Genomic DNA, 55,957 nt, shown 5'->3' with positions numbered 1-55,957 from the left:
GCGGGTTGAGCGCCTGGTAGGCGCTGATCGCCGGCAGGATCCGCAGCGGGTCGCCTTCGGCGTGGTGCAGCAGCGCCGCACAGGTCACCGACAGGTCGGCGATGCGCCAGGTGTGCAGCAGGTCGCCGAAATCGATCACCCCTTGCAGTTGCCACTGGCGCTGGCCATCACGGGCCCACACGGTATTGTCGTCGGTGATGTCCAGGTGCACGGCCTGGCTGGGCAGTTGATCAACCAGCGGCAGCAGGTGCTCGTTAGCAACGCGGGTGGCCTGTTCGATACGGGCGCGATGGGTGCTGTCCTGCAGGACCGGTAGCAGATGTTCGATCAGTGCCTGGGCATGTTGCGGGTCCCATTGCAGGGTGCGCACCAGGCCGGGGTGATCGAAGCCGACCAGGGCTTTGTCCAGCTTCGCACAAAGCCTGCCCAGCTCAGCCATCAGGCGCGGTTGCAGGTGCTGGAGTCGGGTTAGCGGCTGACCTTCGATGTAGTCGAGCAGGCGCAGGCGCAGGGGTTGGCCGTCGATGTCCAGTGCCAGCAAGCCTTCGCCGTTGCCGGCGTGGCGCACGGCAGGTACCGGCAGGCCCTGTTCGCGCAGGTAGGCCAGGGCGGCGTGTTGTGCTTCCAGCTCCAGCCGGGCATAGCTGCCATGGCAGGCCTTGAGCACATAGCGGCCTTGTGGCGCGTCCACGCGCAAGTTCAGGTCCTGCTGGCTGCCCAGTGCCGTCAGGTCACCGTCCAGACCATAGTGCGCCTGCAATACAGCGTGTGCCTGCGTTTCGCTGAGTGAGGGGCTGGGCAGGCCGGAACGGCTGATCAGCGTGGTCAGGGCAGGGGAAGCGGACGGGTGCTGTGGGCTGGGCATGGGCTCTACCGTTGCTGCTGGGAGTGGACGGAGGAGAATGTATGCCCGATCTGGCTGATGATGAAAGACGATTATTGTCAATAATTCTGATAGTGGCGGCGAGTTATGGAAGTTCTTTGGCACGAGCACGAATGCACGCTGGCCCTGTGGGAGCGGCCTTGTGTCGCGAAAGGGCCGCGGGCCCCCGATTTCAACGTTAAGGCATGAATTGCTGGGGCCGCTTTGCGGCCCTTTCGCGACGCAAGGCCGCACAGCGACCGCGTTAGCCTGTCATGCGTTGACGTGTTTCTTCATCGAGTGTGCGCCTTAGGGAGGCCAGGAATGGAATGGCATCGGTGTAGCGGCGGCCATATTCCAGGTTGAACGCATAGTCGAAGCCCGGTGGGTTTTCGCCTTGGGTGTGCTGCAAGATGGTTTCGATCTTGTCGAGCGCCTTGACCACTTTGGCTTCGGGTGAAGTGGCCGCTTCGTACTCGTCGAACAAGGCAACGATGTTGTTCTGCATCGATGGTTCCAGTGTCGATGTGATGGCCAGCAGGTCCTCTCGTTCACCCATGCCCTTGTTGGGCATGGACTGAGCCTCAGGGGCGGGAACATCGCCACTCAACGCCTCCCCAAGGTCATGGACAAGGCAAAGCTTCAGCACCTTGCAGATATCGACTTCGCCCAGTTCTTCTTCGAACACCAGCGCCAGCAAGGCCAGGCGCCAACTGTGCTCGGCAGTGCTTTCACGCCGCCCGGTCGAGGTGTAGGCACTGCGGGTCACGCTCTTGAGCTTTTCCGCTTGGCGCAGGAATTCGAGTTTTCCATCAAGGGTGTGGTTTGGCACGGTGAGTGACCTCTTGCTTTGGCAGAGGCAGATAGTCGACCCACTGCAGGCCTGCGTCCACGCATTAAATATGCGCGAGGGTTTCCACCAGCCTGGCGGTCGAACCATCCGACAGGGTGAAGCGGGTCCAGCGGCACAGGCTGTGCTGGATGGGCACCAGTGCCGAATGGTTCATGCCCGTGGCAAGTTGCACTGCCGGGGTGGCCAGGTTGTCGCGCCAGCCGATGTCGGCCAGGCAGAGTTCCTGGCGGGCGATTTCCTCTGTCACGAACGGCCACAGCGACACGCCCAGCAGGTCGCTGACCGGTACGTGGAACTCCGCTTCGCGGGACGCCGAGCAGGCCAGCAGGCGGTGGGTGAGGTCGCACACCAGGTGCACCGGCTGCGAACTGCCCGAAACCAGGCGCGCCAGGGCGTGGTCCGCTGCGCTGCTGAGCCGGGCGTTGAGCAAGGCTTCGATGCGCGCCCGTTGCTCGGGGTCGGCATCCTGTATGCCCGACTCCCAACGGGAAATGGTCGATTGGCAAACGCCGAACATCTGCGCTGCGTGCGATTGTTTTACCCGGTTCAGCATGCGCCACTGCTTCAGCATCGGGCCGAGTGGGGTGTTGGCGAATGAAGGGGAGATGTTCATGCTCGTCTTCCGGGTGGGTGCGCTCAAGCAAACTGAGGTTAGTGTCGACGAAAAGCCTGGGCCCGGCCATGATAGTTAGTGCATGTATTCCGGCGCCGGAGCCCCTTATGCCACTCACAGCCTTGCTGCGCTGCAGCGACCTCGACCTTACCCGTGAATACTACCGGGATACGTTGGGTTTTGAAGTGACCGAAACCGCCGAGGGGACGATCGGTGTACGGCTCCAGGACTGTCATCTGGTTTTCACCACGCAGGACTTGTGAGCTGTGCCTACCCAGTGCTCGGCGACGTTCTACCTGCATGTCGCTGATGTGGAGCAGTACTTTGACGGTGTGAAGGACAATGCCCAGGTTGCCTGGCCGCTACAGGATATGCCCTATGGTTCCCGGGAGTTCGGTGTGCGTGACTGCAATGGGTATTACCTGGCGTTTGCGCAGGTAGTTGATCAGACCAGGTCAAGCAACTTGGAAGCCAAGAAAGTGCCATGTAGTGTGATCAGAGGAGAAACCTGAACTCTGAGAGTAGTTTCACCGGCTCGGGGAGCCTCTGCTGAAGCAGGCGGTCGAGATATTGTTGTACGCTGTGCGGTGGGTTCTTCAATGACATCCGCTGCCGATGGGCAGCTTCGAGTACTGCCGCTTTGTCGAGGTCCCACAGATCGGTGATGAAGTCATCCGGATGTATTGCTTCGATATCGAAGGCTCGAAGCGATGTTGAAGGGAAGTCCTTCAGATTGAAAGTGACGATGACGGAAGCGTTGCACTGGATCGCAGCTGCGAGGACGTGGCGGTCATCCTCATCCGGCAGGTCCAGCCCTTCGACCAGCGACTCGTAGTCAGTGACGAGTGCATTAGGTATTGCAGCATCCATTAGCGCTGACGTGCGATCCAGATGTTCGGGCGTGAGGTCGGGCCGGTTGAGTAATAGATTGCGTTTCCACTCGTCATGGATGTTTGCCGACCAACGTGCCCGGTAGATACCTGTCAGCGCGAGGTTCATCAGGAAATCACGCAGTGGGGCAGGGTAAAGTACGTTTGCATCTTATATGGCCGTGAAGGGCGAGTGCTTCATTCATACCCCATCTTTAATTCCTGAGCTTGGGCTGCCAGCGCATCCATTGCAGCACGGCTCCCCTCGTCACGTTTGTCCTTGTAGGCAACCAGGTCGGAGAACTTGACCCGACGATGACGACCCGTCTTGGTGTGAGGGATTACCGCTTCGTCGAGTAGCTTTACCAAGTGAGGCCGAGAGACATTGAGTAGGTCAGCCGCCTCCTGGGTAGTCAGTTCGGCGTGGATTGGAACGACTTTGACCGAGTTACCCAAGGCCAGCTCGCTGAGAATCTCGCCAAACAGGCGCAGTGCGAATGTGGGTACTTCAACGACCCGGCGCTGATTCTCTTCATTAAGCAGCTCAATCCGTTGGGTATCTGATTTTGTCGAAAGGAACGCCGCTAGCGTGCGGCTGGACTCGACAGCCACGGCAATTTCTTTCTCATCGGGAAGCACCTTGCGAGAAAGGTCGGCGGTGGTCATGGGTATCTCCAGTGCGATATCGATTGTGAGGCTGTGGCGACGATGCAGCAGCCTAGGTTTAAGTTATATTCGAAATATTCGAAAATCGCAATAAACGAAACAATCGCGTAGGGATAGGTTGCCCGGAGACTGGCTGGCTTTTGAAAGGTGGCAACCAGTTAATTCCGGGCAACCGCATGATCAGCGCATCATGCCCAGTTCGGCGTCATCCATCAGTGCCTTGGCCATTGCGCTCAAGTAGTGGGCGGCCCAGATCATCATCGGTTTTTCGTCCATCAGGCCGGTGATGGTCAGTTCGCGGACGTAGCCCATCAACTCCGATGATTGCTCGCGGGCGTCGCGGCAGGGAATGCCTGGTTCGATACGGAACAGTGGGTGGGTGCCGTTTTCGCCTTGGCAGAAGGTGGTTTTGCCTACGGTGAAATGGGTGTCTTCTGTGGTCATTTTTGTATCCCCTGAAAATTCTCGACTGCCTGAGCGGGCCTATTCGCGGGTGAACCCGCTCCTACATGGGACAACTATCGTTGTAGGAGCGGGTTTACCCGCGAATAGGCCAGCGCAGGCGACAAATCACTCAAGATTCAGCGCAAAGCCCGAGGCTCGCTGGGCATCGCTGCGCATGGAGGGAATGGGTGTGAGGGGGCGGATCGGGGACAATCTTCAACATCGCATAGTACCTTTGATGGGGCTGCCCCTTCCTGCTGTCAAACAGTTGGGTGGCAGCTGTACATGGGTTGACAGACCGGCGGACTATGCAAGTTCCGGCGCACGCAAGCGTGCCCCAAGTACAGCCGCCATAACAGGCAAGCCGTACGCATAATACCGTTACGGCCTGTCAAAGCCGTGCCGTTGATGAGCAACGACAGACCGAGACTAGAGCGCTGCCAGAGCAGCCGCAACGGAAAATACGCGGCAGGAGTATGTTTGGGAAATGGACTACAGGGAAGGGGTTAAATCCGACATTTCAGGTGTTCTGCGCCCGATTGCGTCAGGGCGGCGAGGGGCCTGCCTTGGTTTTTGCGGTATTGCGTAGATCGAGCGCCGCCCGCGCGGCGCATCGCGAGCAAGCTCGCTCCTACATTTGTTTCGGGCCAGTTAATCCTGAGGCAGACGCGCGCGGCCCCTTGGCGTCCACCTCGAAATCGTGTCGAACAAACAAGGCGGTCGCGCGCATTGGTACAGGCGATACTGGCCCGAGACAAATGTAGGAGCGAGCTTGCTCGCGATGCGCCGCGCGGGCGGCGCTCGATCTCAAGGGCGATGCAAGGCTCCAGACGAACCGGCCTCAACCTCCAAAAACGCCGCCTCCAGCAATTGCCGCGTATACGGATGCTGCGGCGCATGGAAGATCGCCTGCGCATCCCCCTGTTCCACCACATGCCCATGCTTGATCACCATCAACTGGTGGCTCAAGGCCTTGACCACCGCCAGGTCATGGCTGATGAACAGATACGTCAGGTTGTACTTCTGCTGCAAATTGCGCAGCAACTCCACCACCTGCCGCTGCACTGTGCGGTCCAGTGCCGAGGTTGGCTCGTCCAGTAATATCAGCGCCGGCTTCAACACCAACGCCCGGGCAATCGCGATACGCTGGCGCTGCCCGCCGGAAAACTCATGCGGGTAGCGATGCCGCGTGCGTGGGTCCAGCCCCACTTCCTCCAGTGCCGCGATGATCGCTGCTTCCTGTTCCTGCGCGTTGCCAATACCGTGAATGCGCAACCCTTCACCGACAATATCCGCCACGCACATGCGTGGGCTCAGGCTGCCAAACGGGTCCTGGAACACCACCTGCATCTCGCGCCGCAACGGCCGTACTGCTTTCTGGTTCAAGCCTTCGAGGCTCTGCCCGTGGAAGCGAATGCCGCCCTGGCTGGAAATCAACCGCAAGATCGCCAGGCCCAAAGTCGACTTGCCCGACCCGGACTCGCCAACAATCCCCAGCGTCTGCCCCTGCGGCAAGCTGAAGTTGACCCCGTCCACCGCCTTTACATGGTCGACCGTGCGCCGCAGGAAGCCTTTCTTGATCGGGAACCACACCTTGAGGTCGTCCACCTCCAGCAACGGCGCGCCGACCGGGTTGTGCGCCGGTAGCCCGCTGGGCTCCGCATTGATCAGCATCTGCGTGTAGTGGTGCTGCGGGGCGCTGAACAGCGTGGCGCAGTCAGCCTGCTCGACAATCTGCCCGCGCTGCATCACGCACACGCGGTGGGCGATGCGCCGCACCAGGTTCAAGTCATGGCTGATCAGCAGCAGGGCCATACCCAAACGCGCCTGCAGTTCCTTGAGCAGGTCGAGAATCTTCAGCTGCACGGTCACATCCAGCGCCGTGGTGGGTTCGTCGGCAATCAACAGCTCCGGCTCGTTGGCCAGGGCCATGGCAATCATCACCCGCTGGCGCTGGCCGCCAGACAGTTCGTGGGGCAGGGCCTTGAGGCGCTTGCGCGGTTCGGGGATGCCGACCATTTCCAGCAGCTCCAGGGTGCGCGCAGTGGCTTCCTTGCCGGTCAGGCCCTTGTGCAGCAGGAGGATTTCGTTGATCTGCTTCTCGATGCAATGCAGCGGGTTCAGCGAGGTCATCGGCTCCTGGAAGATCATCGCAATGCGGTTGCCGCGAATGCGTTGCAAGGTTTTCTCGTTCTGCTGCAGCAGGTCCTTGCCTTCAAAGCGGATGCTGCCGCTGGGGTGGCGGGCCAGGGGGTAGGGCAGCAGGCGCAGGATCGAGTGCGCGGTCACCGATTTGCCCGAACCGCTCTCACCGACCAGGGCCAGTGTCTCGCCCTTGCGGATGTCGAAGCTGATGCCGTCCACCACCCGGTTGACCTGGTCACCGGTGACAAACTCCACCGCCAGGTCGCGCACTTCGATCAGGTTCTGTTCACTCATGTCACTTCCTCGGGTCGAAGGCATCGCGGGCGGACTCGCCGATGAACACCAGCAAGCTCAGCATCAAGGCCAGCACGGCAAACGCGCTGATGCCCAGCCACGGTGCCTGCAGGTTGGATTTACCCTGGGCCACCAGCTCGCCCAGCGAGGGCGAACCGGCAGGCAGGCCGAAGCCGAGGAAGTCCAGCGCGGTGAGGGTGCCGATGGCACCGGTGAGAATGAACGGCATGAAAGTCATGGTCGAGATCATGGCGTTGGGCAGAATGTGCCGGTACATGATCGCGCCGTTGCGCATGCCCAGGGCCCGCGCAGCGCGCACGTACTCCAGGTTGCGCCCGCGCAGGAACTCGGCGCGCACCACGTCCACCAGGCTCATCCACGAGAACAGCAGCATGATGCCCAGCAGCCACCAGAAGTTCGGCTGCACGAAACTGGCCAGGATGATCAACAGGTACAGCACCGGCAGCCCCGACCAGATTTCCAGAAAGCGCTGCCCGGCCAGGTCGACCCAGCCGCCATAGAAACCCTGCAAGGCGCCGGCGATGACGCCGACGATGGAGCTGGCCACGGTCAGCGTGAGGGCGAACAAGACCGAAATGCGGAAGCCGTAGATCACCCGTGCCAGTACGTCACGGCCCTGGTCGTCGGTGCCCAGCCAGTTGTCCGCCGAAGGCGGTGCCGGTGCGGGCACGCGCAGGTCGTAGTTGATGCTCTGGTAGCTGAACGGGATCGGCGCCCACAGCACGAAGCTGTCTTTTTTTGCCAGCAGCTCGCGGATGTACGGGCTCTTGTAGTTGGCTTCCAGCGGGAACTCGCCGCCGAAGGTGGTTTCCGGGTAGCGCTTGAACGCCGGGAAGTACCACTCGCCGTCGTAGCGCACGGCAATCGGTTTGTCGTTGGCGATCAGCTCGGCGCCCAGGCTCAGGCCGAACAGGATCAGGAACAGCCACAGCGACCACCAGCCACGGCGGTTGGCCTTGAAGCGCTCGAAGCGCCGGCGGTTGAGGGGGGACAAGGCCATGTCAGTGCTCCCGGCTGGCGAAGTCGATGCGTGGATCGACCAGGGTGTAGGTCAGGTCGCCGATCAGCTTCACCACCAGCCCCAGCAGGGTGAAGATGAACAGGGTGCCGAAGACCACCGGGTAGTCGCGGTTGATGGCCGCCTCGAAACTCATCAGGCCCAGGCCGTCGAGGCTGAAGATCACCTCGATCAGCAAGGAGCCGGTGAAGAAGATGCCGATGAACGCCGAGGGGAAGCCGGCGATCACCAGCAGCATGGCGTTGCGGAACACGTGGCCGTACAGCACCCGTGGCCGGCTCAGGCCCTTGGCCTTGGCGGTGATTACGTACTGCTTGTTGATCTCGTCGAGGAAGCTGTTCTTGGTCAGCAGGGTCATGGTGGCGAAGTTGCCGATGACCAGTGCGGTGATTGGCAGCACCAGGTGCCAGAAGTAGTCCAGCACCTTGCCGGTGGTGCTCAGCTCGTCAAAGTTGTTGGAGGTGAGGCCGCGCAACGGGAACCAGTCGAAGTAGCTGCCACCGGCGAACAGCACGATCAGCAGGATGGCGAACAGGAACGCCGGAATGGCGTAGCCGACAATGATCGCCGAGCTGGTCCAGACGTCGAAATGGCTGCCGTGGCGCACCGCCTTGGCGATGCCGAGCGGGATCGACACCAGGTACATGATCAGCGTGCTCCACAGCCCCAGCGAGATCGACACCGGCATCTTCTCGATGATCAAATCGATGACCTTGGCATCGCGGAAGAAGCTGTCGCCGAAGTCCAGCCGGGCGTAGTTCTTGATCATGATCCACAGGCGTTCGGGCGGGGACTTGTCGAAGCCGTACATGCGCTCGATCTCGGCGATCAGCGCCGGGTCCAGGCCCTGGGCACCGCGGTAGTTGGAGCCGGCCACGGACACTTCGGCGCCGCCGCCGGCAATGCGGCTGGTGGCGCCTTCGAAGCCTTCGAGCTTGGCGATCATCTGCTCGACCGGGCCGCCCGGGGCGGCCTGGACGATGATGAAGTTGATGATCAGGATGCCGAACAGGGTGGGAATGATCAGCAGCAGGCGGCGCAGGATGTAGGCCAGCATGTCAGTTGGCCTCGTCTGCAGGGGCTTCGCTGACCGCCGGGGTTACTCCGGGCTTGATCCACCAGGTGTCGATGCCGATGTCGTACTTGGGCGACACCTTGGGGTGGCCGATGTGGTTCCAGTACGCCACGCGCCAGGTCTTGATGTGCCAGTTGGGGATCACGTAGTAGCCCCACAGCAGCACGCGGTCGAGGGCGCGGCAGTGGTCGACCAGGCTTTGCCGCGAATCGGCGTTGATCAGCTGGTCCACCAGTTGGTCGATGGCCGGGTCGCGCAGGCCGATGAAGTTGCGGCTGCCGGGGTTGTCGGCGGCGGCGCTGGACCAGAACTCACGCTGCTCGTTGCCCGGCGAGTTGGACTGCGGGTAGCCGCCGACGATCATGTCGTAGTCGCGTGAGCGCAGGCGGGTGATGTATTGCGACACGTCGACCCGGCGGATGTTCAGCTCGATCCCGAGGTCGGCGAGGTTGCGCTTGAACGGCAGCAGGATGCGCTCGAACTCGGTCTGCGCCAGCAGGAACTCGATACTCACCGGCTTGCCCTGGGCATCGACCATCTTGTCGTCGACGATTTTCCAGCCGGCTTCCTGCAGCAGCTTGTAGGCCTGGCGCTGTTGCTCGCGGATCATGCCGCTGCCGTCGCTGACCGGGTTGTGGAAGGCTTCGGTGAATACCTGGTCAGGGATTTTGCCGCGCAGCGGTTCGAGGATCTTCAGCTCGCCAGGGCCGGGCAGGCCGTGGGCGGCCATTTCCGAGTTGTCGAAGTAGCTGCCGGTGCGGGTATAGGCACCGTTGAACAGCTGCTTGTTGGTCCACTCGTAATCCAGCAGCAGGCTCAGTGCCTGGCGCACGCGCACGTCCTGGAACACCGGGCGGCGGATGTTGAAGATGAAGCCCTGCATGCCGGTGGGGTTGCCGTTGGGCAGCTCTTCCTTGATCAGCCGGCCATCGCGCACGGCAGGTACGTTGTAGGCGGTGGCCCAGTTTTTCGCACTCACTTCCAGGCCATAGTCAAACGCCCCGGCCTTGAGTGCTTCCAGGGCAACGGTGGTGTCGCGGTACGAGTCGAACGTCATGACGTCGAAGTTGTAGAAGCCACGGTTGATCGGCAGGTCCTTGGCCCAGTAGTCCTTGACCCGCTCGTAGCGTACCGAGCGCCCGGCCTTGACCTCGGCGACCTTGTACGGCCCGCTGCCCAGCGGAATTTCCAGGTTGCCGCGGTTGAAATCGCGGTTTTCGTACCAGTGCTTGGGCAGTACCGGCAACTGGCCAAGAATTAGCGGCAGCTCGCGGTTGTTCTGGTGCTTGAACTTGAACAGCACTTTCAGCGGGTCTTCGGCGACCACTTCGGCGACGTCGGCGTAGTACTGGCGGTACAGCGGTGCGCCGTCCTTGATCAAGGCGTTGAAGGTGAATACCACATCTTCAGCGCGCATCGGGTGGCCGTCGTGGAAGCGTGCTTCCGGGCGCAGGTAGAAGCGCACCCAGCTGTTGTCCGGGGCTTTCTCGATCTTGCCGGCGACCAGGCCGTACTCGGTGAACGGCTCGTCCTGGCTCTGGCGCATCAAGGTGTCGTAGATGCTGCCGATGTTCTCGGCCGACACGCCTTTGTTGATGAACGGGTTGAGGCTGTCGAAGCCGCCGAAGCTGGACTGGCGGAAGGTGCCGCCCTTGGGCGCATCAGGGTTGACGTAGTCGAAGTGCTTGAAGTCGGCGGGGTACTTGGGCGGCTCGTCGTACAGGGTAAGTGCATGTTGCGGTGCGGCCAGGGCGGGAAGGCTCAGGCAGGCGAGCAACAGGCTGCCTGCCAGCCGGCGCAGACGGTGCGTTGGCGTCATTGGGCTTTCTCCGAAGTCTTGATCCACCAGCTGTTCAGCCCGAGGGTGTAGGGCGGCGTGGTAACGAAGGCGAACCGGTTACGGTAGGCCAGGCGATGGTTGTCGAGGTACCAGTTGGGGATCATGTAGTACTGCCATGAGAGTACGCGGTCCAGTGCGCGGGCGGCGGCAACCTGGTCGTCGCGGGTACGTGCGGCCAGCAGCGTGTCGAGCAAGTGGTCGACCACCGGGTCCTTGACCCCAGCATAGTTCTTGCTGCCCTTGGTCGCGGCCTGGCTGGAGTGGAAGTACAGCCACTGCTCGAGGCCGGGGCTCAGGGTCTGGTTGAGGGTCATCAGAATCATGTCGAAATCGAACTGGTCCAGGCGTTGTTTGTACTGGGCACGGTCCACGGTGCGCAAGCGCGCATCGATGCCGATGCTGGACAGATTTTCGACATAAGGTTGCAGGATGCGTTCAAGGTTGGGGTTTACCAGCAGTAGTTCCAGGCGCAACTGCTGGCCCTTGCTGTCGACCAGGCGCTGGCCGTTCAGTTTCCAGCCGGCCTCGGCGAGCAGGCCCAGAGCCTGGCGCAAGGTCTGGCGGCTGACCCCGCGGCCGTCGGTGTGGCTGACCTTGTACGGTTCGCTGAACAACTTGGCTGGCAATTGGTCGCGAAACGGCGCCAGCAGCAGCCATTCCTTGCCGGTGGGCACGCCACTGGCGGCGAACTCGCTGTTGGGGTAGTAGCTGGTCGAGCGGCGATAGGCGCTGCTGAACAGTGCGCGGTTGGTCCACTCGAAGTCGAGCATCAGCCCCAGCGCCTGGCGCACCCGTGGGTCGCTGAAGCTGGCGCGGCGGCTGTTCATGAACAGGCCCTGGGTTTGCGTGGGAATACTGTGCGGGATCTGTGCCTTGATTACTTCGCCACGGCGCACGGCCGGGAAGTTATAGCCGTTGGCCCAGTTCTTGGCCTGGTGCTCGATATAGATGTCGAACTCCCCGGCCTTGAACGCTTCGAAGGCCACTGTGGCGTCGCGGTAGAACTCGTATTCCACCCGCTTGAAGTTGTACTTGCCACGGTTGACCGCCAGGTCCTTGCCCCAGTAGTTCTTCACCCGCTCGAACACCAGCCGGCGCCCGGGCTGCACTTCGGTGATACGGTACGGGCCGCTGCCCAGTGGTGGCTCGAAGGTGGTGGCCTTGAAGTCGCGCTTTTGCCAGTAGTGCTTGGGCAGCACCGGCATTTCGCCCAGGCGCAGGATCAGCAGCGGGTTGCCGGCGCGCTTGAACACGAAGCGGATGCGCAGCGGGCCGAGAATGTCTACCCGTTGCACTTCCTGCAGGTTGGTGCGGTAGATCGGGTGGCCGTCCTTGAGCAGCGTGCGATACGAGAAGGCCACGTCTGCCGAGGTGATTGGCTTGCCGTCATGCCAGCGGGCTTCCGGGCGAAGGTTGAACACTACCCAGCTGCGGTCCTCGCTGTATTCCACCGAGCGAGCGATCAGGCCGTAGCTGGAAGTGGGCTCGTCTCCGGACGGGTCGTACTGGCCGGTACCGACCATCAGCGGCTCGTTCAGCTCACTGATGCCGTACTGCTGGAAATTGGGCGTGGTAACCGGGCTCGACCCCTTGAAGGTATAGGGGTTGAGCGTGTCGAAGGTGCCAAAAGCCATGGCCCGCAACGTACCGCCCTTGGGCGCTTGCGGGTTGACCCAGTCGAAGTGGGTGAAGGTGGCTGGGTACTTGAGCGTGCCGAACTGCGCGTATCCGTGGCTTTCGCTCACCATCGCGGCTGCGGGAAAGCTCAAGGCCAGGCTGATTGACAGCAGGAGGGGACGTATCAAGTCGGCATCCGATCCAGGGGCGTTGGGCTTTGTTCGGGGTACAGTAACAGCTTGGTGGGGTTGGAAAAAGAGAGGTTTTGAAGGGAACGTGCCGGCTTCTGTTTGACGAGGATGACGCGGTCACTGTAGGAGCGGCCTTGTGTCGCGATCGGGCTGCGCAGCAGCCCCATCGATTTCGGCATGGCCCTCAATATCCGGGGGCTGCTGCGCAGCCCGATCGCGACACAAGGCCGCTCCTACAAGGGATCGCGTCAGTCCTGCAGGAGGGTATCAATGGCCGAGGTAGACAGTCAGGGTCTGGCCTGGCTTGAGGGCGTGGCCGCTGCGTGGGTTCCAGCGCTTGAGGTGTTTCATTTCCACGTTGAAGCGCTTGGCCACCAGGTACAGCGAATCACCTTTGCGAACCTTGTATTGAGTGGAGCGCTGCGCCGAGGCGGCTACCCGGTTGCCGGCGGCGCTTGGCGCATTGCCACCGCGCAGGGCCAGTACCTGGCCGGCGCGCAGATTGTTGCCGGACAGACGGTTCCAGCGCTTGATGTCCTTGACCGAAACGCGGTTGGCCTTGGCGATGGCACCGAGGTTGTCGCCACGCTTGACCCGGTAGCTGCGCGCGGCCACCGGTGCCTTGGCTTCGGCCACGGCGCGGGCGAATGCGGCTTTTGGCGGTTGCAGGCTGACCAGTTGCTCGGGGTTGAGGTTGGACAGGCTGGCACTGAGCAGCTGTGCCTTGGCGGTCGGTACCAGCAGTTGTTTCGGGCCATCGACGGTCATGCGTTTCTTGAACGCCGGGTTGAGCTGGATCAGCTCGTCCTCGTCGATGTTGGCGAAGGCGGCAACCCGGGTCAGGTCCAGGCGTTCGTTGATCGCCACCGCTTCGAAGTACGGTTCGTTGGCGATCGGGGTGAGATTGACGCCATACGCCTCTGGTGTGGACACCACCTGCGACAGCGCCAGCAGCTTGGGCACGTAGTCACGGGTTTCCTGCGGCAGTGGCAGGTTCCAGTAGTCGGTCGGCAGGCCAAGCTTTTCGTTGCGCTCGATGGCCCGGCTAACGGTGCCTTCGCCGGCATTGTAGGCCGCCAGGGCCAGCAGCCAGTCGCCGTTGAACATGTCGTGCAGGCGGGTCAGGTAGTCCAGCGCTGCGTTGGTCGACGCGGTGACATCACGGCGGCCGTCGTAGAAGTTGGTCTGGCGCAGGTTGAAGTGGCGACCGGTAGCCGGCATGAACTGCCACATGCCGGCAGCGCTGGCACGCGAGTAGGCCATCGGGTTGTAGGCGCTTTCGATGGCTGGCAGCAGGGCCAGCTCCAGCGGCATGTCGCGTTCTTCGAGGCGCTCGACGATGTAGTGCAGGTACAGGCTGCCACGCTCGCCGGCGCTTTCGATGAAGGTCGGGTTGCTGGCGAACCACAGGCGCTGTTGCTCGATGCGCGGGTTGACGTCGATGCTGTCCTGCAGGGCAAAGCCCTGGCGCATGCGTTCCCACACATCCTGTGGCGCCTGCTCGGCCGGTTTGACCAGCAGCGGCGAAGGCTTGTGCTTGATCCGCGCCTGGTAGTTATGCGCGCGAACGCTATCGGCTTCGTCGAGCTGACGGGTGCTCTGGCAGCCCACCAGGGTGGCGGCCAGGGCCAGCGCACTGATTTGGGCCAGGCGCGTCAGGGCGACGGAATGAGAGGTTCTGCGGCTACGGAAAGACATCGGCTGACACAGGTATCCGGGCGAAAAAGTTCGGCGATTCTAGAAACCGCTCCGGGCCCGGTCAACCTTTGACCCTCGATTGCGATATATCTTGCGGTTATCAGAAGGTGTCCTTCCAAGACCTCAAGGCAGCAAAAACAGCGACATGCGTGGGGTTTGAATGTCCCTTCCATTCGTCTGCTTTTTGTTTAACTAATGTTTCAGAGGTACGCAAAAAGGGGTTGGTCAGGCACTCCAGGCCAATCGTTGATGGCAAGGTGATGCGATTGTCGGCGCGCAAACGGGTAACGTCCTCGAACCGTCGTTGAACGTGCGGATTGGTCGGTTCCACCGCTTTGGCAAACCGCAGGTTGCTGAGGGTGTATTCATGGGCGCAGTACACCTCGGTCTGCGCTGGCAGGGCGGCCAGGCGGGCGAGGGCAGGCTGCATCTGCTCGGGGGTACCTTCGAACATGCGCCCGCAGCCGGCGGCAAACAGGGTGTCGCCACTGAACAGCACGGGTGTTGCCGGCTGGTCGCTGAAGAACGCGACATGCCCCAGCGTGTGGCCGGGTACCGCCAGCACCTGGAAGGTCACGCCCAGCACGTCCAGCTGGTCGCCTTCGCCCAGCGCGAGGTCACGGCAAGGTATACGCTCATTGGCCGGGCCGCACACCCGCGCGCCGGTCAGTTGCTTGAGCCGTTCCACACCGCCGACATGGTCGTTGTGGTGGTGGGTGATGAGGATATCGCTCAATACCCACTCGGGGTGGGCTGCCAGCCAGCGTTCCACCGGGCCGGCATCACCGGGGTCGACCACCGCACAACGGCGTTTGGCAGTATCCTGTAACAACCAGATGTAGTTGTCGGAGAAAGCGGGGAGAGCATCGATCTGTATCATGGTGCGGATCCGATTCGCCTAGCGTGGCACATGAGGGCATCTTAGCCGCGATGGCGCGGTGGGAGAACCTTCGAGGGAGAGCGCAATGACCGACCAAGCCTTTGCCCAGGCCGACCCGGACTGGGTCGAGCTGATCAGCCTGGCCCGTGAGTGGTTCAACGGCCCACTCGGCCAGCTGATGCTCAAGGAAGAGGAAAAACTGCTGGAAGAAGAGCTCGGGCGCTTCTTTGGCGGTTACCTGGTGCATTACGGGCCCTGCGCCGAGCCGCCGCCCAGCGCCCCTCAGGTGCAGCGCAATGTGCGCCTTGGTGCGCCGTTGCCGGGTGTGGAGATTGTTTGCGAAGAGCAGGCCTGGCCACTGAGCGAGCATGCCGCCGACGTGGTGGTGCTGCAGCATGGCCTGGACTTCTGCCTGTCGCCGCATGGCCTGCTGCGCGAGGCGGCCAGTGCCGTGCGCCCGGGCGGGCACCTGCTGATCGTCGGGATCAACCCGTGGAGCAGCTGGGGCATGCGCCATTTCTTCAGCCACGGTGCGCTGCGCAAGGCACGCTGCATCTCGCCTTCGCGGGTGGGCGACTGGCTCAACCTGCTGGGCTTCGCGCTGGAGAAACGCCGCTTCGGGTGCTATCGTCCGCCGCTTGCCTCCCCGGCCTGGCAGCAACGCCTGGAAGGCTGGGAGCGGCTGGCCGGCGGCTGGCAGGGCTCCGGTGGCGGGGTGTACCTGCTGGTGGCGCGCAAGATGGTGGTCGGCCTGCGGCCGTTGCGCCAGGCACGCCGCGAGCCGATGGGCAAGCTGTTGCCGTTGCCGCTGGCCAAGGTCAACCGCACGGCGGCCAACCCTGAAACTGACAAGCACTGAATTCAAGAGTGGTACATGAGCGATAGCGTCGAGATGTTTACTGATGGTGCCTGCAAGGGCAACCCTGGCCCGGGTGGCTGGGGCGTGCTGATGATCTACAAGGGCGTCGAGAAGGAACTGTGGGGCGGCGAGCGTGAGACCACCAACAACCGCATGGAGCTGATGGCGGCGATACAAGGCTTGATGTCGCTGAAGCGTGAATGCGACGTGGTGCTGACCACCGACTCGCAGTACGTGATGAAGGGCATCAATGAATGGATGGTCAACTGGAAGAAGCGCGGCTGGAAAACTGCAGCCAAGGAGCCGGTGAAGAACGCCGACCTGTGGCAGCTGCTGGATGAACAGGTCAACCGCCACAAGGTGACCTGGAAGTGGGTGCGCGGCCATATCGGCCACCCTGGCAACGAACGCGCCGACCAGTTGGCCAACCGTGGGGTCGATGAGGTGCGCGCCCAGCGTTGAGCTGGGGTACAATCGCGGCCTTTGTAACTGATGCAAGTTGGAGCGCCCCGCGTGGAGCAGCAGCAAGATAAACGGTTCGTCATTCTCGATACCGAAACCACGGGCATGCCGGTTGGCGAAGGCCACCGGATCATCGAGATCGGCTGTGTCGAGGTGATCGGCCGGCGCCTGACCGGGCGGCACTTCCACGTCTACCTGCAGCCGGACCGCGAGAGTGACGAGGGCGCGATCAACGTCCACGGCATCACCGATGCATTCCTGGTCGGCAAACCCCGCTTTGGCGATGTTGCCGAGGAGTTCTTCGACTTCATCCAGGGTGCCACGCTGGTCATCCACAACGCGGCGTTCGACGTTGGTTTCATCAACAACGAATTCGCCTTGCTGGGCCAGCAGCACCGCGCTGATGCCTCGCAGTACTGCACCATCCTCGATACCCTGCTGCTGGCGCGCTCGCGCCACCCCGGACAGCGCAACAGCCTCGATGCGCTGTGCAAACGCTACGACATCGACAACTCCGGCCGTGAACTGCACGGCGCACTGCTTGACTCGGAACTGCTGGCCGACGTCTACCTGGCGATGACCGGTGGTCAGACCAGCCTGTCGCTGGCTGAGCATGGGGCAGACGCCGAGGGTGACGGGCAGGGTGCGGGTGGTAGCGAGATCCGGCGGATTACCGGGCGGGCGCCGGGGCGGGTAATCATGGCCAGTGCCGAAGAGCTGGAGGCGCATGCCGAGCGGTTGGCGGCGGTGGCCAAGTCGGCGGGCGGGCCGTCGATGTGGCAGGTTTTGACCGAGACACCGGCTGGCTGATTTGTAGTTTGTTCTGGCCCTTTCGCGGGTAAACCCGCTCCCACAGGGGTCGCACAAGGGCTAAGGGCTGTGGAGAACCCTGTGGGAGCGGGTTCACCCGCGAAGAGGCCAGTACAGGCAATACAAGGCTCAACTACCCTGAAATGGACCCCATGTCCTTCGGAGGTAGCCACCTGATGTACAAGGACCTCAAGTTCCCTATCCTCATCGTCCACCGCGCCATCAAGGCCGACAGTGTCGCCGGCGAGCGGGTGCGGGGCATCGCCGACGAGCTGACCCAGGACGGCTTCACCGTCATCAAGGCCGCCGACCACGCCGAAGCGCGCCTGGTCGCCGCCACCCACCATGGCCTGGCCTGCATGCTGATCGCCGCCGAAGGTGCTGGCGAGAACACCCACCTGCTGCAGAACATGGCCGAGCTGATCCGCCTGGCGCGCCTGCGTGCACCGAACCTGCCGATCTTCGCCCTAGGCGAGCAGGTCACCCTGGAAAACGCCCCTGCCGAGGCCATGAGCGAGCTCAACCAGCTGCGTGGCATCCTTTACCTGTTTGAAGACACCGTGCCATTCCTCGCCCGCCAGGTGGCGCGCGCTGCACATACTTACCTCGACGGCCTGCTGCCGCCGTTCTTCAAGGCGCTGGTGCAGCACACAGCGCAGTCCAACTATTCCTGGCATACCCCGGGGCACGGTGGCGGCGTGGCCTACCACAAAAGCCCTGTCGGCCAGGCCTTTCACCAGTTCTTCGGGGAGAACACCCTGCGCTCGGACTTGTCCGTTTCCGTGCCGGAACTGGGGTCGCTGCTCGACCATACCGGGCCGCTGGCCGAAGCCGAAGCCCGGGCGGCGCGCAACTTTGGCGCCGACCACACCTTCTTCGTCATCAATGGCACCTCCACCGCCAACAAGATCGTCTGGCACGCCATGGTCGGCCGCGACGACCTGGTGCTGGTGGACCGCAACTGCCACAAGTCGGTGGTGCACGCGATCATCATGACCGGCGCCATCCCCCTGTACCTGTGCCCCGAACGTAACGAACTGGGCATCATCGGGCCGATCCCGCTCAGTGAGTTCAGCGACGAGGCGATTGCGGCGAAAATCCAGGCCAACCCGCTTGCCCGTGATCGTGGGCAGCGCATCAAGCTGGCGGTGGTGACCAACTGCACTTACGACGGCCTGTGCTACCACGCCGGGATGATCAAGCAGGCGTTGGGCGCCAGCGTCGAAGTGCTGCATTTTGATGAGGCGTGGTTCGCCTATGCAGCGTTCCATGAGTTCTTCAATGGGCGTTATGCCATGGGCACCGCCTGCGCCGCTGACAGCCCGTTGGTGTTCAGCACCCACTCCACCCACAAGCTGCTGGCAGCGTTCAGCCAGGCCTCGATGATCCATGTGCAGGAGGGTGCCAGGCGTCAGCTGGACCGTGACCGGTTCAACGAGGCCTTCATGATGCACATTTCGACTTCGCCGCAATACAGCATCCTGGCCTCGCTGGATGTGGCTTCGACCATGATGGAGGGGCCGGCCGGGCGCTCGCTGCTGCAGGAAATGTTCGACGAGGCACTGAGCTTTCGGCGTGCATTGGCCAACTTGCGCGAACACATCGCTGCCGATGACTGGTGGTTCAGCATCTGGCAACCGCCCACTGCCGAAGGCATCCACCGCCTGGCGGCACAGGACTGGATGCTGCAGCCGGGGGCGGATTGGCATGGTTTCGGTGAGGTAGCCGAAGACTACGTGCTGCTTGACCCGCTGAAAGTTACCCTGGTAATGCCGGGCCTGAGCGCGGGCGGTGTGCTGGGCGAGCACGGCATCCCGGCGGCGGTGGTCAGCAAGTTTCTCTGGGAGCGTGGGCTGGTGGTGGAAAAAACCGGCCTCTACAGTTTTCTGGTGCTGTTCTCCATGGGCATCACCAAGGGCAAGTGGAGCACCTTGCTTACCGAGCTGCTGGAGTTCAAGCGCCACTATGACGGCAATTCCCTGCTGAACAGTTGCCTGCCCAGTGTGTTGGCCGCTGATGCTTCACGCTACCAGGGCATGGGCCTGCGCGACCTGTGCGACCAGTTGCATGACTGCTACCGCGCCAATGCCACCGCCAAACAGCTGAAGCGGCTGTTCACGCGGTTGCCGGAAGCGGCCGTGAGCCCGGCCCGGGCCTATGACCAGATGGTGCGCGGCGAGGTGGAAGCAGTGCCGATCGAGGCGCTGCTGGGGCGTGTGGCGGCGGTAATGCTGGTGCCGTACCCGCCCGGCATTCCGTTGATCATGCCGGGGGAGCGGTTTACCGAGGCAACCCGCTCGATCCTCGACTACCTGGCGTTCGCCCGGGCGTTCAACCAAGGCTTCCCGGGTTTTGTCGCCGACGTGCATGGCCTGCAGAGCGAAAGCGGCGGCTACACGGTGGATTGCATCAAGGAATGCGGGTGATCTCGACGCCGCTGCGGGCCAACTCGAAGCGGTTGTCACCCAGGTGATTGACCTTGTCGCCGATGGCCAGGCGGTAGGTGGTGATGGGGGCGCCCAGTGTGCTGCCGTCGAGTTGCAGGGTCGACTCCTGGAACTCGTGCACGGGGTAGATGCGGCCTTCGGCGTCACGGGCGTGGAATTGGCCGACGATTACTGCTGCCATTTGGGTGGAAACCTCTGAATTACGTAGAAATTGTCTGAACACATAGACCGTGGAACAGGCCCGGAAGTTTTCGCTGCACGGAAAAAAAACCAAGGCGCCGAGGAACGGTCATCTATAACTACAACGTCCCTTTACCCAGCAAAGGTTGGAAATTGCCATGAGCCAGGTGTATTCGGTAGCGGTTGTCGTCGGTAGCTTGCGCAAGGAGTCCTACAATCGCAAGGTCGCCCGCGCACTTTCGGAGCTGGCACCGTCCAGCCTTGCCCTGAAGATCGTCGAGATTGGCGACCTGCCGTTGTATAACGAGGATGTTGAGGCCGATGGGGCGCCGGAAGCCTGGACGCGTTTTCGCGAGGAGATTCGTCACAGCGATGCGGTGCTGTTCGTTACCCCGGAATACAACCGCTCGGTGCCGGGTTGCCTGAAGAACGCCATTGATGTCGGCTCGCGGCCGTACGGGCAAAGTGCCTGGAGTGGCAAGCCCACGGCGGTGGTGAGTGTGTCACCAGGAGCCATTGGTGGCTTTGGCGCCAACCATGCCGTGCGCCAGTCGCTGGTGTTTCTGGACATGCCCTGCATGCAGATGCCTGAGGCTTACATTGGCGGTGCGGCGAGCCTGTTCGAGGACTCGGGCAAGCTCACCGATAAGACCCGGCCGTTCTTGCAGGCGTTTGTCGACAAGTTTGCTTCGTGGGTGAAGTTGAACCGGGCGGTCTGAACCGCTCTATTCAACGCCTGAACCTTGCACTATCCCTGTGGGAGCGGGTTTACCCGCGAAGAATCCTACGCGGTGCATGGCACCGGCTGCGCCGGTGTTCGCGGGTGAACCCGCTCCCACAGGTATTGCGCTTATCCTGGAAAGCGCACGATCCCTGTGGGAGCGGGCGTGCCCGCGAAGGGCTGCAAAGCAGCCCCGATCGGATCAGCAGTTCTTTGGGCATTTCAGCGGAAGCTATAGGAAACCCCGGCATACACGCTAAAGCCTTCACCCGGCGTAGACCGGGCATTGTCGTTACCAGCATCGTTATAGGCCGGTGTCACCGTCGCCGCATAGCGCTTGTTGGTCAGGTTGCGCAGGTCCAGCCAGGTCTGCCAGTCCTGTTTCGGCGAGTCCCAGCCAATGCGTGCGCCAAGCAGGGCATATTCATCGGCGTGGTAGCTGTTGGCATAGTCCACCTGCACCTTCGACGCCATCTGCGTATTCACCCCGGCATAAAAACCACTCGGCCAGTCGTAGCGCAACTCGGCCTGGTAGTAGTGCATGGGGATGCCGGGCAGGCGGTTATCGCCGAACTTGTCATCATCCCGGTAATGGAAGTCACTGAAGGTGTAGGCCTGGCGCAAGCTCAACTTGCCGCTACCCGGGCGCTCCCACAGCGTGCTGTCGAGGCCGGCTTCCACACCTTGATGCACGGTGGCGCTGGCGTTGAACTCCGAGGTGAAGTTTGGCACCACTTCCACGGCGAGCAGTTCGTGGCGCACCTGCGAGTAGTACCAGGCCAAGTCCCAGCGGCCGAGCGCGGAGTCGCCGCGCGCACCCAGTTCCAGGGTCGTGGCAGTCTGATTCTGCATTTCGATTGGCTGGATCTGCTTGCCGCCGGTGCTCGGCGCGCTCCAGATCAGCGACCACGGGTGTGGCGGCTCTACCGAGCGGCTGAGGTTGCCGTACACTTGCAGGTCCGGGCGGATGTCGTAACGCAGCCCCACGCGTGGCGCGTAGTCCCAGTCATGCATGCTGACCTTGCCGCCTTCGGCGGGGTAGGTAACGTCACTTTCGCGGCGGGTGTAGATCATCGCCAGGCCGGTGGTCAGCCACAGGTTGGGTACCAGCTCCAGGTCGTTGCCGGCATGTATTACGGTGTCGGAACCCTGGTAGGTGAAATCACGGGTCCGTGCGCCAAATACGTCGCCATTGCGCGCGAACTGTGAAGCGCCGCTGTTGGGCAAATGCTTGGTGGTACGCCAGCCGACCGTGGTCTTGCTTTCGTGACCGAACAGGGTGTCGCGGCGGAAGTAGTTGAGCGTGCCGCTGACGTCGGTGTAGGCCACTTTCAGGCGCATCGGGCCTTCGCGCAGGTCCATCGGGTAATCGTGGTAAACCAGGCCTGCTTCCAGGCGCGCGTCATCGTCGAGGTAGAAGGTGGTCTTGTTACCGACCCAGGTGCTGCCCGGTTGTGGGCGGCTGTCGTCGCGAGCCAGATAGGCCGGGTTGGCCGCGCGCGGATGGTGCTTGATCTGGTCCTTGGTCAGGCGCCCGGCCAGTTCGTTTTCGGTTTCCCGGTAGCGCAGGTAGAAACGGGTTTCCAGGTTCGGGTTGAAACGGTAGCCGACATTGGCGGCGATGCCTTTGGCGCTGCCGCTGCTGTGATCCTGGTAGCCGTCATATTCCGAATCGGTCAGCGCCACGTAGTAGTCGAGGTTGCCCAGCACCTGGCCCGAGCTGATGTGCCGGTGCTGGTAGCCACGGCTGCCGATCTCATAGCGTACCTGCAGGGGCGCGGCGTCGTAACCGGTGTGGGTGACGTAGTTGATCGCACCGCCCAGGGCCAGCGAGCCCCGGTCAAAACCATTGGCACCGCGCAACACCTCGGCACGGCTCAGCCACAGTGGTTCGAACAACTCATAGGGTGTACCCCCCGGGCCAGTCAGCGGCAGGCCGTCAAACATCGTGTACACACCGGAGCCATGCGCCCCCGGCGCACGGTTGATGCCCGAGCCACGGATCGACAATTTGATGCCGTCATTGCCTGCCGATTGCGCGAACACCCCGGGCTGGTAGGCCAGCACGTCCTGGTTGCTGGCCACCCGGCCTTGCCCCACACGTTGCATGTCCACCAGGTTGCTGGCACCTGGTACTTCGCGCAGGCGCTCGCTGGCTGCCGTCAGTTCGTTCTGTTCCTCATCGGTGATCAGCACCTGGCCCAACTCGACCGAAGGTGCCGCCACGGCGGGCTGGGCGGTGCCAATAGCAGCCAGCAGGCCGAGGCAGGATGACAGGGGCAAAACGCAACGCATTGTACGACTCCAGGCGAAAGGCGAATGGACAACGGCGTTGAGACGAGCGAAATGCCGCTTGGAGCACGAAGAAAACCGGCAATTTTCGTGCAGTCTTCGTCAGACGCTTTTGTACGAAACTTCTTTACAAGCCCTGGCAATGGAGGCGAACGGGTTGTGCTTCGTAAGGTGACTGCAGACCGGCAGCAATGCCTCGCTCAATCACCCGTGGAGTTCAAACATGACCGACAACGCTCGACACTTGCAGCAACCCCCGGCGGACGCCCCGGTTCGCCTGACGCCACGTGAACAGCAGGTGCTGTTGTGGTGTGCCTATGGCAAGAGCTCGTGGGAAATCGGCCAGATCCTGGCGTGCAAGGAATCGACCGTGAACTTTCACGTGTCCAACATCCTGCGCAAATTCGATGTGCCCACCCGGGTGGCTGCGGTAATCAAGGCCATTCGCTACGGCATGCTGGCCGAGCAGTGAGGGGGTGATGCATGAGTAATGATCCTCGGCTACCGCGTTTTGCCGATTGCCATGACCCGTTCTGGCCACGGGTGGACCTGGGCAGGCTGCGTGCACGCCTGAACCTGCAGCGGCCTGTCAGTGATGCAGCGCTGGAAGTGGCCGCCCGCTGTGCCGCCATTGATGCTGCACGTGAGTTCGCCCGTTGGCGCGCGGCGCTGCGTGAGCGGGGCTACAAACGCCTCGAGGATGTGGCCGGGCATGACCAGGGGCGTGCCTTGCGGGTGTGCTACATCCGTTATGTCGAAGCGGCGGTCATGTATAGCCTGGGTTCGACCGCCTACCTGAGGGGTTCGCGACGAGGGCTGAGTCATGCCTGAGCAATCTGTTTTCGACAACCTGGCACCGGCCGTGATGGAGTTGCTGGGTGTGGATGGCAATGTACTGTTCGCCGCATTGCTGGGGGCACTGCTGGTAAGTGCGGCGCGTGACCGGCTGATCACCAATACCGCCAGGCGTCTGACACTGAGCAAGAAATTGCTGCTGGTGTTCGTGACCGTGGGGGTGGGCCATTTGTTCGAGCCACTGGTTTCGTCATTGGTGCCTCTGCTGACTCGCGGTATGGCGGCATTTGTGGCCGCTGTTGTGGTGATCCCCATCAGCCTCAAGGTCATGGTCCTGGTGGATACGCTGGACCCGCGTGAGCTGATTCAGCGTTGGCGCCGTCGGGGTTAACCTTGGGCCACGCCGCCGAGCTCGCTCAGTTGCTTTTCCAGCTGCTGGATGCGTTGCTTGTCCTTGATGAACAGCAGGATCGACTGGCGGTCATTGGGCGATAGCGTACGCAAACGCTCAAGCATTTCGCACTCCCAGTCAACTTGATCCGGGCCTGTGGTGGCCTGCTTGACCTGGCCCAGCAACAGCCAGTCCAGCGAGCAGGCATGCTGTTTGGCTATGTCTATGCAAATTGAGTAAGGAATGCTGTCGCGAACTTTCCAGCTGCTCAGCGTCTGCGGGCTTACCGACAGCGCCCTGGACAGCTCGGCATCGGACTGAGCGCCGGTTAGCAGCTTAAGGCGGGTAAGCACCGCAGCAAGTACGTGAGTACTCATAACAAATATCCATGACTGGTTTAATGATATTCCATGGGCTTAAACTACTCGTTATGAATACAGCCCTGCGTTTTAAGGAGCATTTCTGCAATGAGAAACATCAAACTGAAGAATACACCTACCTTTGCAGTTAATACTGACACGAACGAGCGAGCATTCTCACAGCAGATGCAGCTTGACCGTGCTTGCAGGTACTTGCCGTGAGTACATACAAGCTGGTTTGCCCGCATTGCCACAGTCGGATGCGCATCCGCACCAGTGAAGGGCGACATATTTTCCTGCGCATCGCTTATTTGCAATGCACCACTGAGGCGTGTGGCTGGTCGGTGCGTGCCGAATTTGAAATGACCCATGAGCTTTCCCCCAGCGGCATGCCCAACCCGGAAGTCTACCTGCCTTCTGCCAATGGTGACTTGCGCAAGGCAGCGCTGCCGGGGGCAGGGCAGGGCAGCCCCGGCGAATGAGCCAGCATGCTCACCGATAGAAAACGCGCAGATAAAAAAACACCCCGCATAAGCGGGGTGTTTTGTATTGCCAGGGCAATCAGCCGATCAGTTGCAGGCCGGCTTGCTGGACCATTTCCAGCAGCGGTTGCGGGTAGACACCCAGCACGAAGGCGAGAATGGCGATGGCCAGCAGCATGACGCCACCTGTGCGCTGTTCCCACTTCAGCGGGGCGTCGTGGCGACGCAGGTTCGGCTCGACCAGGTACAGGGTGACCATGACGCGCAGGTAGTAGTACACGCCGATGGCGCTACCGATTACCAGGGCACCGACCAGCCACCACAGGTGCGACTCGACACCGGTGGCGATGATGTAGAACTTGCCGATGAAGCCGGCGGTCAGCGGGATGCCCGCCAGCGACAGCATCATTACGGTCAGTACCGCGGTCAGGTACGGACGGCGCCAGAACAGGCCGCGGTACTCGTACAGGGCATCGGCGTCACGGCCGCCGTAAGGCGAGGACATCAGGGTGATGACGCCGAACGCGCCCAGGCTGGTGATCACGTAGGTAACCAGGTACACGCCCATGGCTTCCAGGGCCAGGCCCTTGCTGGCGACCAGGGCGATGACCAGGTAGCCGAAGTGGGCGATGGACGAGTAACCCAGCAGGCGCTTGAGGTTGCTCTGGGTCAGCGCCAGCAGGTTACCGACCAGGATCGAGGCGACGGCGATGACGGCCAGTACGGTGCTCAGCACGCCGCTGCTGGCAGCAGGGGAGAGCATGAACAGGCGTACCACCACGGCAAACACCGCGACCTTGCTGGCGGTGGCCAGGAACGCAGCGACCGGCGCCGGGGCGCCTTCGTACACGTCCGGGGTCCACAGGTGGAACGGTACCAGCGACAGCTTGAAGGCCAGGCCGACCAGCATCATGCCCAGGCCCAGTTGGGCCACCAGGCTTGGCATGCTGGTGGCAGCCAGGGCCTTGCCGATCTGGTCGAAGCTCAGGCTGCCGGCATCGGCGTACAGCAAGGCCATGCCGAACAGCAGGAAGGCCGAGCCGGCGGCCGACAGCACCATGTACTTGATGCCGGCTTCCAGTGAGCGCTTGTTGAAGAACGCATACGCCACCAGGCCGTAGACCGGTACCGACAGCAGCTCCAGGCCGATGAACAGGCCGGCCAGGTGGTTGGCGCTGACCAGCACCAGGCCGCCGAGGGCCGACATCAGCAGCAGCAGGTAGAGTTCTTCACGGTTGCCCGGGAAGCCCTTGGAGCCTTCGCCGAGGTAGGCGTGGGCGAGGGTGACGCAGGCCAGCGTGGCCACCAGGATGATCGCCATGTACAGGCAGGCGAACTTGTCGATGGTGATCAGCGGGGTGACCGCCAGCGGCGCAACCTTCAGCGCCGGCAGGATCGACAGCAGGGCCAGGTTAAGGCCCACGGTGGACAGCAGGAAGGTTTGCGAGTGGTTGCGCTTCCAGGCGATCGCCAGCATCACCACCACCGTGGTGATGGTGGTGATCAGCATCGGCGCCAATGCGATGAAGTGTTGAGTGGTGAATTCCATAGCGCTCTTACCGGGCCGAAGCGAGTTGAGTGAAAGCGGAACCGAGCCACTGCTGCACACCACTCATGGTGGCGGCAGAGGTGTCGAGGAACGGCTGTGGATACACGCCCAGCAGGATCAGCAGTACCGCCAGGCCCAGCACCATGATCAGCTCGCGGCCGTCCATGCCGGCCAGCACGGTGTCGCTCTTGGCCGGGCCGAAGTAGGCGCGGTGGATCATGATCAGCGAGTACACCGAACCGAAGACCAGGCCGGTAGTGGCAATCACGGTGATCCACGGTACATGCACGAAGCTGCCGAGCAGGATCAGGAACTCGCCGACGAAGTTGCCGGTGCCTGGCAGGCCCAGCGACGCGGCGGCGAAGAACAGGCTGATGGCTGGCAGGTAGGCGATGCGGTGCCACAGGCCTCCCATTTGACGCATGTCACGGGTGTGCAGGCGCTCGTACAGCTGGCCGGACAGGATGAACAGCGCGGCAGCCGACAGGCCGTGGGCCAGCATCTGGATCACCGCGCCTTGCAGGGCCTGCTGGCTGCCGGAGTAGATACCGATCAGCACGAAGCCCATGTGCGAAACGCTGGAGAAGGCGATCAGGCGCTTGATGTCGGTTTGCGCGAAGGCCAGGAAGGCACCGTAGAAGATACCGATCAGGCCCAGGGTCATGGCGATTGGCGCGAACTCGGCCGAAGCGTTCGGGAACAGCGGCAGAGCGAAGCGCAGCAGGCCGTAGGCCGCGGTCTTCAGCAAGATACCGGCCAGGTCCACGGAACCTGCGGTGGGTGCCTGGGCGTGAGCATCAGGCAGCCAGGAGTGGAATGGCACTACCGGCAGCTTCACCGCGAAGGCGATGAAGAAGCCCAGCATCAGCACGTATTCCACGCCCGCTGGCAGCTCGGCCTTGAGCAGGTCGCTGTAGTTGAAGGTGAGTACACCGGTGGTGTTGTAGTTGACCAGCACCAGGCCCAGGATCGCCACCAGCATGATCAGGCCGCTGGCCTGGGTGAAGATGAAGAACTTGGTCGCCGCGTAGATCCGGGTCTTCTTGCCGTCTGCCGAGCTGTGACCCCAGAGCGCGATGAGGAAGTACATCGGCACCAGCATCATTTCCCAGAAGAAGAAGAACAGGAACAGGTCCAGGGCCAGGAACACACCGACCACGCCGCCGAGGATCCACATCAGGTTGAGGTGGAAGAAGCCGACGTGGCGCTGGATTTCTTTCCAGGAGCACAGTACCGACAGCACACCGAGCAGGCCGGTGAGCAGGATCATCAGCAGCGACAGGCCGTCGAGGGCCAGGTGGATGCTGATGCCGAAGCGCTTGATCCACTCGACTTTGTATTCGAGTGCCCAGGCAGGTTCGGCGCCTGGAGCAGGCGCGAGGGTGTAGTCGCCGGTACCCCATAGCCACAGGCCGATGCCAAGCAGCAGGGACATGGTCAGCAGCGCGATCCAGCGCGGCAGGGTGGCGCCGAAGCGCTCACCCAGCCAGCACAGGAAGCCGCCGATGAAAGGGATCAGGATCAGCCAAGGCAAAATCATGACGGGTTGGTTTCCTTTGGCAAAGTCGCAAGATTCATAGTCATACCGCAGCCACTACCACGGCACCGAGCACCAGCACGGCACCCACGGCGATAGAGGCGGTGTACCAGCGCAGCTGGCCCGTCTCGGTCTTGCTCATGGCGACGTGGCCGCCACGTGCCATCCGCGGAATCAGGCCGATGGTGCGGTCAACCGGGTCCTTGCGCAGGATGTGGCTGATCAGCAGGTACGGTTTGACGAAGAGCTTGTCGTAGATCCAGTCGAAGCCCCAGGCAGCGAACCACCAGGCCGACAGGACACGGCCGATGCTGCTGTTGGCGACGGCGCTGACGAAGCTGCGCTTGCCCAGGAACAGCAGGGCCGACAACAGGATACCGGCGATGGCGATGGCACCCGAGGTGATTTCCAGCGCGTGTTTGGCTTCGCCACCGGCGTGGCCGGCGCTTTCAGGCAGTACACCGGCCAGCGGCGGGGTGATCCAGGCGCCGACGAAGGTCGACAGCACGATCAGCACGCCCAGCGGCAGCCAGTGGCTGATGCCGTGGCCAGCATGGGCTTCGGTCTTGGCTTCGCCGTGGAAGGCGATGAAGATCAGGCGGAAGGTGTACAGCGAGGTCATGAACGCGCCGACCAGGCCGGCGTACAGCAGGCCGGTATTGCCGCTGGCGAAGGCTTCCCAGAGGATCTCGTCCTTGGAGTAGAAGCCCACGGTCACGATCGGCAGTGCAGCCAGGGCCGCGCCACCGACCACGAAGCTGGCATAGGCCAGCGGCAGTTTCTTCCACAGGCCGCCCATCTTGAAGATGTTCTGCTCGTGGTGGCAGGCAACGATCACCGCACCGGAAGCAAGGAACAGCAGGGCCTTGAAGAAGGCGTGGGTCATCAGGTGGAAGATTGCCGCGTCCCAGGCGCCAACGCCCAGGGCCAGGAACATGTAGCCGATCTGGCTCATGGTCGAGTAGGCGAGGATACGCTTGATGTCGGTTTGTACCAGCGCGGCGAAGCCGGCCAGTACCAGGGTCACGCCACCGACTACACCTACCAGGTGCAGGATGTCCGGTGCCAGCAGGAACAGGCCGTTGGTACGGGCGATCAGGTACACGCCCGCGGTCACCATGGTGGCGGCGTGGATCAGTGCCGAAACCGGGGTCGGGCCCGCCATTGCGTCCGCCAGCCAGGTCTGCAGTGGCAGCTGGGCCGATTTACCGACCGCACCGCCCAGCAGCATCAGCGTAGCCAGCACCATCCAGGTGTCGCCCGCCTGGAACTTCTGCGGTGCCAGCACCAGCAGTTCCTGCACGTTCAGGGTACCCAGCTGGGCGAACAGGATGAACAGGCCGATGGCCATGAACACGTCGCCGATACGGGTGACGATGAACGCTTTGAGTGCCGCGTTACCGTTGTTGCGGTTGCTGTAGTAGAAACCGATCAACAGGTACGAGCACAGGCCCACGCCTTCCCAGCCGAAGTAGATGAACAGCAGGTTATCGCCCAGGATCAGGAACAGCATGCTGGCGATGAACAGGTTGGTGTACGAGAAGAAGCGCGAGTAGCCGGCTTCGCCACGCATGTACCAGGAAGCGAACAGGTGGATCAGGAAGCCGACGCCGGTGACCACGCCGAGCATGGTGACGGACAGGCCGTCGACATACAGGGTGAAGTTGGGCGCAAAGCCATCTACCGACATCCACTGCCACAGCAGCTGGCTGTACGCGCCGCCCTCAGGCGGGGCGACGTTGAATTGCCAGATGACGTAGGCGGCAACGGCGGCCGACAGGCCGACCGAACCGACGCCGATCAGTGCGGACAGGTTCTCCGAGAACCGCCCACGCGAGAACGACAACAGCAGGAAGCCGATGAGGGGGAAGACGAAAGTCAGGAAGATAAGGTTCATCCGCGCATCTCACTGGCAGCATCGATGTCGAGAGTGTGGAAGCGGCGATACAGCTGCAGCAGGATGGCCAGGCCAATGCTGGCCTCGGCGGCTGCCAGGCTGATCACCAGAATGAACATCACCTGGCCGTCGGGCTGGACCCAACGGGCACCGGCGACGACGAACGCCAGGGCAGAGGCGTTCATCATGACTTCCAGGCTCATGAGCACGAAGAGGATGTTGCGGCGGACCATCAGGCCAACCAGACCTAAGCAGAACAGGATCCCGGCGACTGCCAGACCATGCTCGAGAGGGATAGCACCCATGATTTACTCCTTCGCCTCGTTGCGGCCCAGGTGGAAGGCGGTGACGGCTGCAGCCAGCAGCAGCATCGACGCCAGTTCGACCACCAGCAGGTACGGGCCGAACAGGCTGATACCTACCTCTTTCGGGCCCACGGTGGTACCGCTGATGCCAGCGCCGCTCGGGGTGACGAACAGCACGTACAGCAGCTCTGCCAGCAGCAGGGTGCCGAGGATTACAGGCCCCGCCCAGATACCGGGCTTGAGCCAGCCGCGCTCCTGGGCGACCGAGGCCGGCCCCAGGTTGAGCATCATCACCACGAACACGAACAGCACCATGATGGCGCCGGCGTAGGCGATCACTTCCAGGGCACCGGCGAACGGCGCACCCAGGGAGAAGAAGATCATGGCCACGGAAATCAGCGAAATGATCAGGTAAAGCAAGGCGTGCACGGGGTTGGTACCGGTCACCACCCGAAGGGTGGAGACCACGGCGATCCCGGATGCGAAGTAGAAAGCGAATTCCATCTTTCTGTCCTTATGGGAGCAAGCTCTTCACGTTGATCGGCTCGGCTTCGTTCTGTGCAGAGCCCTTCGGCTTGCCAGCGATTGCCATACCCGCAACACGGTAGAAGTTGTAGTCAGGGTTTTTGCCGGGGCCGGAGATCAGCAGATCTTCTTTCTCGTACACCAGGTCCTGACGCTTGAACTCGGCCATTTCGAAATCCGGAGTCAGCTGGATCGCGGTGGTCGGGCACGCTTCTTCACACAGGCCGCAGAAAATGCAACGCGAGAAGTTGATGCGGAAGAACTCCGGGTACCAGCGGCCGTCCTCGGTCTCGGCCTTCTGCAGCGAGATGCAGCCAACCGGGCAGGCCACCGCGCAGAGGTTGCACGCTACGCAGCGCTCCTCGCCGTCGGGGTCGCGGGTGAGGACGATGCGGCCGCGGTAGCGCGGCGGCAGGTACACGGGCTCTTCGGGGTACTGCAGGGTGTCGCGCTTGCGGAACCCGTGGGAGAACACCATGGCCAGGCTGCGCAGCTGGGTGCCGGTGCCCTTAACGATGTCGCCGATATACTTGAACATGGGTCAAATCCTCACTGGGCCGCGACGGCTGGCGTGTTGTAGAGCACGATCGCAGCGGTCACCAGCAAATTGATCAGGGTCAGCGGCAGGCAGAACTTCCAGCTGAAGTCCATCACCTGGTCATAGCGTGGGCGCGGGATCGAAGCGCGCAGCAGGATGAACAGCATGATGAAGAACGCGGTCTTCAATGCGAACCACAGGAACGGCAGTTGCGGCAGGATGCCGAACGGGCCGTGCCAGCCGCCGAAGAACAGGGTTACCAGCAGCGCCGAGATGAGGATGATGCCGATGTACTCACCCACGAAGAACATGCCCCACTTCATGCCGGCATACTCGATGTGGTAGCCGTCGGCCAGTTCCTGTTCCGCTTCCGGCTGGTCGAACGGGTGACGGTGAGTCACGGCGACGCCAGCGATGAAGAAGGTGCAGAAGCCGAAGAACTGCGGAATGATGAACCACAGGTTCTGCGCCTGGTACTCGACGATGTCGCGCATGTTGAACGAGCCAACCTGCACCACCACGCCCATCAGCGCCAGGCCCAGGAACACTTCGTACGACACGGTCTGTGCCGAAGCACGCAAGCTGCCCAGCAGGGCGTACTTGTTGTTCGACGACCAGCCGGCGAACAGCACTGCATAAACCGACAGGCCGGCCATGGCGAAGAAGAACAGCAGGCCGATGTTCAGGTCGGCAACGCCCCAGCCCGGTGTGATCGGGATGATCGAGAAGCCGATCAGCAGGGCGCTCATGGCCACGACCGGCGCCAGGGTGAAGATCATGCGATCGACGAAGGGCGGGTTCCAGTCTTCCTTGAAGAACATCTTCAGCATGTCGGCGGCGATCTGGAACATGCCGAACGGGCCGACACGGTTCGGACCGTAACGGTCCTGCCACCAGCCCAGCAGGCGGCGCTCGACGAAGCTGAGCAGGGCGCCGCAGACCACCACGGCCAACAGCACCACGATAGCCTTGACGACCTGGATGATCACATCGATCACTTCGGGGGTGAACCAGCTCATTGTGCTGCCTCCTGCAGACCTTCGACGGATGCACCGAAGATGGCAGGCGGGATGCCGGCCAGGCCTTTCGGCAGCGCGACCAGGCCAGCGCCCAGCTCTTCATTGATACGCAGCGGCAGACGCAGGGCCACACCGGCGACGTTCAGGCTCAGCAGGGCACCGTCGTTGACACCCAGGCGGTCGGCTTCGGACTTGGCCAGGGCCACGTAGGCAGCCGGAATGCGCTGCTGCACCGGGGCGGCGCGCGAGGAGCTTTCTTCGCTGCCGAACAGGTGGAAGAACGGCACGGCAGTCCAGGTACCACGGGCCGGGTTGAAGGCACCCGGAATGGCGTTGAACCAGTTCAGGCGGTCGCCTTGCGATTCGATCAGGCGCACGCCCGGGTCACCGGCACGCAGGTGGCCACCGACCTCATCCTGAAACTTGTTCCAGGCTTGTGGCGAGTTCCAGCCCGGCGACCAGGCGAACGGCACCTGCTGGCGCGGTTCGGCCGAACCCGAGTAGCCTTCCATGGAGAAGGCGAACGCGGTGTCCTTGTCTTGCGGGGTGCGCGGCTCGTGCACGCTGATGTTGGCGCGCATGGCGGTGCGGCCGGAGTAGCGCAGCGGCTCACGGGCCAGCTTCATGCCCTTGATGCGGAACGCGGCGCTTGGTGCGGCGTTGACGATGCCGGCCAGTTGCGGGGCGGCTTCGGCGCAGGCGCTGGTGACGTGGTCCAGCTGGGTCCAGTCGACCGGCTTGTTCAGCAGGGTGGCACGCAGGGCGTGCATCCAGCGCCAGCCTTCGTGGACCTGGATGCTGCTGTCCAGGTACTGCGGGTCGAACACCTGGAAGAAGCGCTGGGCACGGCCTTCCTGGCTGACCAGGGTGCCGTCGCCTTCGGCGAACGAGGCAGCCGGCAGTACCAGGTGGGCACGGTCGACCGTCGGCGTTTTCGAGTGGTCGGCAACGATCACCACCTTGGCCGCAGCCAGGGCTGCGTCGACCTTGGCGGCCGGTACGCGGGCGTACAGGTCGTTTTCCAGCACGACGATGGCATCAGCCTTGCCGCTGATGACCGCGTCCAGCGCGGCATCGACGGATTCGCCACCGAGCATGGCCAGGCCGATGCTGTTGGCTTCAGGTACCACCAGGCTCAGCGAGCCGTTCTTCTCGCGCAGCTTCAGGGCCTTGGCGATGTTGGCGGCGGCTTCGATCAGTGCCGGGTCGGCCAGCGAGGTACCGGCAACCACCAGTGGGCGCTTGGCGGCGACCAGGGCGTGGGCGATGCGCTGGGCCAGGGCCTTGGCTTCGTCGTCCAGGCCGGCGACTGCCGGTGCGCTCGGGTCGATGGCGTGGGCCACGGCGAAACCGATGCGGGCCAGGTCGGCCGGGGCGGCGTGTACGCATTCTTCGGCAACGTCGTCCAGCTTGGTTTCAGCCAGCGAGGCGATGAACAGCGGGTACAGCGCGTGCTGGCCGATATTCTTCACCGCGGCGTCGAGCCATGGCTGCACTTTCATCGCTTCGGCCATGGCCTCGGCCTTGCCTTTGGTGGCCTGGCGCACGGCCAGGGCGACGCGGGCAGCGGTCTGGGTCAGGTCTTCGCCTAGCACGAACACGGCGTCGTGGTCTTCGATGTCGCGCAGGGTCGGCACTGGCAGCGGGCTGTTGTTCAGCACGTTCAGGGCCAGGCGCACGCGGGCCAGTTCACCAGCTTCCATGCCCGAGTAGAAATACTCGGCACCGACCAGCTCACGCAGGCCGTAGTTGCTTTCGAGGCTGGCGCGTGGCGAGCCGATACCGACGATGGTACGGCCGCGCAGCAGGTCGGCGGCCTTGTCCAGGGCGGCGTCCAGGCCCAGCTTGGTGCCGTCGGCCAGGTGTGGCTGGCGTGGGCGGTCCTTGCGGTTGACGTAGCCGTAGCCGAAACGGCCGCGGTCGCACAGGAAGTACTGGTTGACCGAGCCGTTGAAGCGGTTTTCGATGCGGCGCAGTTCGCCGTAACGCTCGCCCGGGCTGATGTTGCAGCCGCTGGAGCAGCCGTGGCAGATGCTCGGGGCGAACTGCATGTCCCACTTGCGGTTGTAGCGCTCGGAGTGGGTCTTGTCGGTGAACACGCCGGTCGGGCAGACCTCGGTCAGGTTGCCGGAGAATTCGCTTTCCAGCACGCCGTCTTCGACGCGGCCGAAGTACACGTTGTCGTGGGCGCCGTACACGCCCAGGTCGGTACCACCGGCGTAGTCCTTGTAGTAGCGCACGCAGCGGTAGCAGGCGATGCAGCGGTTCATCTCATGGGCGATGAACGGGCCGAGGTCCTGGTTCTGGTGGGTACGCTTGGTGAAACGGTAGCGGCGCTCGTTGTGGCCGGTCATTACCGTCATGTCTTGCAGGTGGCAGTGACCGCCTTCCTCGCACACCGGGCAGTCGTGCGGGTGGTTGGTCATCAGCCATTCGACGACGCTGGCGCGGAACGCCTTGGACTCTTCGTCTTCGATGGAGATCCAGGTGCCGTCGGAGGCAGGGGTCATGCAGGACATGACGATACGACCACGGGTGTCGTTCTCGTCGGTGTACTGCTTGACCGCGCACTGCCGGCAGGCGCCAACGCTACCAAGCGCCGGGTGCCAGCAGAAATAAGGGATGTCGAGGCCGAGTGACAGACACGCCTGTAACAGGTTGTCTGCACCGTTGACTTCGAGCGCTTTGCCGTCTACGTGGATAGTGGCCATTGTTCAAAGTTCTTCGTTGGCCCGCGCGAGCGGGCGTGGCTAATGGAAATCGGTGAGCTTGCGACACGCCTCGATCGCTCGGGCCTGCCGGCAAGCTGGCGAGTGGCACGGACCACCCGCCTAATCATCTTGTTATGCGCCGACCACGATCGGCTTCGCCAGGTTCTGGCGCAGTGCGTCGCCAGCGCTTGCTGGGGCGACACCTGCCTCGAACTCCGAGCGGAAGTATTTGATGGCACTGCCCAATGGCTCGACGGCACCTGGTGCGTGAGCACAGAAGGTACGGCCTGGGCCGAGGAAGTTGACCAGCCCCAGCAGCGTCTCGATGTCTTCGGCGCGGCCCTGGCCGTTTTCCAGTGCGCGCAGCATCTTCACGCTCCACGGCAGGCCGTCACGGCATGGGGTGCACCAGCCGCACGACTCGCGGGCGAAGAACTCTTCCATGTTGCGCAGCAGCGAAACCATGTTGATGCTGTCGTCGACCGCCATGGCCAGGCCCGTACCCATACGGGTGCCGACCTTGGCGATGCCGCCGGTGTACATCTGCGCGTCGAGGTGCTCGGGCAGCAGGAAGCCGGTACCGGCGCCGCCTGGCTGCCAGCACTTGAGCTTGAAGCCGTCGCGCATGCCACCGGCGTAGTCTTCGAACAGCTCGCGGGCGGTAACGCCGAACGGCAGTTCCCACAGGCCCGGGTTCTTGACCTTGCCGGAGAAGCCCATCAGCTTGGTACCGTGGTCTTCGCTGCCTTCACGGGCCAGCGACTTGTACCAGTCGTTGCCGTTGGCGACGATGGCTGGCACGTTGCACAGGGTTTCGACGTTGTTCACGCAAGTCGGCTTGCCCCACACGCCAACGGCAGCAGGGAAGGGCGGCTTGGAGCGCGGGTTGGCGCGGCGACCTTCCAGCGAGTTGATCAGTGCGGTTTCTTCACCGCAGATGTAGCGGCCGGCACCGGTGTGCACGAACAGCTCGAAATCGAAACCGCTGCCGAGAATGTTCTTGCCCAAAAGGCCGGCGGCCTTGGCTTCGTCGATGGCGCGGTTGAGGTTTTTCGCTGCAGTGGTGTATTCGCCACGCAGGAAGATGTAGCCACGGTAGGCCTTCAGGGCGCGGGCGCTGATCAGCATGCCCTCGACCAGCAGATGGGGCTGTTGCTCCATCAGCATGCGGTCCTTCCAGGTGTTCGGCTCCATTTCGTCCGCGTTGCACAGCAGGTAGCGGATGTTCATGGATTCGTCTTTGGGCATCAGGCCCCATTTCACGCCAGTGGGGAAGCCTGCGCCACCACGGCCCTTGAGGCCGGAGTCCTTGACCGCCTGCACGATATCGTCCTGCGACATCTGCGCCAGTGCCTTGCGGGCAGCGGCGTAGCCGTTTTTCGATTCGTACTCGGCCAGCCATACCGGCTCGCCATCGTCACGCAGGCGCCAGGTCAGCGGGTGGGTTTCGGCTGTGCGCGCAATGCGGTTGGCCGGGCCGAAGGAAGTAATGGTCATACGTAACCCTCCAGCAGTTTGGAGACGCCAGTCGGTTGCACGTCGCCAAAGGTGTCGTCGTCGATCATCAACGCCGGGGCCTTGTCGCAGTTGCCCAGGCAGCAGACGGGCAGCAGGGTGAAGCGGCCGTCTGCAGTGGTTTGGCCCAGGCCGATGCCCAATTCGCTCTGGATCTGGCTGACCACCGATTCATGGCCGCCGATGTAGCAGACCATGCTGTCGCACACGCGGATGATGTGGCGGCCGACCGGCTGACGGAAGATCTGGCTGTAGAAGGTGGCAACACCCTCGACGTCGCTGGCCGGGATGCCCAGCACTTCGCCGATGGCGTGGATGGCGCCGTCCGGCACCCAGCCACGTTCCTTCTGGACGATCTTCAGGGCTTCGATGGACGCCGCGCGCGGGTCCTCGTAGTGATGCATTTCGTGCTCGATGGCCGAGCGCTCGGTTTCGCTGAGGGCGAAACGGTCTGTCTGGATAAGCGTGCTGTTCATGCTTAGCGGTCCACGTCAGCCATAACGAAGTCGATACTGCCCAGGTACGCAATGAGGTCGGCGACCATGCTGCCTTTGATCACCGAAGGGATCTGCTGCAGGTGCGGGTAGCTCGGGGTACGGATCCGGGTGCGGTAGCTCATGGTGCCGCCATCGCTCGTCAGGTAGTAACTGTTGATGCCCTTGGTCGCCTCGATCATCTGGAACGACTCGTTGGCCGGCATGACCGGGCCCCACGAGACTTGCAGGAAGTGCGTGATCAGGGTCTCGATGTGCTGCAGGGTGCGCTCTTTCGGCGGCGGCGTGGTCAGCGGGTGATCCGCCTTGTACGGGCCTTCCGGCATGTTGCGCAGGCACTGGTCGATGATGCGGATACTCTGGCGCATCTCCTCGACACGGACCATGCAGCGGTCATAGGCATCGCCGTTGTGGGCCAGCGGCACTTCGAACTCGAAGTTCTCGTAGCCGGAGTAAGGGCGGGCTTTACGCAGGTCGAAGTCGCAACCGGTGGAACGCAGGCCGGCACCGGTGGTACCCCACTCCAGCGCTTCTTTGGTGTTGTACGCGGCAACGCCGATGGTACGCCCCTTGAGGATGCTGTTCTGCAGGGCAGCCTTGGTGTATTCGTCGAGGCGCTTGGGCAGCCATTCGACGAAGTCCTTGACCAGCTTGTCCCAGCCGCGTGGCAGGTCGTGGGCAACGCCACCGATGCGGTACCAGGCCGGGTGCAGGCGGAAGCCGGTGATCGCTTCGATCACGGTGTAGGCGCGCTGGCGGTCGGTGAAGGTGAAGAACACCGGGGTCATGGCGCCGACGTCCTGGATGTAGGTACCCAGGAACAGCAGGTGGCTGGTGATGCGGAAGAACTCGGCCAGCATGATACGGATCACGTCGACCTTCTGCGGCACCTGGATGCCGGCCAGCTTCTCGACCGCGAGCACGTATGGCAGGTTGTTCATCACCCCGCCGAGGTAGTCGATACGGTCGGTGTAGGGGATGAAGCTGTGCCAGGACTGGCGTTCGGCCATTTTTTCGGCACCACGGTGGTGGTAGCCGATGTCCGGGACGCAGTCGACGATCTCTTCACCGTCCAGCTGCAGGACGATACGGAACGCACCGTGCGCCGAAGGGTGGTTGGGGCCGAGGTTGAGGAACATGTAGTCCTCGTTGGCGCCCTGACGCTTCATGCCCCAGGCTTCCGGGTTGAAGCGCGCCGATTCCTCTTCAAGCTGTTGCTTGGCCAGGGTCAGGCTGTACGGGTCGAACTCGGTGGCGCGGGCCGGGTAGTCCTTGCGCAGCGGGTGGCCTTCCCAGGTGGGTGGCATCATGATGCGGCTAAGGTGCGGGTGGCCGGCAAAATCGATGCCGAACATGTCCCAGACTTCACGCTCGTACCAGTTGGCGTTTGGCCAGATACCGGTCACGGTCGGCAGGTTCAGGTCGCCTTCGCTGAGCGACACCTTGATCATCACGTCGCTGTTACGCTCGACCGACAGCAGGTGGTAGAACACGCTGAAGTCGGCAGCCGGCAGGCCGCGGCGCTGGGTGCGCAGACGTTCGTCGACGCCGTGCAGGTCGTACAGCATGCTGTATGGCTTGGCCACGCCGCGCAGGAAGCTGAGCACCTCTTTGAGCTGGGCGCGCTTGACCCACAGCACGGGCATGCCGGTGCGGGTTTCCTGGGCGACGAATGCTTCGGCGCCAAAACGGTTGTGCAGTTCGACGACCACATCCTGGTCGTCAGCCTTGTAGGGCGGAATGAAAATAGCGTTGTCCGCTGTCATGGTCTCGGTCGCTTTGGGTCAACGTTAAGAATGAAGCCAGGCCGCCGGCTCCAGGGGAGCGGGCGGCAGGTCGCTGGATCAGACTTCGTCGGGGCTGCGCAGGTTGGTTACGGCAATGCGCTGCTCACGACGCAGGTCTTTCTGGGCGGGCATCTCGGCACGGTAAATACCTTGATCACCAACAACCCAGGAAAGCGGGCGTCGTTCTTGGCCGATCGACTCCTGCAGCAGCATCAAGCCTTGCAGGAAAGCCTCAGGGCGTGGCGGGCAGCCAGGCACATAGACGTCCACGGGGAGGAACTTGTCGACCCCCTGAACGACCGAGTAGATGTCGTACATGCCACCGGAGTTGGCGCACGAACCCATGGAGATGACCCACTTTGGTTCGAGCATCTGCTCGTACAGGCGCTGGATGATCGGCGCCATTTTGACGAAGCAGGTACCGGCGATGACCATGAAGTCGGCCTGACGCGGCGAGGCCCGGATGACTTCGGCGCCGAAGCGGGCGATGTCGTGGGGTGCCGTAAAGGCCGTGGTCATTTCCACGTAGCAGCAGGACAGGCCGAAGTTGTACGGCCAGAGGGAGTTCTTGCGACCCCAGTTGACCGCGCCACGCAGCACATCTTCGAGTTTCCCCATGTAGATGTTCTTGTGGACCTGGTCCTCTAGCAGCTGATCGGTGACGGTTTCCCGTTCACCGACCGGGTACTGCTCGTTGGGCGCATCCGGATCGATTCTGGTGAGATTGTATTGCATGCCAAAGCCTCATTGTTTCAGCTTCGCTTGCCGCTTGCGGCGACCTTCGGGAGCCCAATCAAGTGCCCCGACGCGCCAAAGGTAGACAAGACCTGCCAACAGAATTGCTATGAAAACGAGAGCTTCGATGAACCCGGTCCAGCCGCTTTCGCGGACGGACACAGACCATGCAAAGAGAAAGAGGGCTTCGATATCGAAGATCACGAACAGCATCGCGACCAGATAGAATTTGGCGGACAGGCGCAGGCGGGCGCTGCCGACGGGCAGCATGCCGGATTCGAAGGGTTCGTTCTTGGCGCGGCCCCAGGCCTTGCTACCAAGCAGGCTGGACAGGCCGAGCATGAAGGCACACAGGCCGACGACACCCAGGAGGAAGATGGCAAAGCCCCAGTTGTGGGCGATGAGTCCTGCCGAATCGGACATGCTAAAGATCCTTATACAGAGACCCAGCTCTGCAGTCTGAAATAAGTAAAGCGGCGACGTGGTGTCGCAGGTGCAGTGACCAAATGTCGCAGCTGAGTCAATCGCGCTGATTTTATGGGTAAACCCGGTGCAAGTAAAATTTCTGTAGCAAATTTATTCGTAGCATTAAGTACAAAAGCCGCTTGTAACTGGCTGAAAGCCTTGAAATTCGGGCATTGCGTGCGCTTTTGTTAATTATGTTTCTTGCGACTGGTAACGAATTACAAGTTGCGGAATGATAATTAATATCATTTGATCTGATGTCTTTTAATTGGGCTGTTCTGCACCTTGTAAAGTTCATCTGGCGATTCCCCCTACTTGCAAATGCGAAAGGCTCGTGTTCTAGCAGCTTCCAGCGCCGCTTGCACCGCTCTGGGTCAATACTTTATCGGTTGAGCGATGACCGACTGATGAAGCGATCGCCCATTGGCCGAGCCAGTAGGCGAGGATGATCAGGTAGGGTGCGGCGGCGAACGGGCTGACGAAACGGTCAGTGCCGATCAGGCTGTCGGAGAATACGAACAGGCCGGCACCGAGCGCGGCCAGCCCACCACAGGCCAGGGCGCGCCAGAGCATGGCGCTGATCGCCAGGGCGTAGATCGCGACCGGGATCAGCAGCGGGCCGAGGCCGTGGCTGGCGAGTACGCTGAACAGGGTGATGCCGGTGAGGGCGCTGAACGCCAGCGCGGGCAGGGCAGGGCGAAGGGTTTGGCCGCAGTAGGCGCGCAGGTAGGCCAGGTGAGCAAAGAGGAATGCGACCAGGCCGAACACGAACAGGTCGGCGGGGATGGCCAGCAGGATGTCGCCGATTACCGAGAAGGCCAGGCCGATCGAGATCCACATGCGGTAGGTTGAGGCGGCGGCGCTGCGCAGCCAGGCGATCATGGCCAGCACCGGGATGGGTTTGGCCAGCAGGGCGAGCAGGGTGTTGTCGCTGGCCAGTGCATATAGAAAGAGGGCAGCGGCGGCCAGGGCGACAATCATCAGGTGGCTTGGACGAGGCATGGGCGGTCCTTGCTGCTGTGCTGCCTCAAGCATAGACCTGATTATGGGGTTTGTTGGTGATGCCTTGGGATTGGGTGGTGCTGCCAAGAGTATGGCGAGGGGAATGTGGTGCTTGGGGTTTGCACTGAGGCTTGAGTGGTGTGTCGTCTGGGCAGGCCTATTCGCGGGTAAACCCGCTCCTACAACGATAGTTGTCCCATGTAGGAGCGGGTTTACCCGCGAATAGGCTGGCACAGGCAAAAAACGAAGGCCCAGGGCTTTCACAAGCCCCGGGCCTTCATTCAACCGCAACCCACTATCAGTGGAACTGCTCTTCCTCGGTCGAACCGGTCAGTGCAGTCACCGACGAAGCCCCACCCTGGATCACAGTGGTCATGTCGTCGAAGTAGCCAGTGCCCACTTCCTGCTGGTGCGCCACGAAGGTGTAGCCCTTGCTGGCGTCAGCGAATTCCTGCTCCTGCAGCTTCACGTAGGCGGTCATGTCGTTGCGGGCGTAGTCGTGCGCCAGGTTGAACATGCCGTGCCACATGTTGTGGATGCCGGCCAGGGTGATGAACTGGTGCTTGTAGCCCATGGCCGACAGTTCGCGCTGGAACTTGGCGATGGTGGCGTCGTCCAGGTTCTTCTTCCAGTTGAAGGAAGGCGAGCAGTTGTACGACAGGATCTGGTCCGGGTACTCCTTTTTGATCGCTTCGGCGAAGCGGCGGGCTTCGTCCAGGTCCGGCTTGGCGGTTTCACACCAGATCAGGTCGGCGTACGGGGCGTAGGCCAGGCCGCGGGCGATGGCCTGGTCGAGGCCGGCGCGTACCTTGTAGAAGCCTTCGCGGGTGCGCTCGCCAATCACGAACGGCTGGTCGTACGGGTCGCAGTCGCTGGTCAGCAGGTCGGCGGCGTTGGCGTCGGTACGTGCCAGGATGATGGTCGGTACGCCCGATACGTCAGCGGCCAGGCGCGCAGCCACCAGCTTCTGTACGGCTTCCTGGGTCGGTACCAGTACCTTGCCACCCATGTGGCCGCATTTTTTCACCGAGGCCAGCTGGTCTTCGAAGTGCACGCCGGCGGCGCCTGCTTCGATCATGTTCTTCATCAGCTCGTAGGCGTTCAGCACGCCGCCGAAACCGGCTTCGGCGTCAGCCACGATCGGCGCGAAGTAGTCGATGTAGCCTTCGTCGCCCGGGTTTTTGCCGGCTTTCCACTGGATCTGGTCGGCGCGGCGGAACGAGTTGTTGATGCGCTTGACCACGGTCGGTACCGAGTCGACCGGGTACAGCGACTGGTCAGGGTACATCGACTCGGCCGAGTTGTTGTCGGCGGCAACCTGCCAGCCGGACAGGTAGATGGCCTGGATGCCGGCTTTTACCTGCTGCACTGCCTGGCCGCCGGTCAGGGCACCCATGCAGTTGACGAAGTCTTTTTCTGGGCGGAAGGACGGGTGGGCACCTTCGGTGACCAGCTTCCACAGTTTTTCTGCACCCTGGCGGGCAAAGGTGTGCTCGGGTTGCACGGAGCCACGCAGGCGAACGACATCAGCGGCGGTGTAGGTACGGGTCACGCCTTTCCAGCGCGGGTTCTCGGCCCAGTCTTTCTCGAGGGCTGCAATTTGCTGTTCGCGTGTCAGTGCCATGGAAATAAACCTCGTCGCATCGATCTTGGGTTAATTGTGCTGATGCTCGGAGCAGATCAGGTGCCTGGCGGCTGTCCTGTTCGCGGGAGTGCGGCGGCGAACGCGAAGGCTCGAAGGGGAAGGGTGTGGCAGGCCAGGCGAAGGTGTGCTCCGGCAGGTCGGCTCGTGGTTGCCTTGCTGCGGTGCTACGCGATTGCCAGTACTGCGGTGATGCGCTTCCGTCCCTCGGGACAACTTCTTCGTTGCAGTCGCAATCCCGTCGAACCGCCTTGTGGGCCGTATAGACACGAGGCGCCTCCAGGGGTGGGAGGAGCGCGCCTCGAAGGCCCTTGCCAGGGCCCCTGATTAGCGGGAGCGAGGCCATCATGCCCTTGGGAAAAAGACCCTGTCAAATGTTTTGTAGTGGATTTTTTCGCTTACTACATCTTTGGTCTAATGCGACTTGGCAGTCAGTTTCAAGGCCTTTGGTCGAGGCCTTGAATTGCCTGGGATCAGTCCAGAAGATCGACTTTTACACGTAAAGTCATGTTTTCGCCGCGCTGGGTGCTGTAACTGCGGCTTGAGGTGTTGCGGTCGGCCTGGCTCTGCTGGTTGTAGCCCGCCAGGGTGATCCACTCACCGAGCCTGCCAGTGACTGTTGTGTCGGTACTTTGCACTTTTACTACATCTGCACGTTCCTGACTGATGCGGTCATTATTGGTACTTATTTGCAGACGAACCGTATCACCGCTCAAGCTCGGGGTGACGTAGAAACCCTGGGTCACATTGCGGTATTCGGTATTGCTCTGGAGGCGCCCGTAACCGTCGGTGCTGGTGCTGGTAATCGGGATGCTCTGGCCAACCTGGATCAGGGCAGGCTGGCCTTCGCTGGCCTGTACCTGCTGCATGCCACCTTCGCGGTTGCTGGTGCCGTAGTGGATGACCCGCGCGTTGCCACGGTTGTCCTGGAAATTGCTGTCGTTGTTGTCGACGCTGATCAGCAGGCGCTTGGGCGCTGTGTCCAGCTGTTGCAGCAGGGCGCGCAGGTCGTCGATGCGCTCGGGGCTGGCGTTGACGATAAGCTTGTTTTCGAAGGCGCTGACCGTGCCGTCGTTGCCGATGAACGCCTGCACGGCGGGCATTAGTTCGGCGCTGCTGCGGTGCTGCAGTGGCAGTACTTCGGTGGCGGCCTGCGCGGTGATGCTGATGGCCAGCAGCAGGGAGGCGAGAAGGGGGCGTAGCGGCATGTCCATGATCTCCGCAGGGTGAACCAACATGATGGCAAATTTACTGACTTCCTGCTGGACCTGGATCACGTCGGCGGTGTGGAGTAACGGGGTGATTTATCGGGTTTTATCTTGTAGGCTATAAATTATAGTCATTAAGATAATTTAGGATAATCACATGTCGCCCATTCGCCCGCTGTTGCGTCGTGATCAGTTGGCCAAGGCCTTGGGCCAAGACCTGGCCGGCGAGTCGCTGGTTGATTACAGCTCGGGCATGTTCCTTGCCGCGCCCCGGCGTACGGGCAAGAGCACCTTCCTCAACAATGACTTCATCCCCGAATGCGTTCGGCGCGGCTGGCTACCGGTTTACGTCGACCTGTGGTCGGACCGCGACGCCGCGCCGGCAGAACTGATCAGTGGCGCCATCGGTGCTGCGCTGGGGCACTTCGAAGGTGCGCTGGCCAAAGCAGCGAAAAAGGCCGGTATCGACAAGGTGAACCTGCTGCGTACCCTCAGCTGGGACTTTACCCGCCCGCAACTGCCTGAGGGTACGACCTTGGCTCAGGCGCTTGCCGTGTTGCACCAAGTCTCGGGGCAGATGGTGGTACTGATCATCGACGAGGCCCAGCATGCCCTCAACAGTGAAGATGGCCTGAACGCGATGTTCGCGCTAAAAGCCGCGCGCGACCACCTCAACCGTGGCGACCGCCCGGACGGCTTGCGCCTGGTGTTCACCGGCTCCAGCCGCGACAAGCTGGCCAACCTGGTGCTGAAGAGCAAGCAGCCGTTCTTTGGTGCCAGTATCACGCCATTTCCCTTGCTGGGTCGTGAATATGTCGAGTTCATCACCGCCTTGTGGAACCAGCGCCTGGCCGACAGCAATCAGTTCAAGGTAGAGGACCTGGCGTACGCCTTCGAGCTGGTCGGCCGCCGCCCGGAAATGCTCAACAAGCTGTTGGCGGAGGTCAGCGTCGGCCTGGGTGAGGCGGGCAACCTGGGTGAACTGCTGCGCAACGGGGCGCTGAATCATCAGGCCGGCGTGTGGAGCGACTATGAAAGCGCCTGGAACGAACTTTCGCCCTTGCAGCAGGCAGTGCTTGAGGTAATGGCCGAACGCACGTTGGGCCGGCAACCTTTTTCGCCGTTTACCGAGCAAACCCTGGCCGATGTGAGTCGCAAGCTGGAGCTGGCCCATACCGAGGTCAACGCCAGCACGCCCAACGTACAGAAGGCCCTTGATGCATTGCGGGACAAGGAACTGGTATGGAAGGCCAATCGTGGCGAGTACGCGCTGGAAGATGCCTCCATGGCAGAGTGGCTGGCCTCGGTCGCGCGCTAGGCACCTTTGCGGTGGCCGCTGTCAGACAAATTCCGTAACATCGCGCCCCTTGTTTTTTGTACCGTCCGCTCGGACCGCCCCACAGGATACCCATGAAACCCGTTCGACTACGCGCCGACCTGCTCGCCGGCCTGACCACCTCGTTCGCCCTGGTGCCCGAGTGCATCGCCTTTGCCCTGGTGGCCCACCTCAACCCGCTGATGGGCCTGTATGGCGCGTTCATCATCTGCACCCTGACGGCGCTGTTTGGCGGCCGGCCGGGGATGATTTCCGGGGCTGCCGGCTCGATGGCGGTGGTGATCGTGGCGCTGGTGGTGCAGCACGGCGCGCAATACCTGCTGGCGACGGTGCTGCTGGGCGGGGTGGTGATGATCCTGTTCGGCCTGCTGCGCCTGGGCAAGCTGGTACGCCTGGTGCCGTACCCGGTCATGCTGGGCTTCGTCAACGGCCTGGCCATTGTCATCGCCATGGCCCAGTTGGAGCATTTCAAGGACGGCGAGCACTGGCTGACCGGGGCGTCGCTGTACCTGATGATCGGCCTGGTGGCGCTGACCATGGCCGTGGTCTACGTACTGCCGAAACTGACCCGTGCGGTGCCGCCGGCGCTGGTGGCGATTCTGGGTGTTGGCCTGCTGGTATACCTGCTCGGCTTGCCCACCCGCACCCTGGGTGACATGGCGCATATCGCTGGCGGCCTGCCGGGGCTGGCGCTGCCGGATGTGCCGTGGAATCTGGACACACTGAAGATCATCGCCCCCTACGCAGTGCTGATGGCCATGGTCGGCCTGCTGGAAACCCTGCTGACGCTGAACCTGACCGATGAAATCACCGAGAGTCGAGGTTACCCGGACCGCGAGTGTGTGGCCTTGGGTGCGGCGAACATGGTTTCCGGCCTGTGCGGTGGCATGGGCGGTTGCGCGATGATCGGGCAGACGGTGATCAACCTCAGCTCCAATGGCCGTGGGCGGCTGTCGGGGGTTGTGGCCGGGGTGATGATTCTGCTGTTCGTGTTGTTCCTGTCGCCGCTGATCGAGCGTATTCCGCTGGCGGCGCTGGTCGGGGTGATGTTTGTGGTGGCGCAGCAGACCTTTGCCTGGGCGTCGTTGCGGGTGCTGCACAAGGTGCCGGTGAATGATGTGCTGGCGATCATTGCGGTGACGGTGGTGACGGTGTTTACCGACCTGGCCACGGCGGTGCTGTTCGGTATCGTCATCGCGGCGGTGAACTTTGCCTGGCAGCATGCGCGTGAGCTGTATGCCGATAGTCACGTAGATGAAGAGGGGAGCAAGCATTACCAGGTGCATGGCACGTTGTTCTTCGCCTCGACGGCGCCGTTCCTCAACCAGTTCGACCCGGCCAATGACCCGGGTAAGGTCACGCTGGATTGCCAGCACCTGAGTTTTGTTGACTACTCGGCGATTGCGGCGTTGAAGACCTTGCGCGAGCGCTATGCCAAGGCGGGCAAGCATTTACGCGTGGTGCATTTGTCGGAGCGGTGCAAGAAGCTGTTGAAGCGGGCTGGCGAGCAGCACTGATAATTGGTCGTTGCCTGTGCCGGCCTCTTCGCGGCTAAAGCCGCTCCTACAAGGGGGCGCAAAACCCCTGTGGGAGCGGGCGTGCCCGCGAAGAGGCCAATACAGGCGGATGATTTACTCCCCGCGGTTCTTCTTGACGATCCCATCGGCAATGCTCGCCGGGGCTTCGGCATAGCGGGTGAACTCCATCGAGAAGCTGGCCCGGCCTTGAGTCATCGAGCGCATCGAGGTGGCGTAGCCGAACATCTCGCCCAACGGCACCTCGGCGCGGATCACCTTGCCGGCCGGTGTCTCGTCACCGTCCTGGATCATGCCGCGGCGCCGGCTCAGGTCGCCGAGGATATCGCCCTGGTACTCTTCGGGCGTCACCACTTCTACCTTCATCACCGGCTCCAGCAGCACCGCGCCACCTTTCTGCGACAGCTGCTTGGTGGCCATGGATGCGGCGATCTTGTAGGCCATTTCGTTGGAGTCGACGTCGTGGTACGAGCCGTCGAAGACCGCCGCCTTGAGGTTGATCAGCGGGTAGCCGGCGAGCACGCCGTTCTTCATCTGCTCTTCGATACCCTTCTGGATTGCCGGGATGTACTCGCGTGGCACCACGCCGCCGACAATCTCGTTGATGAATTCCAGGCCTTCCTTGCCTTCGTCTCCGGGAGCGAAGCGGATCCAGCAATGGCCATATTGGCCACGGCCACCAGACTGGCGGACGAAGCGGCCTTCGATTTCGCAGGTGTTGCGGATTTTTTCGCGGTAGGCCACTTGGGGCTTGCCGATGTTGGCCTCGACGTTGAATTCGCGGCGCATGCGGTCGACGATGATGTCCAGGTGCAGCTCGCCCATGCCCGAAATGATGGTCTGGCCGGTTTCTTCGTCGGTGCGCACCCGGAATGACGGGTCTTCCTGGGCCAGCTTGCCCAGGGCAATGCCCATTTTTTCCTGGTCGGCCTTGGTCTTCGGTTCCACCGCCACGGAAATCACCGGGTCGGGGAAGTCCATGCGCTCGAGGATAATCGGCTTGTCCATGTCGCACAGGGTGTCGCCAGTGGTCACGTCCTTCATACCGATCAGCGCGGCGATGTCGCCGGCGCATACGTCCTTGATTTCGGCGCGCTGGTTGGCGTGCATCTGTACCATGCGGCCGATGCGTTCCTTTTTGCCCTTGACCGAGTTGAGTACCGCGTTGCCGGAACTGAGCACGCCGGAATAGACTCGGGCGAAGGTGAGGGTGCCGACGAAAGGGTCGGTGGCGATCTTGAAAGCAAGGGCCGAGAACGGTTCCTTGTCGTCGGCGTGGCGCTCCAGGTGCTTGTTTTCGTCGTCGGGGTCGGTGCCCTTGATTGCCGGGATTTCCGACGGGGCAGGAAGGTAATCGATGACCGCATCGAGCATCAGCGGCACGCCCTTGTTCTTGAACGAGGAGCCGAGGATGGTGGGCACGATCTCGTTGTTAAGGGTGCGCTTGCGCAGGCCGGCCTTGATTTCTTCGATGCTCAGTTCTTCGCCATCCAGAAACTTCAGGGTCAGTTCGTCATCGGCCTCGGCTGCGGCCTCCACCATTTTCGCGCGCCATTCATTGGCCAGCGCCTGGAGCTCGGCAGGAATCTCTTCTTCGCGATAGCTGGTGCCGTTGTCGGCATCGTTCCAGTAGATGGCCTTCATCTTCACCAGGTCGATCTGGCCGATGAAGTTCTCTTCGCTGCCGATCGCCAGCTGAATCGGCACTGGGTGGTGGCCCAGGCGCTGGTCGATCTGTTTGACCACACGCAGGAAGTCGGCGCCCTGGCGGTCCATCTTGTTGATGTAGGCCAGGCGGGGCACGTGGTACTTGTTGGCCTGGCGCCAGACCGTCTCGGACTGCGGTTCGACGCCGTCAGCGCCGCTGAAGACCACGACGGCGCCATCGAGCACGCGCAGCGAGCGTTCCACCTCGATGGTGAAGTCGACGTGGCCGGGGGTGTCGATGATGTTGAAGCGGTACTTGTCGGCGAACTGCTTGGTCGAGCCCTGCCAGAACGCCGTGGTCGCCGCCGAGGTGATGGTAATGCCCCGTTCCTGCTCCTGGGCCATCCAGTCCATGGTCGCGGCGCCATCGTGCACCTCGCCCATCTTGTGGTTGACCCCGGTGTAGAACAGGATCCGCTCGGTGGTGGTGGTCTTGCCGGCGTCAACGTGGGCGACGATGCCGATATTGCGGTACAGCTCGATGGGCGTTGTGCGGGCCATGGCGGACTACCTGCGGCTGGGCGGATTCCACCACGTTAGCAGACCGGTGGAATCCTGCCTTGCCGCCGGGCCGTCAGTCGGCCTGGGCTTGCAGCATCCACTGGCCATCCACCTCGCGGGCCAGGCCGCTGGCCGGCAGCAGGGCCAGCAGGCGTGGGTGCAGGGCGGCCTCGGTGAAGGTCTTGAGGGTGGTCAGGTCCAGCGCGCCGATCAGGTTGAGGTCGGCCTTGGTGTACGACAGCCAGGCTTTTTTCAGCACCTGGGCGACGTCGCTGCCGGCAGTGCTGGCGAAGCGGCGGTGCCACGCGCGGCCCTCGAAGGTGAAGCTGTGGGCGTGGCTGTAGGTGCTCTGGTCGGCACCTTCCGCACAGCGATGGCAGCGGCACGGGCCTTCGCCGAAGGCGTTGCGCAGGTAGCTGTTGAAGTCCACGACGGGCTTGAGGGACAGGCGTTTGTCGACATCGAACAGGTCGGCGATCAGGGGTTCTTCGGCGCTCACGTGGGGTCCTCGTGTGGTGTGGCGTGCATCGGCGGGCACCCTAACAGATCGGGGCCTGCAGATCATCTATTGCAGGGCTGGCCTCTTCGCGGGTAAACCCGCTCCTACAGGCAACATGCGATCCCTTGTAGGAGCGGGTTCACCCGCGAAGAGGCCAGTAGAGACAACAGAGACCGCCTGCCGTACTCTACGCGCCCATACGCCTACCCACCCACTGAGGTAACCCCGCTTGAGCACCAAGTACCCGTACATCGCCACCGTCACCATCAGCGCCGAAGACCGCGGGGGTGATACCGAGGCCTCGGAAAACCCCAACATGCGCGTTGGCCTGGAGGCGGTGACCGAGACCCTGAAAAAGGTGCATTTCGTCGGTACGCTCGCGGCCCCCGAAAAGAATGCCACGCACATCTGCGTGACCCTGGAGAACGGCCTGACCTACTACGGCCCGATCGTCAACGGCCACGCCGAACTCGAAGGCGGCTGGATTGCCTTCGAGTCCGACATGCTTACCCCGGCAGAACTGGGCCTGTAAAACTCAGTTCAATTCCGCCAGGCACTGCTCGAGGATATCCAGCCCTTCTTCGAGCACCTCGGCCTCGATGGTCAGTGGTGCCAGCAGGCGGATGATGTGCCGCGCCTTGCCGCTCGGCATCAGCAGCAGGCCTTTGGCCCGCGCCGCTTCCATCACCTTGGCCAGTTGCGCCGGGGCCGGGCTGCCATCGGCATTGACGAACTCGATGCCACGCATGGCGCCCACGCCGGTCAGGCGCCCGATGAACGGGCTAAGGCCCGAGGCCTTCCAGCGCTGGTGGCGGTTGACGATGGCCTGCTCCTGGCGCTCACCCCAGGTGGCCACGTTCTCGTCAGTCATCTGCGCCAGGCTGGCCAGCGCCGCCGCGCAGGCAATCGGGTTGCCCGAGTAGGTGCCACCCAGGCCGCCCTTGGGCAGCGACGCCATCACTTCCTTGCGCCCGACCACCGCACCCAGCGGCATGCCACCGGCAATGCTCTTGGCCAGCAGCAGCAGGTCGGGCTCGATGCCCAGACGCGGGAAGGCAAAGCGCTGGCCGGTGCGGCCGAAGCCCGACTGGATCTCGTCGATGATGATCAGGATGCCGCGCTCGTCGCAGAAGCGGCGCAGCGCCTGGGCGAAGGCTGGGTCAAGGGCGAGGAAACCGCCTTCGCCCTGTACCGGTTCGAAGATGAACGCCGCCACGTCCTCCACCGCCAGCTCGACGCTGAACAGACGGTCCATGGCCTTGAGCGCCTGTTCGCAGGTTACTCCGGTATCGGCGCTGGGGTAGGGCAGGTGGTACACCGGCCCGGGCAGTTCGCCAACCCGTTGCTTGTAGGGGGCGACCTTGCCGTTGAGGTTGAGGGTGGCCAGGGTGCGGCCGTGGAAACCGCCGTCGAAGGCGATGATGGCGCGCTTGCCAGTGGCGCCACGGGCCACTTTCAGGGCGTTTTCCGCGGCTTCCGCGCCGCTGTTGGTGAGCATGCCGGCCAGCGGGTAGCTGACCGGTACGAACTGGCTCAGTTGCTCCATCAGGGCCAGGTACGGGCCATGGGGTGCGGCGTTGAAGGCGTAGTGAGTCAGGCGGGTGGCCTGGGCCTGAATCGCTTCGACCACCGCCGGGTTGCAGTGGCCCAGGTTGAGCACACCGATACCGCCGACGAAGTCGATATAACGTTTGCCGTCAGTGTCCCAGACTTCGGCATTGCGGCCATGGGAAAGTGTGATCGGGTGAACGATGGCAATGGACTGGCTGATACTTTCCTGGTTCATGGGGCACGCGGACCTTGTTCGAGTTTCTTATTATCCAAGCGTGTTGGCGGGTTATTCCGCAAACGAATTATTCGATTGCGGTCATTCCATGGATTCGTGATCTGGCCTTTGATTTGCGTTGCCTGTGCTGGCCTCTTCGCGGGTGAACCCGCTCCTACATGTTCACCACAGGCCCAGGCATTGTGCGATCCCTGTAGGAGCGGGTTCACCCGCGAAGAGGCCAGCACAGGTCAAATCATTCCCCCTCAGCCACCCGCTCCCGAATCCACTGCACAAAGGCCCGGATCTTGGGCACTTCGGCGGCATGCTCGGCATGCGCAATGAAGTGCCGGCCATTGCTCGCCACAGGGTGGTCCCAGGCCACCACCAGCTTGCCCTCGCTCAGTTCTTCAGCCACCAGATACCGCGGAATCAGGGCAATGCCGCAGCCGGCAATGGCTGCGCGGATGCACAGGTAGAACGTGTCGAAGCGCGGCCCGTGGTAGCTGTTCTGGCTGTGCAGCCCCAAACCCAGGAACCACTCATGCCAAGCCTCCGGCCGCGACACGCACTGCAGCAGGCGGTGCTCGGTCAGCGCCTGGGCACTGTCGAAGCGGTGGTTGGCCAGCAGCTGCGGGCTGCACACCGGCACCACTTCTTCGCTGAACAACTCGATGCAGGTTGCCCCGGGCCAAGTGCCCTGGCCGAAGAAAAACGCGATGTCGGCCTTGGCCTGCACCAGGTCGAACGGCTCCAGTTCGTTGCGCACGTCCAGGTGGATGCGTGGGTAACGGTCACCAAAACCCTTGAGCTTGGGCACCAGCCAGCGTGCGCCGAAGGTGGGCTGGGTGGCGATACGCAGCACTTCGGTTTCGTCACCGTAGCTGAGGATGTAGCGGCTGGAAATGTCGATCTGGGTGAGGATCTTGTTCACTTCGGTAAGGTACAGCGCGCCGGCCGGTGTCAGGTGCAGGCGCCGGCGAATGCGCTGGAACAGTGAGTGCGAAAGCATGTCCTCAAGCTGCGCCACCTGTTTGCTGACGGCGCTCTGGGTCAGGTGCAGTTCCTGCGCCGCACGGGTGAAGCTGAGGTGGCGGGCGGCCGCTTCGAAGCACTGAAGGGCGGTGGTCGAAGGCATCAGGCGTTTGGACATGACGGGCAATACCGAGCAAAAAAGGAAGAAGTTCATTCCAAAGCGGAATCATGTGGTTCGAAAAGGTCGTTTGTTGACCCCGGCCTATAGATTAATACTGACCTGGATCAACGATTACAACCGGTCATGCGAAGAGGAGGTCAGTACCCGCTTCCGGCATCTGCAAAACAACAACAACACGCATCAGAACTTAATAAGAATTCTGCTCCGACCTTCAGCCGCCATGCCGCGGCCGACCCATTCGAGGGTTCTTCATGGCTTCGCAAGACAACAAGAAACAGCGTTCCCTGCAGCACGGCCTGACCTCGCGTCAGGTGTCCATGATCTCCATCGCCGGCATCATCGGTGCTGGCCTGTTCATCGGCTCGTCCAACGCCATCGCCACCGCCGGCCCGGCGATCCTCATCTCCTACGCCATGACCGGCCTGCTGGTGCTGCTGGTGATGCGCATGCTCGGCGAGATGGCCATCGCCAACCCAAACAGCGGCTCGTTTTCCACTTACGCTTCCGAGGCCATCGGCCCGTGGGCCGGCTTTACCATCGGCTGGCTGTACTGGTGGTTCTGGGTGTTGATCATTCCGGTTGAGGCGATCGCCGGTGCCGATATCCTGCATGCCTACTTCCCCGGTGTGCCGTCGTGGTTGTTCGCCTTCCTGATCATGCTGGTGCTGTCCGGTACCAACCTGGTCAGCGTGAAGAACTTCGGCGCCTTCGAATATTGGTTCGCGCTGGTCAAGGTGGTGGCGATCATCGGCTTCATCGGTGTCTGCACCTTGGCGGTATTCGGCTTCTGGCCGCTGGCCGAGGTGTCCGGGGTCAGCCGGCTGTGGGACAACGGCGGCTTCATGCCCAACGGCTTCGGCACTGTGCTGGGTGGCGTGCTGATTACCATCTTCTCGTTCTTCGGCGCCGAGATCGTCACCATCGCCGCTGACGAAACCGCCAACCCGAAAGACAAGATCCGCCGCGCCACCAACCTGGTGGTGTACCGCATCGCGATCTTCTACCTGGCGTCGATCTTCCTGGTGGTGTCGCTGGTGGCCTGGAACGACCCGGCGTTGAAAGCGGTCGGTTCGTTCCAGCGCGTGCTGGAAGTGCTGAACGTGCCGGGTGCCAAGCTGCTGGTCGACCTGGTGGTGCTGGTGGCCGTGACCAGCTGCATGAACTCGGGCTTGTACACCGCCTCGCGCATGCTTTACTCGCTGGGCGCACGTGGCCAGGCGCTGAGTGTGACCAAGCGCATCTCCGGCTCGGGCGTGCCGACTGTGGCGGTGATCTTCTCCACCCTGGCGGGCTTTGCCGGTTGCTTCGTCAACTATGTGTTCCCGGGCAAAGTATTCGGCTTCCTGCTGTCTACCACCGGTGCCATCGCCCTGCTGGTGTACCTGGTCATTGCCGTGTCGCAGCTGCGCATGCGGGCCCGTGCCGAGCGCGAAGGGCGCCCGCTGGAGCTGAAAATGTGGCTGTTCCCGTACCTGACCTGGCTGGTAATCGGCACCATCGCCCTGGTGCTGGGCTACATGCTGTTCAGCGATGCCTACCGCTATGAAACGCTGATGACCGCGGGTGTGACCGCGTTCATCCTGCTGGTTTCGCTGACCCAGCGGCGCGCCAAGGTGGTTGCCCAGACCGCCTGATGTTTCTGCTTTAATGGGGGCGTTGCGCGCCCCCATATCTATAAGCACAGGAAGCGTATGAACGACCAACCTCTTTCCCTCCAGGCCCTGGCGGCCCCAGAGGGCACCTGCTACGGCTGCGGCTGTTCTCACCCCAGCGGCCTGCACCTGCAAAGCCACTGGGACAACGACGGCATCCATCTGGTGTGCCGCCATGCCCCGGACAGCGCCTTTATTGGCTGGCCAGGCCTGGTGTACGGCGGCCTGCTGGCGATGCTGGTCGATTGCCATTCCAACTGGACAGCCATGGCCTACCACTACCGCAGCGAAGGCCGCGAGCCGGGTAGCCTGCCGCGTATCGACTGCGTGACGGGTACGCTTAACCTGACCTACCTGAAACCCACGCCAATGGGCGTCGAGCTGGTGCTCAAGGCGCGAGTGGAAGGCGAAGTAGGGCGCAAGAGCCGGGTGATCTGCGAAGTGTGGGCCGGTGATGTGCTGACCGTAACGGCTGACTCGGTGTTTGTCCGCGTCGATACCGAAAAGCTCAAGCTCAAGGCCCACGGCCAGGCCTGAGCGGTCAGTGCTGATAAGCGGTCGGTGATGGTCAGCGGCCGGGGATGTCTCTAGAGTGGCAGGTTCATTCCCCAGGCAAGGTTGATCATGACCGATCTCAGTGCTTTCCCCATCACCCGCAAGTGGCCCGCCAAACACCCCGAACTGCTGCAGCTGTACTCGCTGCCGACGCCCAACGGGGTCAAAGTTTCAATCATGCTCGAAGAAATCGGCCTGGCCTATGAGCCGCACAAGGTCAGCTTCGACAACGACGACCAGCTCAGCCCTGAGTTCATCTCGTTGAGCGCCAACAACAAGATCCCGGCCATCCTCGACCCCAACGGGCCGGGCGGCCAGCCGTTGCCGCTGTTCGAATCGGGCGCGATCCTGCAGTACCTGGCGGAGAAGAGCGGGCACTTGCTGAGCCAGGACCCGGCCCAGCGTTACCAGACCTTGCAATGGCTGATGTTCCAGATGGGCGGTATCGGGCCGATGTTCGGCCAGGTCGGCTTCTTCCACTTCTTTGCTGGCAAGGAATATGAAGACAAACGCCCGCGTGACCGTTATGTCAACGAGTCCAAGCGCCTGCTTGGCGTGCTGGACCGGCACTTGAAAGGCCGGGAGTGGATGGTCGACGAGTACAGCATTGCCGATATCGCGATCTTCCCGTGGGTGCGCAACCTGGTGGAGCGGTACAACGCGCGTGAATTGGTGGGCTTTGATCAGTTCAAGGAAGTGCAGCGGGTGCTGCTGAAGTTTCTTGAGCGGCCTGCGGTGCAGCGGGGCCTGAAGATCCCGGGCTGATCAGTCCTTGGAGGGGCAACTGATTTGCGCAAAGTCTGAAATCTTGCGCGATCCCTGTGGGAGCGGAGTACAGATTCAGAAGATTTGGTTCAGCAACCAGTACAGGCTCCCGGCCAACAGCATCGCCGCCGGCAAGGTCAGCACCCAGGCCATCAGCAAATTGATCAGCGTGCGCTTCTGAACGCCCGAACCATTGGCCACCATGGCCCCGGCCACGCCGGAACTCAGCACATGGGTGGTCGACACCGGCAGCCCGAACATATCCGCCGCGCCAATGGTGCACATCGCCACCACTTCCGCCGAAGCGCCTTGCGCATAGCTGAGGTGCGTCTTGCCAATTTTCTCGCCCACTGTCACCACGATACGCCGCCAGCCCACCATGGTGCCCAGCCCCAGCGCGATGGCCACGGCCACCTTTACCCACAGCGGGATGTAGCGTGTGGCGTCGTCCAGTTGGGCCTTGAACAGCTGCAAATGGCCGCGGGTGTCGGCATCGAATACGACCAGCCGGTTTTTTTCGATCAGGCGGATGGCTTCACTGGCCAGGTACATGTCATTGCGCACATTGGCCATGGCTTCGGCCGGTACGCGCTTGATCGAACCATAGCCTTTGACCTGTTCGCCGATCGCCCCGGCCAGCGCTGCCAGCGCCGGTATCAGTTGCGGGCTGGCC

General features: G+C 62.4%; 54 protein-coding genes (2 of these 54 only partly in view). 16 read left to right on the top strand and 38 right to left on the bottom strand.

Annotated features, from left to right (window positions below; genetic code table 11):
* The 3 genes from IAE39_RS04350 to IAE39_RS04340 form a co-directional block, all read right to left on the bottom strand.
* A protein-coding gene (locus IAE39_RS04350; protein ID WP_201199725.1) for an aminotransferase crosses the window boundary here: on the bottom strand, positions 1 to 865 show its start. The gene continues 2,066 nt to the left of window position 1, outside the view; only the first 865 of its 2,931 coding nucleotides appear in the window; its start codon is at positions 863 to 865; its stop codon lies beyond the left edge, outside the window.
* A 262-nt stretch (positions 866 to 1,127) separates the two neighbouring features.
* Positions 1,128 to 1,694, bottom strand: a complete 567-nt coding sequence (locus IAE39_RS04345; RefSeq protein ID WP_328825488.1) for an HD domain-containing protein — start codon at positions 1,692 to 1,694, stop codon at positions 1,128 to 1,130.
* A gap of 64 nt (positions 1,695 to 1,758) precedes the next feature.
* Positions 1,759 to 2,328 carry a helix-turn-helix domain-containing protein gene (locus IAE39_RS04340; protein ID WP_201199721.1) on the bottom strand — a complete coding sequence of 190 codons (570 nt, stop codon included), beginning with the start codon at positions 2,326 to 2,328 and terminating at the stop codon, positions 1,759 to 1,761.
* Positions 2,329 to 2,435: 107 nt separating this feature from the next.
* Between IAE39_RS04340 and IAE39_RS04335 the strand changes: the two genes are divergently transcribed.
* Positions 2,436 to 2,591, top strand: a complete 156-nt coding sequence (locus IAE39_RS04335) for a hypothetical protein (protein ID WP_201199719.1) — start codon at positions 2,436 to 2,438, stop codon at positions 2,589 to 2,591.
* A 232-nt stretch (positions 2,592 to 2,823) separates the two neighbouring features.
* On the opposite strand, the gene IAE39_RS04330 is transcribed toward IAE39_RS04335, so the two are convergent.
* From IAE39_RS04330 to gloB, 11 genes are all read right to left on the bottom strand, one after another.
* Complete coding sequence (locus IAE39_RS04330) at positions 2,824 to 3,342, bottom strand: PIN domain-containing protein (RefSeq protein WP_236548404.1); 519 nt, start codon at positions 3,340 to 3,342, stop codon at positions 2,824 to 2,826.
* 53 nt (positions 3,343 to 3,395) lie between these two features.
* A complete protein-coding gene (locus tag IAE39_RS04325; RefSeq protein WP_201199717.1) occupies positions 3,396 to 3,863 on the bottom strand; it encodes a helix-turn-helix domain-containing protein in 468 nt (155 codons plus the stop codon).
* A gap of 180 nt (positions 3,864 to 4,043) precedes the next feature.
* Positions 4,044 to 4,307, bottom strand: coding sequence for a DUF3077 domain-containing protein (locus IAE39_RS04320; protein ID WP_201199715.1), 264 nt, complete (start codon positions 4,305 to 4,307; stop codon positions 4,044 to 4,046).
* 807 nt (positions 4,308 to 5,114) lie between these two features.
* A complete protein-coding gene (locus IAE39_RS04315; protein ID WP_201199714.1) occupies positions 5,115 to 6,746 on the bottom strand; it encodes an ABC transporter ATP-binding protein in 1,632 nt (543 codons plus the stop codon).
* A gap of 1 nt (position 6,747) precedes the next feature.
* Positions 6,748 to 7,767: an ABC transporter permease gene (locus IAE39_RS04310; protein ID WP_201199712.1), complete on the bottom strand. Its 1,020-nt coding sequence runs from the start codon at positions 7,765 to 7,767 to the stop codon at positions 6,748 to 6,750.
* 1 nt (position 7,768) lies between these two features.
* Positions 7,769 to 8,842, bottom strand: coding sequence for a microcin C ABC transporter permease YejB (locus IAE39_RS04305; RefSeq protein WP_201199710.1), 1,074 nt, complete (start codon positions 8,840 to 8,842; stop codon positions 7,769 to 7,771).
* 1 nt (position 8,843) lies between these two features.
* On the bottom strand, positions 8,844 to 10,679 hold the full coding sequence (locus tag IAE39_RS04300) for an extracellular solute-binding protein (protein WP_201199708.1): 1,836 nt from the start codon (positions 10,677 to 10,679) through the stop codon (positions 8,844 to 8,846).
* Positions 10,676 to 12,505: an extracellular solute-binding protein gene (locus IAE39_RS04295; RefSeq protein ID WP_201199706.1), complete on the bottom strand. Its 1,830-nt coding sequence runs from the start codon at positions 12,503 to 12,505 to the stop codon at positions 10,676 to 10,678. Before IAE39_RS04295 ends, IAE39_RS04300 begins: the two co-directional genes overlap by 4 nt.
* A complete protein-coding gene (locus IAE39_RS04290) occupies positions 12,502 to 12,687 on the bottom strand; it encodes a hypothetical protein (RefSeq protein WP_201199705.1) in 186 nt (61 codons plus the stop codon). Before IAE39_RS04290 ends, IAE39_RS04295 begins: the two co-directional genes overlap by 4 nt.
* An 88-nt stretch (positions 12,688 to 12,775) precedes the next feature.
* Positions 12,776 to 14,206, bottom strand: a complete 1,431-nt coding sequence (locus tag IAE39_RS04285) for a lytic transglycosylase domain-containing protein (RefSeq protein ID WP_201199703.1) — start codon at positions 14,204 to 14,206, stop codon at positions 12,776 to 12,778.
* Positions 14,207 to 14,306: 100 nt separating this feature from the next.
* Positions 14,307 to 15,086 (bottom strand): hydroxyacylglutathione hydrolase, encoded by a 780-nt coding sequence (gene gloB, locus IAE39_RS04280; protein ID WP_201199695.1) that lies wholly within the window; start codon positions 15,084 to 15,086, stop codon positions 14,307 to 14,309.
* Between the two features lie 85 nt (positions 15,087 to 15,171).
* Here gloB and IAE39_RS04275 point away from each other — a divergent pair, with 85 nt between their 5' ends.
* The 4 genes from IAE39_RS04275 to IAE39_RS04260 all read left to right on the top strand — a co-directional run bounded on the left by IAE39_RS04275 (position 15,172) and on the right by IAE39_RS04260 (position 19,643).
* Positions 15,172 to 15,945, top strand: coding sequence for a class I SAM-dependent methyltransferase (locus IAE39_RS04275; protein ID WP_201199693.1), 774 nt, complete (start codon positions 15,172 to 15,174; stop codon positions 15,943 to 15,945).
* Positions 15,946 to 15,960: 15 nt separating this feature from the next.
* Entirely contained in the window at positions 15,961 to 16,407 is a 447-nt protein-coding gene (gene rnhA, locus IAE39_RS04270; protein WP_201199691.1) for a ribonuclease HI, read from the top strand.
* Positions 16,408 to 16,458: 51 nt separating this feature from the next.
* Positions 16,459 to 17,217: a DNA polymerase III subunit epsilon gene (dnaQ, locus tag IAE39_RS04265; protein ID WP_201199689.1), complete on the top strand. Its 759-nt coding sequence runs from the start codon at positions 16,459 to 16,461 to the stop codon at positions 17,215 to 17,217.
* Positions 17,218 to 17,393: 176 nt separating this feature from the next.
* Complete coding sequence (locus IAE39_RS04260; protein ID WP_201199747.1) at positions 17,394 to 19,643, top strand: Orn/Lys/Arg decarboxylase N-terminal domain-containing protein; 2,250 nt, start codon at positions 17,394 to 17,396, stop codon at positions 19,641 to 19,643.
* Here the strand turns inward: IAE39_RS04260 and IAE39_RS04255 are convergent.
* The gene (locus IAE39_RS04255) at positions 19,627 to 19,845 is read right to left on the bottom strand and encodes a hypothetical protein (protein WP_201199687.1); all 219 of its coding nucleotides are present in this window, start codon (positions 19,843 to 19,845) and stop codon (positions 19,627 to 19,629) included. The genes IAE39_RS04260 and IAE39_RS04255 overlap by 17 nt on opposite strands.
* 157 nt (positions 19,846 to 20,002) lie before the next feature.
* Here IAE39_RS04255 and chrR point away from each other — a divergent pair, with 157 nt between their 5' ends.
* Positions 20,003 to 20,563, top strand: coding sequence for a class I chromate reductase ChrR (gene chrR, locus IAE39_RS04250; protein ID WP_201199685.1), 561 nt, complete (start codon positions 20,003 to 20,005; stop codon positions 20,561 to 20,563).
* Positions 20,564 to 20,787: 224 nt separating this feature from the next.
* Here the strand turns inward: chrR and IAE39_RS04245 are convergent, their stop codons facing one another.
* Positions 20,788 to 22,860 (bottom strand): TonB-dependent receptor family protein, encoded by a 2,073-nt coding sequence (locus IAE39_RS04245; RefSeq protein WP_201199676.1) that lies wholly within the window; start codon positions 22,858 to 22,860, stop codon positions 20,788 to 20,790.
* A gap of 220 nt (positions 22,861 to 23,080) precedes the next feature.
* On the opposite strand from IAE39_RS04245, the gene IAE39_RS04240 reads away from it, so the two are divergent.
* From IAE39_RS04240 to IAE39_RS04230, 3 genes are read left to right on the top strand one after another with little or no spacing between them, the layout of a single operon-like run.
* The gene (locus tag IAE39_RS04240) at positions 23,081 to 23,329 is read left to right on the top strand and encodes a helix-turn-helix domain-containing protein (RefSeq protein ID WP_201199674.1); all 249 of its coding nucleotides are present in this window, start codon (positions 23,081 to 23,083) and stop codon (positions 23,327 to 23,329) included.
* A gap of 11 nt (positions 23,330 to 23,340) precedes the next feature.
* The gene (locus IAE39_RS04235) at positions 23,341 to 23,688 is read left to right on the top strand and encodes a head completion/stabilization protein (RefSeq protein WP_201199672.1); all 348 of its coding nucleotides are present in this window, start codon (positions 23,341 to 23,343) and stop codon (positions 23,686 to 23,688) included.
* A complete protein-coding gene (locus tag IAE39_RS04230; protein ID WP_201199671.1) occupies positions 23,681 to 24,043 on the top strand; it encodes a hypothetical protein in 363 nt (120 codons plus the stop codon). The genes IAE39_RS04235 and IAE39_RS04230 overlap by 8 nt, the downstream gene beginning before the upstream one ends.
* Here IAE39_RS04230 and IAE39_RS04225 read toward each other — a convergent pair.
* Positions 24,040 to 24,420, bottom strand: coding sequence for a helix-turn-helix domain-containing protein (locus tag IAE39_RS04225; RefSeq protein WP_201199670.1), 381 nt, complete (start codon positions 24,418 to 24,420; stop codon positions 24,040 to 24,042). The genes IAE39_RS04230 and IAE39_RS04225 overlap by 4 nt on opposite strands.
* A 200-nt stretch (positions 24,421 to 24,620) precedes the next feature.
* Here IAE39_RS04225 and IAE39_RS04220 point away from each other — a divergent pair, with 200 nt between their 5' ends.
* A complete protein-coding gene (locus tag IAE39_RS04220) occupies positions 24,621 to 24,884 on the top strand; it encodes an ogr/Delta-like zinc finger family protein (RefSeq protein ID WP_110744713.1) in 264 nt (87 codons plus the stop codon).
* A gap of 79 nt (positions 24,885 to 24,963) precedes the next feature.
* Here the strand turns inward: IAE39_RS04220 and nuoN are convergent, their stop codons facing one another.
* From nuoN to IAE39_RS04140, 16 genes are all read right to left on the bottom strand, one after another.
* Positions 24,964 to 26,433 carry an NADH-quinone oxidoreductase subunit NuoN gene (gene nuoN / locus IAE39_RS04215; RefSeq protein ID WP_201199669.1) on the bottom strand — a complete coding sequence of 490 codons (1,470 nt, stop codon included), beginning with the start codon at positions 26,431 to 26,433 and terminating at the stop codon, positions 24,964 to 24,966.
* Positions 26,434 to 26,440: 7 nt separating this feature from the next.
* On the bottom strand, positions 26,441 to 27,973 hold the full coding sequence (nuoM, locus tag IAE39_RS04210; protein WP_201199668.1) for an NADH-quinone oxidoreductase subunit M: 1,533 nt from the start codon (positions 27,971 to 27,973) through the stop codon (positions 26,441 to 26,443).
* A 40-nt stretch (positions 27,974 to 28,013) separates the two neighbouring features.
* Complete coding sequence (gene nuoL / locus IAE39_RS04205) at positions 28,014 to 29,867, bottom strand: NADH-quinone oxidoreductase subunit L (RefSeq protein ID WP_201199667.1); 1,854 nt, start codon at positions 29,865 to 29,867, stop codon at positions 28,014 to 28,016.
* Positions 29,864 to 30,172 carry an NADH-quinone oxidoreductase subunit NuoK gene (gene nuoK / locus IAE39_RS04200; protein ID WP_003251446.1) on the bottom strand — a complete coding sequence of 103 codons (309 nt, stop codon included), beginning with the start codon at positions 30,170 to 30,172 and terminating at the stop codon, positions 29,864 to 29,866. Before nuoK ends, nuoL begins: the two co-directional genes overlap by 4 nt.
* Before the next feature lie 3 nt (positions 30,173 to 30,175).
* Positions 30,176 to 30,676 (bottom strand): NADH-quinone oxidoreductase subunit J, encoded by a 501-nt coding sequence (gene nuoJ, locus IAE39_RS04195; RefSeq protein ID WP_012273298.1) that lies wholly within the window; start codon positions 30,674 to 30,676, stop codon positions 30,176 to 30,178.
* A gap of 10 nt (positions 30,677 to 30,686) precedes the next feature.
* Positions 30,687 to 31,235 (bottom strand): NADH-quinone oxidoreductase subunit NuoI, encoded by a 549-nt coding sequence (gene nuoI / locus IAE39_RS04190; protein WP_003251442.1) that lies wholly within the window; start codon positions 31,233 to 31,235, stop codon positions 30,687 to 30,689.
* An 11-nt stretch (positions 31,236 to 31,246) separates the two neighbouring features.
* Positions 31,247 to 32,254 (bottom strand): NADH-quinone oxidoreductase subunit NuoH, encoded by a 1,008-nt coding sequence (gene nuoH / locus IAE39_RS04185; RefSeq protein WP_172221305.1) that lies wholly within the window; start codon positions 32,252 to 32,254, stop codon positions 31,247 to 31,249.
* Positions 32,251 to 34,965 carry an NADH-quinone oxidoreductase subunit NuoG gene (gene nuoG / locus IAE39_RS04180; RefSeq protein ID WP_201199666.1) on the bottom strand — a complete coding sequence of 905 codons (2,715 nt, stop codon included), beginning with the start codon at positions 34,963 to 34,965 and terminating at the stop codon, positions 32,251 to 32,253. The genes nuoH and nuoG overlap by 4 nt, the downstream gene beginning before the upstream one ends.
* Positions 34,966 to 35,097: 132 nt before the next feature.
* Entirely contained in the window at positions 35,098 to 36,462 is a 1,365-nt protein-coding gene (gene nuoF / locus IAE39_RS04175; protein WP_201199664.1) for an NADH-quinone oxidoreductase subunit NuoF, read from the bottom strand.
* Entirely contained in the window at positions 36,459 to 36,956 is a 498-nt protein-coding gene (gene nuoE, locus IAE39_RS04170) for an NADH-quinone oxidoreductase subunit NuoE (RefSeq protein ID WP_027592810.1), read from the bottom strand. The genes nuoF and nuoE overlap by 4 nt, the downstream gene beginning before the upstream one ends.
* A gap of 2 nt (positions 36,957 to 36,958) precedes the next feature.
* Positions 36,959 to 38,740, bottom strand: a complete 1,782-nt coding sequence (gene nuoC / locus IAE39_RS04165; RefSeq protein ID WP_201199662.1) for an NADH-quinone oxidoreductase subunit C/D — start codon at positions 38,738 to 38,740, stop codon at positions 36,959 to 36,961.
* Positions 38,741 to 38,818: 78 nt separating this feature from the next.
* Positions 38,819 to 39,496, bottom strand: coding sequence for a NuoB/complex I 20 kDa subunit family protein (locus IAE39_RS04160; protein WP_008096180.1), 678 nt, complete (start codon positions 39,494 to 39,496; stop codon positions 38,819 to 38,821).
* Between the two features lie 9 nt (positions 39,497 to 39,505).
* Positions 39,506 to 39,919 (bottom strand): NADH-quinone oxidoreductase subunit A, encoded by a 414-nt coding sequence (locus IAE39_RS04155; protein ID WP_201199660.1) that lies wholly within the window; start codon positions 39,917 to 39,919, stop codon positions 39,506 to 39,508.
* Between the two features lie 381 nt (positions 39,920 to 40,300).
* Positions 40,301 to 40,963 (bottom strand): lysoplasmalogenase, encoded by a 663-nt coding sequence (locus tag IAE39_RS04150; RefSeq protein WP_201199658.1) that lies wholly within the window; start codon positions 40,961 to 40,963, stop codon positions 40,301 to 40,303.
* A 298-nt stretch (positions 40,964 to 41,261) separates the two neighbouring features.
* A complete protein-coding gene (gene aceA, locus IAE39_RS04145) occupies positions 41,262 to 42,587 on the bottom strand; it encodes an isocitrate lyase (RefSeq protein ID WP_201199656.1) in 1,326 nt (441 codons plus the stop codon).
* Between the two features lie 491 nt (positions 42,588 to 43,078).
* A complete protein-coding gene (locus IAE39_RS04140; RefSeq protein WP_201199654.1) occupies positions 43,079 to 43,843 on the bottom strand; it encodes a secretin N-terminal domain-containing protein in 765 nt (254 codons plus the stop codon).
* Positions 43,844 to 43,970: 127 nt separating this feature from the next.
* On the opposite strand from IAE39_RS04140, the gene IAE39_RS04135 reads away from it, so the two are divergent.
* Both IAE39_RS04135 and IAE39_RS04130 read left to right on the top strand, forming a co-directional pair.
* Positions 43,971 to 45,131 (top strand): hypothetical protein, encoded by a 1,161-nt coding sequence (locus IAE39_RS04135; protein ID WP_201199652.1) that lies wholly within the window; start codon positions 43,971 to 43,973, stop codon positions 45,129 to 45,131.
* A gap of 92 nt (positions 45,132 to 45,223) precedes the next feature.
* On the top strand, positions 45,224 to 46,666 hold the full coding sequence (locus tag IAE39_RS04130) for a SulP family inorganic anion transporter (RefSeq protein WP_201199650.1): 1,443 nt from the start codon (positions 45,224 to 45,226) through the stop codon (positions 46,664 to 46,666).
* Between the two features lie 114 nt (positions 46,667 to 46,780).
* On the opposite strand, the gene fusA is transcribed toward IAE39_RS04130, so the two are convergent.
* Together fusA and IAE39_RS04120 are read right to left on the bottom strand one after the other, a co-directional pair.
* Positions 46,781 to 48,892 carry an elongation factor G gene (fusA, locus tag IAE39_RS04125; RefSeq protein WP_201199648.1) on the bottom strand — a complete coding sequence of 704 codons (2,112 nt, stop codon included), beginning with the start codon at positions 48,890 to 48,892 and terminating at the stop codon, positions 46,781 to 46,783.
* A 73-nt stretch (positions 48,893 to 48,965) separates the two neighbouring features.
* A complete protein-coding gene (locus IAE39_RS04120; protein ID WP_201199646.1) occupies positions 48,966 to 49,391 on the bottom strand; it encodes a hypothetical protein in 426 nt (141 codons plus the stop codon).
* A gap of 229 nt (positions 49,392 to 49,620) precedes the next feature.
* Here IAE39_RS04120 and IAE39_RS04115 point away from each other — a divergent pair, with 229 nt between their 5' ends.
* Entirely contained in the window at positions 49,621 to 49,923 is a 303-nt protein-coding gene (locus IAE39_RS04115; RefSeq protein WP_201199645.1) for a hypothetical protein, read from the top strand.
* A 3-nt stretch (positions 49,924 to 49,926) separates the two neighbouring features.
* On the opposite strand, the gene IAE39_RS04110 is transcribed toward IAE39_RS04115, so the two are convergent.
* Positions 49,927 to 51,177, bottom strand: a complete 1,251-nt coding sequence (locus tag IAE39_RS04110; protein WP_201199644.1) for a 2-aminoadipate transaminase — start codon at positions 51,175 to 51,177, stop codon at positions 49,927 to 49,929.
* A gap of 235 nt (positions 51,178 to 51,412) precedes the next feature.
* Complete coding sequence (locus IAE39_RS04105) at positions 51,413 to 52,309, bottom strand: LysR substrate-binding domain-containing protein (protein WP_201199643.1); 897 nt, start codon at positions 52,307 to 52,309, stop codon at positions 51,413 to 51,415.
* Between the two features lie 254 nt (positions 52,310 to 52,563).
* Between IAE39_RS04105 and IAE39_RS04100 the strand changes: the two genes are divergently transcribed.
* The 3 genes from IAE39_RS04100 to IAE39_RS04090 all read left to right on the top strand — a co-directional run bounded on the left by IAE39_RS04100 (position 52,564) and on the right by IAE39_RS04090 (position 55,284).
* Positions 52,564 to 53,946 (top strand): amino acid permease, encoded by a 1,383-nt coding sequence (locus tag IAE39_RS04100; protein WP_201199642.1) that lies wholly within the window; start codon positions 52,564 to 52,566, stop codon positions 53,944 to 53,946.
* Positions 53,947 to 54,003: 57 nt separating this feature from the next.
* Positions 54,004 to 54,501, top strand: a complete 498-nt coding sequence (locus IAE39_RS04095) for a PaaI family thioesterase (protein ID WP_201199641.1) — start codon at positions 54,004 to 54,006, stop codon at positions 54,499 to 54,501.
* Between the two features lie 87 nt (positions 54,502 to 54,588).
* On the top strand, positions 54,589 to 55,284 hold the full coding sequence (locus tag IAE39_RS04090) for a glutathione S-transferase N-terminal domain-containing protein (RefSeq protein WP_201199640.1): 696 nt from the start codon (positions 54,589 to 54,591) through the stop codon (positions 55,282 to 55,284).
* Positions 55,285 to 55,359: 75 nt separating this feature from the next.
* Here IAE39_RS04090 and IAE39_RS04085 read toward each other — a convergent pair whose 3' ends face one another.
* A protein-coding gene (locus IAE39_RS04085) for an inorganic phosphate transporter (protein WP_201199638.1) crosses the window boundary here: on the bottom strand, positions 55,360 to 55,957 show its 3' portion. The gene runs 1,016 nt beyond the window's last position; only the last 598 of its 1,614 coding nucleotides appear in the window; its start codon lies beyond the right edge, outside the window; its stop codon occupies positions 55,360 to 55,362.

Origin of the sequence: Pseudomonas sp. S37 (genome assembly GCF_016658545.1) — a bacterium.
In the GTDB taxonomy this organism is placed as follows: Bacteria; Pseudomonadota; Gammaproteobacteria; order Pseudomonadales; family Pseudomonadaceae; genus Aquipseudomonas.
Note: the sequence above shows the minus strand (reverse complement) of the source record. Positions and strands in the feature narration are given on the sequence as shown.

Excerpts from the sequence above, each read along its gene's own strand:
- IAE39_RS04285 (WP_201199703.1), bottom strand. The coding sequence starts at position 14,206 with ATGTCTTTCCGTAGCCGCAGAACCTCTCATTCCGTCGCCCTGACGCGC.
- nuoJ (WP_012273298.1), bottom strand. The coding sequence starts at position 30,676 with ATGGAATTCGCTTTCTACTTCGCATCCGGGATCGCCGTGGTCTCCACC.
- IAE39_RS04230 (WP_201199671.1), top strand. The coding sequence starts at position 23,681 with ATGCCTGAGCAATCTGTTTTCGACAACCTGGCACCGGCCGTGATGGAG.
- gloB (WP_201199695.1), bottom strand. The coding sequence starts at position 15,086 with ATGATACAGATCGATGCTCTCCCCGCTTTCTCCGACAACTACATCTGG.
- nuoK (WP_003251446.1), bottom strand. The coding sequence starts at position 30,172 with ATGGGTGCTATCCCTCTCGAGCATGGTCTGGCAGTCGCCGGGATCCTG.
- IAE39_RS04240 (WP_201199674.1), top strand. The coding sequence starts at position 23,081 with ATGACCGACAACGCTCGACACTTGCAGCAACCCCCGGCGGACGCCCCG.
- IAE39_RS04105 (WP_201199643.1), bottom strand. The coding sequence starts at position 52,309 with ATGTCCAAACGCCTGATGCCTTCGACCACCGCCCTTCAGTGCTTCGAA.
- IAE39_RS04325 (WP_201199717.1), bottom strand. The coding sequence starts at position 3,863 with ATGACCACCGCCGACCTTTCTCGCAAGGTGCTTCCCGATGAGAAAGAA.
- fusA (WP_201199648.1), bottom strand. The coding sequence starts at position 48,892 with ATGGCCCGCACAACGCCCATCGAGCTGTACCGCAATATCGGCATCGTC.
- aceA (WP_201199656.1), bottom strand. The coding sequence starts at position 42,587 with ATGGCACTGACACGCGAACAGCAAATTGCAGCCCTCGAGAAAGACTGG.
- nuoF (WP_201199664.1), bottom strand. The coding sequence starts at position 36,462 with ATGACCATTACTTCCTTCGGCCCGGCCAACCGCATTGCGCGCACAGCC.
- IAE39_RS04110 (WP_201199644.1), bottom strand. The coding sequence starts at position 51,177 with ATGAACCAGGAAAGTATCAGCCAGTCCATTGCCATCGTTCACCCGATC.
- nuoC (WP_201199662.1), bottom strand. The coding sequence starts at position 38,740 with ATGACAGCGGACAACGCTATTTTCATTCCGCCCTACAAGGCTGACGAC.
- IAE39_RS04340 (WP_201199721.1), bottom strand. The coding sequence starts at position 2,328 with ATGAACATCTCCCCTTCATTCGCCAACACCCCACTCGGCCCGATGCTG.
- nuoE (WP_027592810.1), bottom strand. The coding sequence starts at position 36,956 with ATGAACAGCACGCTTATCCAGACAGACCGTTTCGCCCTCAGCGAAACC.
- IAE39_RS04275 (WP_201199693.1), top strand. The coding sequence starts at position 15,172 with ATGACCGACCAAGCCTTTGCCCAGGCCGACCCGGACTGGGTCGAGCTG.
- chrR (WP_201199685.1), top strand. The coding sequence starts at position 20,003 with ATGAGCCAGGTGTATTCGGTAGCGGTTGTCGTCGGTAGCTTGCGCAAG.
- nuoI (WP_003251442.1), bottom strand. The coding sequence starts at position 31,235 with ATGTTCAAGTATATCGGCGACATCGTTAAGGGCACCGGCACCCAGCTG.
- IAE39_RS04130 (WP_201199650.1), top strand. The coding sequence starts at position 45,224 with ATGAAACCCGTTCGACTACGCGCCGACCTGCTCGCCGGCCTGACCACC.
- nuoM (WP_201199668.1), bottom strand. The coding sequence starts at position 27,973 with ATGATTTTGCCTTGGCTGATCCTGATCCCTTTCATCGGCGGCTTCCTG.
- IAE39_RS04310 (WP_201199712.1), bottom strand. The coding sequence starts at position 7,767 with ATGGCCTTGTCCCCCCTCAACCGCCGGCGCTTCGAGCGCTTCAAGGCC.
- IAE39_RS04090 (WP_201199640.1), top strand. The coding sequence starts at position 54,589 with ATGACCGATCTCAGTGCTTTCCCCATCACCCGCAAGTGGCCCGCCAAA.
- nuoL (WP_201199667.1), bottom strand. The coding sequence starts at position 29,867 with ATGAACCTTATCTTCCTGACTTTCGTCTTCCCCCTCATCGGCTTCCTG.
- IAE39_RS04235 (WP_201199672.1), top strand. The coding sequence starts at position 23,341 with ATGAGTAATGATCCTCGGCTACCGCGTTTTGCCGATTGCCATGACCCG.
- IAE39_RS04150 (WP_201199658.1), bottom strand. The coding sequence starts at position 40,963 with ATGCCTCGTCCAAGCCACCTGATGATTGTCGCCCTGGCCGCCGCTGCC.
- IAE39_RS04260 (WP_201199747.1), top strand. The coding sequence starts at position 17,394 with ATGTACAAGGACCTCAAGTTCCCTATCCTCATCGTCCACCGCGCCATC.
- IAE39_RS04320 (WP_201199715.1), bottom strand. The coding sequence starts at position 4,307 with ATGACCACAGAAGACACCCATTTCACCGTAGGCAAAACCACCTTCTGC.
- nuoH (WP_172221305.1), bottom strand. The coding sequence starts at position 32,254 with ATGAGCTGGTTCACCCCCGAAGTGATCGATGTGATCATCCAGGTCGTC.
- IAE39_RS04155 (WP_201199660.1), bottom strand. The coding sequence starts at position 39,919 with ATGTCCGATTCGGCAGGACTCATCGCCCACAACTGGGGCTTTGCCATC.
- rnhA (WP_201199691.1), top strand. The coding sequence starts at position 15,961 with ATGAGCGATAGCGTCGAGATGTTTACTGATGGTGCCTGCAAGGGCAAC.
- IAE39_RS04225 (WP_201199670.1), bottom strand. The coding sequence starts at position 24,420 with ATGAGTACTCACGTACTTGCTGCGGTGCTTACCCGCCTTAAGCTGCTA.
- nuoG (WP_201199666.1), bottom strand. The coding sequence starts at position 34,965 with ATGGCCACTATCCACGTAGACGGCAAAGCGCTCGAAGTCAACGGTGCA.
- IAE39_RS04255 (WP_201199687.1), bottom strand. The coding sequence starts at position 19,845 with ATGGCAGCAGTAATCGTCGGCCAATTCCACGCCCGTGACGCCGAAGGC.
- IAE39_RS04335 (WP_201199719.1), top strand. The coding sequence starts at position 2,436 with ATGCCACTCACAGCCTTGCTGCGCTGCAGCGACCTCGACCTTACCCGT.
- IAE39_RS04135 (WP_201199652.1), top strand. The coding sequence starts at position 43,971 with ATGTCGCCCATTCGCCCGCTGTTGCGTCGTGATCAGTTGGCCAAGGCC.
- IAE39_RS04300 (WP_201199708.1), bottom strand. The coding sequence starts at position 10,679 with ATGACGCCAACGCACCGTCTGCGCCGGCTGGCAGGCAGCCTGTTGCTC.
- IAE39_RS04160 (WP_008096180.1), bottom strand. The coding sequence starts at position 39,496 with ATGCAATACAATCTCACCAGAATCGATCCGGATGCGCCCAACGAGCAG.
- IAE39_RS04095 (WP_201199641.1), top strand. The coding sequence starts at position 54,004 with ATGAACGACCAACCTCTTTCCCTCCAGGCCCTGGCGGCCCCAGAGGGC.
- nuoN (WP_201199669.1), bottom strand. The coding sequence starts at position 26,433 with ATGGAATTCACCACTCAACACTTCATCGCATTGGCGCCGATGCTGATC.
- IAE39_RS04140 (WP_201199654.1), bottom strand. The coding sequence starts at position 43,843 with ATGTTGGTTCACCCTGCGGAGATCATGGACATGCCGCTACGCCCCCTT.
- IAE39_RS04290 (WP_201199705.1), bottom strand. The coding sequence starts at position 12,687 with ATGCCGAAATCGATGGGGCTGCTGCGCAGCCCGATCGCGACACAAGGC.
- IAE39_RS04245 (WP_201199676.1), bottom strand. The coding sequence starts at position 22,860 with ATGCGTTGCGTTTTGCCCCTGTCATCCTGCCTCGGCCTGCTGGCTGCT.
- IAE39_RS04100 (WP_201199642.1), top strand. The coding sequence starts at position 52,564 with ATGGCTTCGCAAGACAACAAGAAACAGCGTTCCCTGCAGCACGGCCTG.
- IAE39_RS04305 (WP_201199710.1), bottom strand. The coding sequence starts at position 8,842 with ATGCTGGCCTACATCCTGCGCCGCCTGCTGCTGATCATTCCCACCCTG.
- IAE39_RS04315 (WP_201199714.1), bottom strand. The coding sequence starts at position 6,746 with ATGAGTGAACAGAACCTGATCGAAGTGCGCGACCTGGCGGTGGAGTTT.